At 36.7% G+C, this 44561-nt stretch carries 37 protein-coding genes; 21 read left to right on the forward strand and 16 right to left on the reverse strand.

The genetic code is table 11. The features are described from left to right. Positions 1-67 precede the first annotated feature (67 nt). Positions 68-874, reverse strand: coding sequence for an exosortase-dependent surface protein XDP2 (locus VB694_RS08480; protein ID WP_323359871.1), 807 nt, complete (start codon positions 872-874; stop codon positions 68-70). Positions 875-1735: 861 nt separating this feature from the next. Here VB694_RS08480 and VB694_RS08485 point away from each other — a divergent pair. The 4 genes from VB694_RS08485 (at position 1736) to VB694_RS08500 (ending at position 7490) form a co-directional block, all read left to right on the forward strand. After that, positions 1736-2794, forward strand: a complete 1059-nt coding sequence (locus VB694_RS08485; RefSeq protein WP_323359910.1) for a permease — start codon at positions 1736-1738, stop codon at positions 2792-2794. A gap of 53 nt (positions 2795-2847) precedes the next feature. Then, the gene (locus VB694_RS08490) at positions 2848-3624 is read left to right on the forward strand and encodes a TIGR03943 family putative permease subunit (protein WP_323359872.1); all 777 of its coding nucleotides are present in this window, start codon (positions 2848-2850) and stop codon (positions 3622-3624) included. 42 nt (positions 3625-3666) lie between these two features. Then, the gene (locus VB694_RS08495) at positions 3667-5166 is read left to right on the forward strand and encodes an Ig-like domain-containing protein (protein ID WP_323359873.1); all 1500 of its coding nucleotides are present in this window, start codon (positions 3667-3669) and stop codon (positions 5164-5166) included. 686 nt (positions 5167-5852) lie between these two features. Then, positions 5853-7490, forward strand: coding sequence for a hypothetical protein (locus VB694_RS08500; RefSeq protein ID WP_323359874.1), 1638 nt, complete (start codon positions 5853-5855; stop codon positions 7488-7490). A gap of 3 nt (positions 7491-7493) precedes the next feature. Here the strand turns inward: VB694_RS08500 and VB694_RS08505 are convergent, their stop codons facing one another. After that, positions 7494-9554: a flavin-dependent dehydrogenase gene (locus VB694_RS08505; RefSeq protein WP_323359875.1), complete on the reverse strand. Its 2061-nt coding sequence runs from the start codon at positions 9552-9554 to the stop codon at positions 7494-7496. Between the two features lie 161 nt (positions 9555-9715). Here VB694_RS08505 and VB694_RS08510 point away from each other — a divergent pair, with 161 nt between their 5' ends. Then, positions 9716-9949, forward strand: a complete 234-nt coding sequence (locus VB694_RS08510) for a hypothetical protein (RefSeq protein WP_323359876.1) — start codon at positions 9716-9718, stop codon at positions 9947-9949. A gap of 336 nt (positions 9950-10285) precedes the next feature. Beyond that, positions 10286-11146, forward strand: coding sequence for an Rpn family recombination-promoting nuclease/putative transposase (locus VB694_RS08515; RefSeq protein ID WP_323359877.1), 861 nt, complete (start codon positions 10286-10288; stop codon positions 11144-11146). Positions 11147-11295: 149 nt separating this feature from the next. Here VB694_RS08515 and VB694_RS08520 read toward each other — a convergent pair whose 3' ends face one another. From VB694_RS08520 to VB694_RS08545, 6 genes are all read right to left on the reverse strand, one after another. Continuing rightward, positions 11296-11646 carry a type II toxin-antitoxin system VapC family toxin gene (locus VB694_RS08520; RefSeq protein ID WP_323359878.1) on the reverse strand — a complete coding sequence of 117 codons (351 nt, stop codon included), beginning with the start codon at positions 11644-11646 and terminating at the stop codon, positions 11296-11298. Continuing rightward, positions 11647-11895: a DUF2281 domain-containing protein gene (locus tag VB694_RS08525; protein ID WP_323359879.1), complete on the reverse strand. Its 249-nt coding sequence runs from the start codon at positions 11893-11895 to the stop codon at positions 11647-11649. Between the two features lie 152 nt (positions 11896-12047). Next, on the reverse strand, positions 12048-12461 hold the full coding sequence (locus VB694_RS08530) for a type II toxin-antitoxin system VapC family toxin (RefSeq protein ID WP_323359880.1): 414 nt from the start codon (positions 12459-12461) through the stop codon (positions 12048-12050). After that, positions 12452-12721: a hypothetical protein gene (locus VB694_RS08535; protein ID WP_323359881.1), complete on the reverse strand. Its 270-nt coding sequence runs from the start codon at positions 12719-12721 to the stop codon at positions 12452-12454. The genes VB694_RS08530 and VB694_RS08535 overlap by 10 nt, the downstream gene beginning before the upstream one ends. A 150-nt stretch (positions 12722-12871) precedes the next feature. Then, positions 12872-13318: a type II toxin-antitoxin system VapC family toxin gene (locus VB694_RS08540; RefSeq protein WP_323359882.1), complete on the reverse strand. Its 447-nt coding sequence runs from the start codon at positions 13316-13318 to the stop codon at positions 12872-12874. Beyond that, entirely contained in the window at positions 13318-13626 is a 309-nt protein-coding gene (locus VB694_RS08545; protein ID WP_323359883.1) for a hypothetical protein, read from the reverse strand. Before VB694_RS08545 ends, VB694_RS08540 begins: the two co-directional genes overlap by 1 nt. A 90-nt stretch (positions 13627-13716) precedes the next feature. On the opposite strand from VB694_RS08545, the gene VB694_RS08550 reads away from it, so the two are divergent. Beyond that, complete coding sequence (locus VB694_RS08550; RefSeq protein ID WP_323359884.1) at positions 13717-13962, forward strand: four helix bundle protein; 246 nt, start codon at positions 13717-13719, stop codon at positions 13960-13962. A 310-nt stretch (positions 13963-14272) separates the two neighbouring features. Here VB694_RS08550 and VB694_RS08555 read toward each other — a convergent pair whose 3' ends face one another. The 3 genes from VB694_RS08555 to hemC all read right to left on the reverse strand — a co-directional run bounded on the left by VB694_RS08555 (position 14273) and on the right by hemC (position 18830). Further along, complete coding sequence (locus tag VB694_RS08555) at positions 14273-15688, reverse strand: serine/threonine-protein kinase (protein ID WP_323359885.1); 1416 nt, start codon at positions 15686-15688, stop codon at positions 14273-14275. A 558-nt stretch (positions 15689-16246) separates the two neighbouring features. Next, a complete protein-coding gene (gene glgA / locus VB694_RS08560) occupies positions 16247-17686 on the reverse strand; it encodes a glycogen synthase GlgA (protein ID WP_323359886.1) in 1440 nt (479 codons plus the stop codon). Between the two features lie 175 nt (positions 17687-17861). Continuing rightward, on the reverse strand, positions 17862-18830 hold the full coding sequence (gene hemC, locus VB694_RS08565; protein ID WP_323359887.1) for a hydroxymethylbilane synthase: 969 nt from the start codon (positions 18828-18830) through the stop codon (positions 17862-17864). A gap of 316 nt (positions 18831-19146) precedes the next feature. Here hemC and VB694_RS08570 point away from each other — a divergent pair, with 316 nt between their 5' ends. Beyond that, a complete protein-coding gene (locus VB694_RS08570; protein WP_323359888.1) occupies positions 19147-20106 on the forward strand; it encodes a YegS/Rv2252/BmrU family lipid kinase in 960 nt (319 codons plus the stop codon). Here VB694_RS08570 and VB694_RS08575 read toward each other — a convergent pair. Beyond that, on the reverse strand, positions 20103-20510 hold the full coding sequence (locus VB694_RS08575; RefSeq protein WP_323359889.1) for a hypothetical protein: 408 nt from the start codon (positions 20508-20510) through the stop codon (positions 20103-20105). The genes VB694_RS08570 and VB694_RS08575 overlap by 4 nt on opposite strands. A 405-nt stretch (positions 20511-20915) precedes the next feature. On the opposite strand from VB694_RS08575, the gene VB694_RS08580 reads away from it, so the two are divergent. Genes VB694_RS08580 through VB694_RS08600 form a run of 5 tightly spaced genes read left to right on the forward strand, consistent with a single transcriptional unit; the run spans position 20916 to position 30350 of the window. Next, positions 20916-23090, forward strand: a complete 2175-nt coding sequence (locus VB694_RS08580) for an AAA family ATPase (RefSeq protein WP_323359890.1) — start codon at positions 20916-20918, stop codon at positions 23088-23090. Next, positions 23090-24667 carry a DUF2357 domain-containing protein gene (locus VB694_RS08585; protein WP_323359891.1) on the forward strand — a complete coding sequence of 526 codons (1578 nt, stop codon included), beginning with the start codon at positions 23090-23092 and terminating at the stop codon, positions 24665-24667. The genes VB694_RS08580 and VB694_RS08585 overlap by 1 nt, the downstream gene beginning before the upstream one ends. Further along, positions 24664-26250 carry an AAA domain-containing protein gene (locus VB694_RS08590; RefSeq protein ID WP_323359892.1) on the forward strand — a complete coding sequence of 529 codons (1587 nt, stop codon included), beginning with the start codon at positions 24664-24666 and terminating at the stop codon, positions 26248-26250. The genes VB694_RS08585 and VB694_RS08590 overlap by 4 nt, the downstream gene beginning before the upstream one ends. A gap of 17 nt (positions 26251-26267) precedes the next feature. Continuing rightward, on the forward strand, positions 26268-27977 hold the full coding sequence (locus tag VB694_RS08595) for a phospholipase D-like domain-containing protein (protein WP_323359893.1): 1710 nt from the start codon (positions 26268-26270) through the stop codon (positions 27975-27977). A gap of 3 nt (positions 27978-27980) precedes the next feature. After that, the gene (locus VB694_RS08600) at positions 27981-30350 is read left to right on the forward strand and encodes a hypothetical protein (RefSeq protein ID WP_323359894.1); all 2370 of its coding nucleotides are present in this window, start codon (positions 27981-27983) and stop codon (positions 30348-30350) included. A 466-nt stretch (positions 30351-30816) separates the two neighbouring features. Here the strand turns inward: VB694_RS08600 and VB694_RS08605 are convergent, their stop codons facing one another. The 3 genes from VB694_RS08605 to VB694_RS08615 all read right to left on the reverse strand — a co-directional run bounded on the left by VB694_RS08605 (position 30817) and on the right by VB694_RS08615 (position 33709). Beyond that, complete coding sequence (locus VB694_RS08605; protein WP_323359895.1) at positions 30817-31248, reverse strand: CAAD domain-containing protein; 432 nt, start codon at positions 31246-31248, stop codon at positions 30817-30819. A 264-nt stretch (positions 31249-31512) separates the two neighbouring features. After that, positions 31513-31968, reverse strand: a complete 456-nt coding sequence (locus VB694_RS08610; RefSeq protein ID WP_323359896.1) for a BON domain-containing protein — start codon at positions 31966-31968, stop codon at positions 31513-31515. Between the two features lie 124 nt (positions 31969-32092). Continuing rightward, on the reverse strand, positions 32093-33709 hold the full coding sequence (locus tag VB694_RS08615) for a histidine kinase (RefSeq protein WP_323359897.1): 1617 nt from the start codon (positions 33707-33709) through the stop codon (positions 32093-32095). Positions 33710-34286: 577 nt separating this feature from the next. Between VB694_RS08615 and VB694_RS08620 the strand changes: the two genes are divergently transcribed. The 7 genes from VB694_RS08620 (at position 34287) to VB694_RS08650 (ending at position 43049) form a co-directional block, all read left to right on the forward strand. Then, a complete protein-coding gene (locus VB694_RS08620) occupies positions 34287-34463 on the forward strand; it encodes a hypothetical protein (protein ID WP_323359898.1) in 177 nt (58 codons plus the stop codon). A 111-nt stretch (positions 34464-34574) separates the two neighbouring features. Then, on the forward strand, positions 34575-35345 hold the full coding sequence (locus VB694_RS08625; protein WP_323359911.1) for a pentapeptide repeat-containing protein: 771 nt from the start codon (positions 34575-34577) through the stop codon (positions 35343-35345). A gap of 116 nt (positions 35346-35461) precedes the next feature. Beyond that, positions 35462-37153: a dihydroxy-acid dehydratase gene (ilvD, locus tag VB694_RS08630; RefSeq protein WP_323359899.1), complete on the forward strand. Its 1692-nt coding sequence runs from the start codon at positions 35462-35464 to the stop codon at positions 37151-37153. Between the two features lie 389 nt (positions 37154-37542). Continuing rightward, on the forward strand, positions 37543-40038 hold the full coding sequence (locus tag VB694_RS08635; RefSeq protein ID WP_323359900.1) for a PAS domain-containing protein: 2496 nt from the start codon (positions 37543-37545) through the stop codon (positions 40036-40038). A gap of 56 nt (positions 40039-40094) precedes the next feature. Then, entirely contained in the window at positions 40095-40526 is a 432-nt protein-coding gene (locus VB694_RS08640; protein ID WP_323359901.1) for a response regulator, read from the forward strand. A 14-nt stretch (positions 40527-40540) separates the two neighbouring features. Next, the gene (locus tag VB694_RS08645; RefSeq protein WP_323359902.1) at positions 40541-42298 is read left to right on the forward strand and encodes a putative bifunctional diguanylate cyclase/phosphodiesterase; all 1758 of its coding nucleotides are present in this window, start codon (positions 40541-40543) and stop codon (positions 42296-42298) included. 91 nt (positions 42299-42389) lie between these two features. Continuing rightward, positions 42390-43049, forward strand: a complete 660-nt coding sequence (locus VB694_RS08650; protein WP_323359903.1) for a hypothetical protein — start codon at positions 42390-42392, stop codon at positions 43047-43049. Positions 43050-43060: 11 nt separating this feature from the next. On the opposite strand, the gene VB694_RS08655 is transcribed toward VB694_RS08650, so the two are convergent. Further along, entirely contained in the window at positions 43061-44239 is a 1179-nt protein-coding gene (locus VB694_RS08655) for an FAD-binding oxidoreductase (RefSeq protein WP_323359904.1), read from the reverse strand. Positions 44240-44257: 18 nt separating this feature from the next. Between VB694_RS08655 and VB694_RS08660 the strand changes: the two genes are divergently transcribed. Next, the coding region (locus tag VB694_RS08660; protein WP_323359905.1) for an N-acetyltransferase at positions 44258-44561 on the forward strand (304 nt) is incomplete at its 3' end.

A 44561-nucleotide genomic window follows, 5' to 3' on the forward strand; every position in this document is an offset into this window, starting at 1 on the left:
ATCCCTATAAAAGAGACGTTTCATTTAACGTCTCTATATTGTTATACATGATGTTAGTAATTCAATGTTATGAATTTTTCAACATTTTCTGCCGACGGCTGAGGAAAGCCATTCCAGCTACAGCACCTAAGCCAAGTATAGTTGTTGGTTCAGGTATTTCGGTTTTGTTGCCACCATTTCTAGCAATCACCTTAAAATCAGGTCCTTTATAGTCTGCTTGAGATGTTAATCTCAAACCACTTAATTTCTCAACTTCCAACTCTTGGAGACTGACTCCCCAAGAACCAACTTTTTGACTTCCCCCAATTTCTTTGGTGTCAATTTGGAAGCCAGCATAGTTATTGGAATTTCGTATCTCTGTAATTTTTTTGAACTTACCTATGACATTTCCAGCAATATCTAGGGCTTGAATACCCAAATCACTATTCATCCCTCGTTCCCAAAAGAAGAGGTTATCTAGTCCTGAGTTATCTTGGACAATCTCGTTATCAAAGAAAACATCAATCACAAAAGAACCATCGTCTTCAGTATCAATAATGTTGTTGAGATTGTTGTTACCTAAAAATTTAGCTATGGCTTCATTTGAGGGAAGTTCTGCTGGTGCAAATGGAGAAGTGGCATTATCACCTCTATCTGTACTTGCCGGTCCATTCTTTTTGTTTTGGAGGGTGGTATCGATGTCAGCTTTATTGACGTAAGAAAAGCTGTTGATTGTCGTTCCATTTTGGATAATGGATAGCAAGTTTATATCAGCCTTGGGATTTGTATTTTGGCTCACATTGCTTACAAAACTTGCAGCTTTAGCGGAGTCAATAGTAGCTAAAACCGCACTGCAAAGTAAGCTCACCCAGATAAATGCACTTTTTATTTTCATTAAATTTTCCCAGCTTATAAATTAGTAAATTTTTTGATGAGTTGGCTATTTGCAATTCAACTTATTATCTTGAATTATTTCTAAAATGTAATCCGAGAATATGCGGTCGGTTTAATCCCTACAAAAAATATTCATGATTTCCTTAATCTATGGAACTTTTAAGATTAAAAACAGTATCATTACTTAAATATTCAAATGCGAAAAACTGGGTTACTTAAGTGGCATTTTAAGTATAAATACTTCCGAAATTTCCAGCATGAAAATGACTAAAATTTTGTGCGTGGTCGTTACCGAGAAATACGATCTATATACTTACAGTGTCATAAGTTGGTAGGCGTTGAGATTTATCGTTGAGGCAAGGCAAGAGGCAAGAGGCACTCATGCAAGAGGGAAGAAACTTTGAGGAATTTTACATTTTGTAACATACCTCGGTTTTTTCAAGCCGACTTACTTATGATAATTTCTTTTTCCCATAGCCTATACCTAGTCTTAACAGATCACGACAGTGATTTACCGACAATAGACTTGCAGTTTGAGGATTTTTGTAGTCAAAAAGCAACCCAGGTCAGTATTAGGTAAAAACAGAAGCCAGAAAAATCCAGGATAAAAGTAACCAAGAGTGATCCCCAAATATTGAAAGAAATGTAAATACTGTTGGAAAAAAAGCAGAAAGTGAAGTAACTTATCATCCTACAGGTGAGAGATTCAACTAGTCCACCTCTTGATCTGTGAGATTCAGTTCATCTGAGGGATAATGATATTTACTTTTCCCGCTTTGCTTTTGATCCCCATTTGATCTGCATTTGGATAAAATGACTAGGCATAACCCTAAAATTCAAAACCGCTTTTGACTGCGACATGATGATAAATCAACTGAACAATGGTTTCACCCTATTTCTGAGTCTGCTAGTCGAGGCAATGCCTTTTTTGCTGCTGGGGGTTTTATTTTCCAGTGTGCTGTTATTTTTTATCGATGAGCGCAAATTGGTAACAATAATGCCCAAAAATCCCCTACTGGGGGCTTTATTTGGCAGTATGATTGGTTTTTTGTTTCCCGTATGTGAGTGTGGTAACGTGCCAGTGGCACGGCGGTTATTGATGCAGGGAGTACCTACACCAGTTGCAATTGGCTTTTTACTAGCAGCACCAACAATTAACCCAATTGTGATTTGGGCAACTTGGACAGCATTTCGAGATCAACCAGAAATAGTAGTGTTAAGATTTGTGTTGTCCTTGGCGATCGCGACTATTATTGGTTTTGTTTTTAGTTTTCAACAAGACCTAAGTCCTTTTTTACAACCTGAGATCACTCGTTATCTGAAATTTAATCCCCCTGCTAAAGCAGAACCTAAACGCAAGGGAAGACGTGACCAGGTAGAAGAAGAAGCATCTGTAAATACTCTTTTACAATCAGGAACTTATATTCTTGGTGGTAAAGCAGGTATATCCACAAGGATAGGTGGAAATTTAACCCAGACAAATATCACAACTTCTAACCAAAATAAACCTCTTGCAGACAAACTCCGTCTAGTATTGGATAATATCATCCAAGAATTACGAGAGTTAGGGGGAGTAATGGTAGTAGGAAGTGCTATTGCAGCGGCAGTTCAAGTATTAGCCCCCCGTGAACTTATCCTCAGCTTAGGTGCTGGTCCAATTAGCTCAATTCTTGCCATGTTGGTACTAGCCGCAGTAGTATCAATCTGTTCCACTGTCGATGCTTTCTTTGCCCTATCTTTCGCTTCAGCCTTTACCAGTGGTTCTTTGTTAGCATTTCTAGTATTTGGTCCGATGATTGACATCAAAGGTGTCGGCTTGATGTTATCAATTTTTAAACCTAAAGCTCTATTTTATCTATTTGCTTTAGCCGGACAATTGACATTTTTATTTACCTTAATTTTGAACCTGCACGTCATGTAATTTTTGTAAATTCTCAGTTATCTCTGACAACTGACATAATGACTGAATAAATAATGAATTCAATTCCAAATCCCAAACCCAAAAAAGCAACTATATTACTCCCTTGGCTAGATGTCTTAGCCATTACAGCTTGGGGCATTTTAATGCTGAAATACTGGCTCACAGGCAAGCTGAATTTATTGATTCACCCAGATTTCTTTTGGTTAGTAATTTTGGGTGCTATTGGTTTGCTAATAATTGGTTTTGCTAAAGGACTACAACTTTGGAAACAACGTCGTCGGTATGAAGTACCCAATAACCAGCAGCATATAAATCTATTTCCTCCTGGTTGGAGTAGTTCTTTGCTGTTAATCACAACAATTTTAGGATTTATAATTACCCCTCAAGTCTTTACTTCTCAAACAGCACTGGAGCGAGGTGTAACTGAATTGTTGGGAGCAACACGCGCCCAGCCCCAAGCATTTCGCGCTACCGTGCGCCCAGAGGAGCGATCGCTGATAGATTGGGTACGCACACTTAACGTTTATCCAGAACCTGACGCTTATACAGGGCAAAAAGTCAAAGTCCAGGGATTTGTCATCCATCCCCCAGAACTAGATAAAGAGCATCTGATATTAGCGCGATTTGTGATTACTTGTTGTGCCGCAGATGCCTATCCCGCAGGATTACCTGTTCAACTTCCAGATAACCGCGATCAGTACCCACCAGATACCTGGCTAGAAGTCGAAGGAAATATGATCACAGAAAACATTGCCGATAAACGCCGACTAACTATTAAAGCTACTTCCCTCAAAAAAATTCCCCAACCCAAAAATCCATATAGTTATTAGGTGACTGGGGACTGGGTAGTAATTACAAATAACCAATGACCAATGACAAAATCCTATAAATCTATCCAACCACTAGACCGTGTAGCGATCGCCCTAATGCTTGTCTTGAGTCTGATGATTGGGTTTATGATCTTGCAAGGTGATGCAGTCAAGCCCATTGTCCGCAATTTTAACTGGGAAAATCAACAGATCGGCGCTGAAGACACAGCCTTTACCCTCACCTTTAGTCGTCCAATGGACACCAAAAGCGTAGAGGATAATTTAAAACTCGATCCCCCTCTGGCAGGTAAAATTAGCTGGGCGGGACGAAGAATGGTTTACACACTGCTAACACCAGCACCCTATGGCACAAATTATAAGGTCATGTTGCAAGGAGCTAGAGATAAATTTTCCCAAACACAAGGAAAAAACAGGCTAATTCAAGCCTTTACAGGTAGCTTCTCCACACGCAATCGGGCCTTAATTTACATAGGAGCTAATACAGAAGAACAAGGGAAATTGGTTCTCTACAACTTAACCCAAGAACAAAAAAAAATCCTTACCCCCAAAGACCTAATTGTGATGGACTTCGAGCCATTTCCAGAAGGAGATAAAATATTATTCTCTGCTCGCTCCTCCAAAAATCCAGACTTGCTCTCAGCCCAAATATATACAGTCACTACAGGCATAACTAGTAATGCTGGTGAACAACCAGAGCCACCAGGCAAACTTGACCTAATTTTAGATAATAAAGACTATCAAAACCTCAAATTTGATCTATCTCCTGATGGAGAAACAATTGTTGCCCAAAGAGGAAAAAGAGATAATCCAGGAGACTTTGGGCTGTGGCATTTGTCCACAACTAGGGATAGTTCGGGAGAAAAACCTACCCCAACACGCTTAGAAAGCCAACCCGGAGGAGACTTTCTGATCACACCAGATAGTAAAGCCGTAGCAGTTGCCCAAGGACAAGGAACAGCGATTTTATCACTCCAAGGAGATACCAGTAAACCCCTAGATTTTCTACCGCAATTTGGCTTGGTTCAGGCTTTCTCTAAAGATGGTTCACAGGCAGCAATGGTCAAATTTAATACGGACTACACGCGAGATTTATTTCTAGTCACTAACCAAGGTGTACAGAAACAATTATTAAAAACAACCGGTTCAATTCTCGGTTGCAATTTTGATCCAGCCTCACCCACCCTCTATTGCTTGCTAACACAGTTAGTCTCACAAGAACAATATGTAGAACAGCCTTATTTAGTAGCTATTAACCTCAAAACCCAAGAACAAAAACCACTGTTGATGTTACCCCCTGCTCAACGCAATGTGCAAATGAGTTTAGCACCCGACGGTTTGGCTATATTGTTTGACCAAGTAGTACCAGTCGCAAGCACCACAAAAGCATTACCAAGCAACACCTTAAAAACTGATGATGGCGAGCCGATTGCTACTAGTAGTTTGTGGTTGATGCCTCTTTTACCTATCACTGACCAACCAGAGGTGGAAATCAGTCCAGAACAACTTCCTTTAGTTGGTTTTCATCCCCACTGGCTACCGTAAATTGGTGACGGGGAAGGTCAAATTGAAAGAATGCAGAATTTAGAATTTAGAATTTAGAATTTAGAATTACGTTTTGCAACGGGGATTTTACCCCGACGCAAAACCGCTGCTTGTAGAAGCAGGGGACTTTAACCCCCAAAGGTAAGTTAAAGAACTTCTGCTTTCTGCCTCTTATTGTCAAATTTAATACTTTAACTGCAAATGTTCTCTACCAAATTGTAGTAGCTGAGTGGATGGCTTAGGTATCATAATATTTTTGAGCAACCTGAGATAACTTTTAACAAACAAACGTCAAGTAGGTTCACACCCTCTACCCCAGACGAGCAAAAATACTACATCATAAGGTGGATGCACAAGAATCTCACAACTAACAATTAGAGGCATAGAAGCAAAAAAAATTAGATTCTGATGTTTTTAAAGCTTTCTAGCTGTCACTTCCAGACTAGCTGCCTTTTTGTACTAGTACACTGCGGCGTAAGTGAATGAACCGTTTTCAATCTCCGAAAAGTCTATTCTGTCTTAATTTTGACTTTTGACTTTCGCAAAGCGGTACTAGCCAGTCATGCTGAAAGAGAGTTAAACTTGGCTTCGAGAGGAAATCCTGATTACCTCCCAATTGAATACAGTTGCTCAACAAGACTGTCAAGAGCATTGCTAAATATTTTTAAGCAGGTGGGTCAAGAGTGATGGATATAGCTGACACCTCAAACAACGGCACTGTGATTGAACCCTTAAATTTTAAAAATTCGCCTCCATCAGCGCAGGCGAGTTGTCCCTTTTACTCAGTTCTGCACGATGAAAATATGGCCGTAACTAATTTACCACTCCTGAACCCAGCAGCTGATGTCTACGACGAGCTAAGTCAACAGCCGGGTGAATCCGCAGTTGTAGACAATTTGAAAGATCATACCCAAAAAGATTGGATTGCAGAACCTGACAGTGATCAGCAAGCTCATGTAGATTCAGAATTTCAAAAGTTGCTGAAATTGAATGAAGAGTTACAAACAGCTAACAGTGATTTGTATACCGAAGTAGAAAAGCTCAAACAAGAATTAGCTGAAGCAGAAAAGATTTTACAGTGGCAAAAAAAACGCTCCAGTGTTACTGACTCAATGCTGAATCAACAAACTCAGGAACTCACAGCCGCTCAACAGCAAATACAGTCTCTTTTCGAGCAGTTAGAAACTGCGGTCCAAACTGTTCAAAGTCAGGAAATGTTCATTGACACCCATAAAGCACAGTTACAACTTAGCCAACAACGAATAGCCCAATTAGAACGGGAATGTACGCTGCTGCAAACTAACTATAGTGAACAATCCCAACAGTTATTACACTCGGATAATACTTGTCGGGAATTGCGTACTAGGCTCATACGTCAACAACGTCAGACTTTACAATTTAAATCAGCACTGGAAAAATGTCTAGATACCCCAGTCCCCAACTACGACATTCTAGAAGATACTGCCCATCATCCCTATGATGTTACTGGTGGACATACAAGATTTTCCAGAAAAGCCCGGTCTTTGTTTCCCAATGCACAGCCCATTAAGCCTTGGTCAGCAGAAGCAGATGTCCCTACTGATACTTGTAGTGGGTTACGTCAACATTTAGATAATTTCTCGATGGAGTCCTCAACTCTATCCGCTGACAAACAAGATTCCTCTACTTCCATTTCTGAATCTGCTGAAAATTTTTTAGATGTGGATGATACCCCCACTCCCACACAGCCAAGTCATCTATTAGAAGTTGATGAATCTGCAAATCCATCAGCAGATGTTTACTCTCCTGGGGTATCAAATTTAGATCGGCAATTGGAAAATCTGATCGAGATGTTTTTTGCTTCCCAGTCGGTTTCATCAACTCCACCTACTGTTAATGATACAAACGCTAATGCTGATGAGGGGCTAATGTGGGAAACTTTAGCATCAAATCTGGAGAACAATGAAATACCAGAAACGTTCACAGAACAGCAGTTGTTAGGGGAAAGTCATCCGCCCACTACTGGCTACGTTTCCCAACCAGCAGAGTTGACACTCTCAGCAAGTCATGAATCACCCATCAATGACTCTGCTCTAGAAAAATATGCAAACAATTCCGAAACTAATGATTATTGGTTAGAATCCTCGCAGTTGACACCAACAGATTTACCAATTAATCATTTGATTTCAGAACCATTAGGTGAATATCACCTTGATCAAAAATCACCTTCACCGTTAATTTATCCCCAACGTCCACCCAAGGGACGGAAATCATTAGCATCCGTAGAACTACCAACTTTCCGTACCAATGGTCATCAATCAAAAGTCAATGGTCAAGAATCTTAGGGACTAATGACTAGTTTGAGTTAGTGTTTTTGGCTTGCGGTTAACTACTTGGTCGCGTAATCGTGGCTTACCTGTGGAAATGGCATAATTGGTCACTAACAAGTTTAACCACAATCCTGGATAGCGGGTTTCTAGCCAAGTTTGGTTGGATTTGAGGAATTGGGGAAACCATTTACCTAGTAAAGCACTGACTAAGGCATGACAACCAAAGTTGAAGTAATTACCTAACCACCTGACTAAATCCCTGAATCCAGCTAGTTGCCAAATCCAGATTAATAAGGCGGGATTTTTTCTCGCTGCTTTGAGGGCTAATCGGTTAAAAGTTAACCAATCGCAGCGATCTTTAATGAAATTATCTGCTACTTCTGGAGGTTCGTCTGCTAATAAGCCAAAGAAGGTATTGAGCATGGCATTAACCCGTTGGGGTGGGATAAATTTCCCTGTGGGGATCATCATCCCTTTAGAAAATAGCCATGTCACGGAAACGTTACTTTGATAGGCACGAATTTTATTTAAGTGTTGGAAGCTCAACAGGTCGTGTTTCAGGGCAGTATTTAAGAGATTGGTTAAACGTTCTAGGTTACGAACGAGAGAACCAAAACCAGTAAAAACAAGGGGAGATTGCAGAGAGGCAGCATCCCCAATGGTAATTAATCTATCAAAGGCAATGGTGCGATCGCTACTACTCACACTAAAATGTCCGGGAATATAGCCAAAGGTCGGTTTTTTCCACACCAGCTTGTCCATATCGCAGCGTCGATACTCTGGCAAAATTGTGAAAAAGTCTTCATACATCTCCAACAAAGAACCAGGATTTTTACTATTCACCTCATGGTAATGAAATAAATAAATTGTTAGTTCTTCCCCAACCCCAGGAAATAACTCCCAAATCAACTGTCTACCTCTAGAACTATCTCCGTGACTGTAGAGAACATCTCCATACTGAGTATCCCAAACACCAGGCGCAAACCCTTGATCAATTACTGCTCCCACCGTCGGACAAACACTATCAAAGGCTCTACCGCCATTTAATTGCCAAGCAATCGGAGAAGCAGTACCCATTGCATCTATCAGTAATCTGCCACTGACTTGTTGCTCATTTTCAGTAGATAAACGCTTGACAGTAATAGTAACTTGTGTATTGCTTATATCTGCTTGGATAAACTCTGTCTCATCCCAGATATCACCACCAGCAGCTTTGAGTTTTTCTCCGCATAATTGCAATAATTTATCTGAATCTAAAGCGATATTTAGCACCGTTGGTGTGTGCAGAATTGGCGCTTTCAGGTAAGGGGGATTATTCGCATCAAAAAACTTATTAAAACCATCTTTATACTCTCTGGCAATAATGCTTTCTAACTCAGCAGATGTGAGTAAACCCAAATTTATCAAAATTTGAATTTCATCACGAGAAATATTCCATTCCCGGTTCATGCGTCCAAAGGGCAATCTTTCGACCAGCAGGACTTTATAACCCAATTTGGCCATGACTGCGGCATGAATTGAGCCTAAAGCCCCACCAATGTAAATTAGGTCGTAGCTGTTGTTTGTTGTTTGTTCTCTGTGGGTTTCATAAAATACCACCTGACGGGGTTGCTGGGGATTTTTCACCCCTTCACGCCAACGTTGTTCCCACCAGTAAGCACGCTTGAGGTCATATTCCCCATTGGGCATTTTCTGAAAATACTTGACAGTTAGGGGATAATCAGCTTCTAGCTCTGCAAAAATTGATTTTTGAGCATCAATCTTTGGTGGTTCGGGATACTGATGAGGAAAGCGGTTGCGGATGCCTGTAGTTAGACGTTGTAGAATTTGACCCTCATTCGCAAAAGGTTTATTTCCCCACCGGAACACTTTCAGGTAAGTAGTACGCTGTACAGACCACACAAATACAGAAAGGTCGTCTGGCAAACTTTCCTTGTCAGACACACCTGGATTTCTCAAACGAAACCCTGCTGCGGTCAGCAATTTTTCTCCATACCCAGGCTCAAAATCTCTTTGTAGCCAGTTGCACACAGCACCACTATCGGTCGTAGGAACTTCTAAGTAAAGAATCTCTTTCATATTCTGCTGATATCTCCCGTTGATTTACTCACTAAGAATGATTTAAGCAAGGCGGAAAGTACGTTAGACTCCGCCCTATCAGTTGTTTGAAGATTTAATTAAGAAATTTTAATAGTTGGTTAAATTTATTATTCATGTTGGAACTTTTGTGAACTTATGCCATGAATTATCCTATCCCAGACAGTCCCCAAGAAATTGCTGAACTCCGACAACAGCCAGTTGATGAAGAACTGGTAGCTGCGGTGATTGCCGGTGTGGTTAAGCTTGTTCGCGCCCAAGGTCAATCTTTGGAAGATTTAACAGCCCAGGTGTTAGAGGATGATCCCATGTTAAATTTACAACAACGACGCTGGTTGAGTCAGGTGGTTGCCCAAGCGTGGGAAAGTTTCCCATAATCCTTTGAGGGCAGGAGGGAATTGTCAATAATTTAACGAGTTTTGGTGATTTCAGCTAGGGTGCTTGACAGTGTTCCGATTTTCGGGTATGCTAATGCTATTAGTGGGAAAGTGTGCGCCCATATATATAAGGTTTTCATTTATCAAGATCATAATTTCCCAAATAAATCTCAGAAGCAGGGAAATAAGAAAATAAAATTTGTCCTCATAACCAAAATACCAAGAGGTTATCTTGTATCTCAAGATGAAGATGCAATCATAGTGGATGTAGAACTGGGAAACATGGTTAAAATCACCAGACAAACAAGTAATTAAGAAATTTAAATATCAGGAATAATGCACACAGACACGATATTTTACCAAATTTTCCTTACTTTCCACACTCTATTATTTGAAATCCTGGGTGAACCTACAGAAAACGCCAGAGATTATAAGTTTACATCTGTGGAAGTGAAGGAAAAAGCATTTCGATTTGATGGAATTTTTATAGCAGATAGTGTAGAAAAACCCATTTATTTTGTAGAAGTGCAATTTCAACCAAAACCAGATTTTTACTGGGAATTAATCGCAGAAATCAACATTTATCTCAATCAATTTAAACCTGTACAAGATTGGCAAGGGGTAGCTTTATTTGCGAAACGGAGTTTAGATGTAGGAGAATTGACTGCTTATCAACAGGAATTGATTAATAGTGGGAGAATTAAACGAATTTATTTAGATGAATTACCACCGGGTTCAATTGGTATGGGGTTAATTGAGTTGATTGTCAGTAAGGAAGCACAAGCACCGGAATTAGTTAAAACCCTCATGGCAAGAACTAAAACAGAAGTTGAGAATGACAGAGAAAAACAAGGTATTATAGAATTGTTGGAGACTGTTTTATTGTCCAAGTTTTCACAATTAAGCCGTCAGGAGATAGAAGCAATGTTTTTAGTGAGTGATATTAAGCAAACAAGGGTATATCAAGAAGCAAAGCAGGAAGGTAGACAGGAAGGTAGAGAAGAAGGTAGGCAGAATGGTGAGATGATTTTATTGATACGTCAGTTATCGAAAAGATTTGGAAAATTGAAAGATATTTACATCGAAAATATCAACAGTCTGAACATAGAACAATTGGAAAAGCTAGGAGAAGCATTATTAGATTTTACAGATATTAAGGATTTGGAAACATGGTTAAAATCTGAGATAGACAAGTAGTTTGAGTGAATGGTTTATTTAATTGTCAGAATCAGGATATCCAGGATTTAAGGATTTACAGGATGTGAATTTTTGTGTTGATTACATGATTTAACCTGTATATATTATCAAAACCAGTCCACAAGAGAAAGTCCTGAAACTCTGGAAAATTAATTAACATTATGAGTAACAAGAGTTGCTTGAAGTGCTACAGCTATTCCTGCAATTAAAACATCTATTGAACCGATGGGAGTTCCTTTTTGTTCTAAATCAGCGCGAATTGTCGCAGCAGAAAAAGCAGCATCTTTATCAAAAGAAACTAAGTTAACTCGGTTTAAAATTTGTTGTAGTTGTTGAGTTCGTTTTGCTGGTGAAATAGACTTAGCAATTCCCACTTGTAATTCAAAGAGAACAATTGTAGGAATAATAATTTCCTGAGCAGGTATTTTAGCAAAGTTTTGAGCAACTTGTCCTTGACCTTTAAAATAATAAATCAGGGTGTTGGTATCCAAAACATACATTTAGAGACTCTCCCGCAAAATATCTTCTCCTGCTTCATTTCTAATTTCTTCTAAACTAGGAAAGTCGTCTTTCCAACTTCCCGCAAGTGAATAAACCAGTTCTTTCCAAGAAAGATTTGCAGAATCATTGATAATTTGGTTAGTGTTTAAGTGTTTACTATGAATAAATTCAGCAAAATTCAGAATTTCTTGAGCTTGATTTTGGGGAAGAGTTTTCACAAGTGTGTAAATTTGTTCAGCAATGGTCATAATTAATAAGGATTTTCAGGATGTGGATTTTTGTGTTTAGTACATGATTTAACTTGTATTGTACTACAGATTTTTATTTGTCAGAATCACGATGTCCAGGATTTGAGGATTTACAGAATGTGGTTTTAAAGTATGATGATAAATTATGATTCCTAAATAAAATCTGCTAAACAGCTACCTAATTTTAAATTTTCTATATTTTCAAAATCACTATCATAGGTAAATAAAATTAAATCATGTTGAATTGCTGTAGATGCAATCCAAATATCATTAGTAGGTATAGGGTTTCCTTTTTTTCTCAATTGAGAATAAATGAGAGCATAATATTCTGATGTTTTTTCATCTACCGGAAATATTTTGACTCTAGGAGATTGCATAAATTTATCTAATTCATAACGATTAATTTCTGGTTTATTTCCTAATGCAAAACCTCCTAGTAATTCTCCAAGGATGATAGAATTGATGGCAATAATATCTACATTTGCAATTATTGTAACTGCTTCATTTTGATTACGTTTAAAAGCAGTATAAGCATTAGTATCTAGTAAGATTGATTTTATTGCCATAACTTTTGATCAATTTCATTAAATTGTTGAGTATTAAGTAAAAATTCAGTTTCATCTTCTTTTGTCCATGTTCCACCAAGATAATCTAAATCATGGTAAGGATAGGAATTAGAAAGATGTTTTTCTGAAGTTTCCAATATTTCTGAATGTTTCATATTATTTATTTTACCACTAAATTCTTTTATCCATTGATAAAGGTTATTTAGTTCTTGTTCTGGTATTTTGTCAATTTCTGCTTGAATCAGTTCTTTCATAGTCATAGCTTTTACTCCTGATGGGAATTGATTATATTATTATATCGTAACAAGTAATTTGTCTGATAGCGAAGCGTGGCATAGCCATATCAGGATGTCCAGGATTTGAGGATTTACAGGATGTGGATTTGCAATATTGTATGATATCTCTATAAATCAGATTAACAAGGTATTTGGATGTACCGGAGTAATTTTATTCCCATAGCGTTTAAAGTCACTAATATTAAAAGTGAGAATGTGAGTTATTTTATGAGCAAGCATAACTGCTACTAATCTTGCATCATGAACATTGACACCCATCACACCATACTCAATTACAATCTGTTTCCAATGCTGGTAAATTTCTGGTATATCTGGTAATACGGGAAAGAGGTTTTCTAATTTTTGTAGTTCTGCTTCTGCTTCAATTATACTCATTCCCAAACCATTTCTTTCTATAGGACGGGTAGCACTACGCCAAAATTCTACTAAATTTTGATGTGTTAAATAACAATTTTCTTTTTGTCTTCGTAGTCTAGCGAGTGCATTTAAAGATTCTGCACACATTGGATGATTCGGTTGTGCTATTCTCAAAATAATATTTGTGTCAATTAAATATGTCACTAAATTTCCTCGTCTTCATAAATACCTCCTCGACTGACAGCATAATCTGATAAAAGTGGTATATTTGGATTATGGCTAGAACTCCATTGATTTAGTGCTTGAATCCATTCTTCATCGGAGACTTTTTGATAAAATGGAAGTTCTGTAGTTTTAACTAATTGTTCTAGCATTGCATCAAGATGAGGTTTAACTGCTTCTGCTGGAAGTTGGGTAATTTTTGCTAATGTCTCAGTAATTTTTTGCAATTCTTGAGAATGAGATTGTTGCCATGTTTGTAGGATCATAGTTTTGATAATGTGATTTTTCACAGATTTTATTTTAGCACAACGCCCTGCGGGAAGTCAAAAGTCAAACATAATTGATGTATTATTCATTAAAGGTTTTAACTTTTGATGATCATGAATTATGCACCAATAAATGAAAGAACTTTTGAATTTGCTGTCAGAATTACAAAGTTATGTTCTTATCTGGATAAACAACCAGGACACCCTTCGGGAAGTCAAAAGTCAAAAGTCAAAAGTCAAAATTTCAAGATTTTTAAGGATTTTGTTAGTAAACAATCAATAGCACTCAAGGAAGCAAGAGAAACAAAGTATTGGTTAAAGTTGTTAGTGAAATCGGAAATTGTCCCTAGTGAAAAATAGCAGATATGGTTGATGAATGTGAACAGTTGATGAGAATTATTGCTAAGTCAATTGTCACAACTAAAGGAAAGATGAAAAACAATTAATTTCTTGTTTTTGACTTTTGACTTTTGACTTTTGACTTTTGACTTCCCGAAGGGTGTCCTGATTCAGACAATTGAGAATTTCAGATACCCGACAACTTTTAACAATCTTCTCATTTATCACATTAACTATCGCAGAAGTCGGGGATATTTAAATGCAAACTAACATCCTGTAAATCCTTAAATCCTGGATATCCTGATTCAGACTTAATATTTTTCTGTTACCTTTAAATGTTACACTTTACAAGTCTCGACGCGAGAAAACGTTGTTGAGCAGCTCGTCGTGGAGGAGTATCATGATTGCAGTTAGGGAGGTGGCCTTCTGGTGCTTTTACATCAAAAGTTAGATATTCGTACTCCCACCAGCCACCGTCACTGAACCATCCTACCTTTTCCCCGAACTTATCCATAATTTCTCTGTTATGTTCTCTCGTTCCACCTAAACCTTGATAAATGCGTTTTTGTACAGAAAACCCAAATTTACCATCACTGTATTTTACCCACAACTGGTCAATAGTGCGAAGGTCTTCACAGGGAAAATTATCAATACTGTTAACATCTAACCAACCTTCTTTTTCCCGTTTTGCAACTGCTAACATTACTCGTCTTGTTTCCTCATCTGCTTCCTTCCATTTCCCTTGTGCGAGTAACTCACGCAATTTCCCATAGTCCATTCCACAGGATGATTTTAATTGTACCTCCTGGTTTATTCGTGGTGTGTGTAGAGACGTTCCATGGAACGTCTCTACATTATTAATAGGTTGTTGAATATTAAAATTAACAAGTGGTGGTGTGGGAATATTCACAATAGGTTTAACCACTAAACCCAATATTTCCCGAAACTCCCGCACAGTTTGGGGACGGTTTACAGGTTCTAACTCCATGCCTTTGAGAATAGCAGCATTTACCTTGTCGCTAATCTGTTGATTAAATTTTTGCGGTGGTGATAACTTGACATCTTCCTCAGCGCGATAATTAGCAGGAATGGGAACTCTATTCGTTAATAAACTATATAATGTCGCTGCTAAAGCATAAACATCTGTATAATAACCAAAATCTCCACGCCGTTCATATTGTTCTATGGGTGCATAACCTTCCGTTTTCGTCGCTGTCATGCTTCTGATTTTACCAGGTTGAAATTCCCGCGCTAACCCAAAATCAATTAATACTGCTTCATTGCTTTCCCGTCGCAACAAAATATTATTGGGTTTCACATCTCGGTGTAAAAGTTTCCGTTCATGAACACATTCTAAAGCTTGTCCGATTTGGTCAATGTAGCGCAAAGCTTCGGTTTCTGACAAGTAACCATTTTCAGCAGTGTAGTTTTCCACATAAGCTGCTAAATCATCACCGTCAATGTGTTCCATGACAATAGCCCAAAGTCCATCTTCGGGAAAATTGTCGTAAACTTGGACAATATGGGGATGATAGCATTTTGATAAATCTAAGGCTTCTTTTCTAAACCTCTTTTGTATTTCCGCAAAGTCTGGTTTTTCTCGTTGTTCCCGGTTGAGGGTTTTAATCACAACCAACCTGTTTTCTTCTGTATCTTCTGCGAGATAGGTTTCACCAAAGCCACCGCCACCGATCGCTCTTTTAATGATATACTGTCCGTTCTGTAGTGGGGTGTTAGGTGTCCACATATTGTCTGAATCAGGATGTCCAGGATTTTAGGATTTACAGGATTTAGATCCCCGACTTCTAGGATAATTTATTTTGATACAAGATTACCGATAAAAGAAGTCGGGGATCTTTGTTGATAGTTGAAAAAATTACTATATATGCGCGGACAGATTTCCACTCCTAACATTAGTGTAAACCAATTGTCGCATCTTGTCAAGTCTTGACGTAAATAATCATAAAAAAAGTGAAAATCAAAAATCTCTACCGCAAACTAACATCCTGTAAATCCTAAAATCCAACTTCCCACTTTAAACACTTATTCCAATTTCTTGCTTTTGACTTTTGACTTTTGACTTTTGACTTCCCAAAGGGTGTCCTGATTCTGACAATCCCAAAAATTACTATATATGCGCGGACATATTTCTACTCTTAACATAAGTGTAACTGAAATTTTGTATTTTGTCAAGTCTGGAAGGGGAGCGATCGCTGCGTTCACCTAAGTTCAGAAAACCCAGTTTGGCTAACAGAAAGTGGATTTAATTGCAGAGACGTTAATGCAAACGTCTCCACATTATTAATCAGGATTTGCTTTCAGCTTCAGTTAAAATTAATTCTGGTTCTGTGACTGTTTCTTCTTCGCGTGGTGGTAGACCATAGATTGAGCGATAGAGATTATCGTATTGTTTAGCAGATTCATACCAACTAAAGTTTTGAGTCATGCCTCGTTTTTGTAATTCTTGCCATTGGGGTTTGAAACGGAAACCTTCCCAAGCGCGAATCATACACGTGAACAAGTCTAAAGGCTCGTAGCGGTCAAAACAATAACCTGTACCTGCGTCATTTACGGGGTCATAGTGGCTAACAGTATCAACTAATCCCCCTGTGCGACGAACGATAGGGACAGAACCGTAACGTAAAGCCATCATTTGGCTGATACCGCAGGGTTCAAAACGGCTAGGCATTAAAAAGGCATCAGTACCAGCATAGATGCGACGAGAAAGAGCATCATTATAAAGTAAGTAAGTTGCCATTCTACCAGGGTAGCGAGATGCTAACTGCCACATTTGGGTTTCATAATAGCGATCGCCCGTACCCAGTAATATAAATTGGGCATCTGTATAAGCCATAAAGCGGTCGAGAATTTGCAAAACCAAATCCAGACCCTTTTGTTCTACCAACCTACTCACCATGCCTATTAAAAAGGCACCAGAATTAACTTCTAAACCCATTTCTTCTTGCAAGGCAATTTTGTTAGCTTTGCGTTTGTCTAGGGTGTCGGTGGTAAAAGTTTGAGTGATATATTTATCATTAGCAGGATTATATACCTCCGTATCTATACCGTTGATAATCCCTGATAACTTGCTGCTAATAAAAGACAATAAACCCTCAATTTGTTCACCGTAAGCAGGTGTCTTAATTTGCTCTGCATAAGTAGGAGAAACTGTATTGACCTTATTAGCAAACTGTACTGCTGCGGCCATAGTATTATGACCTTGCATATACCAAGGACACCAAGTAATTTTCTCCAAATACCAACGCCACGGACCTTGATAAGCCAGGTTATGAATAGTAAATACGGTGGTAATATCTGGGGATTGGTTCAACCAAACTGGTAACATTCCTGTATGCCAGTCGTGACAATGGACAACTTCGGGCTTCCAATAATTCCAGCAAAATTCGGCTGCACCATTGGAAAATAAGGTAAATCGCCAATCTTCATCTTCTCCACCATAAATGCGGCGGGGTGTAAAAGCAGAGTGTTGAAATAAATACAAAGGAACATCAGTACCAGGCAGAACACTTTCGTAAACTGCAAAGTCCTGAAACATGGCGTATCCCTTCCAAATCGCTTCTTTGGGGACTTCCATTTTATCTGGTAGAAAACCATAATAAGGCAAGAATATGCGGACATCATGCCCCATTTGTCTTAAAACTTTGGGTAATGCACCTACAACATCACCCATTCCACCAACTTTGGCAATGGGAGCAGCTTCCGCTGCAACAAATAGAATTCGCATGGTAATTAGGGATTAGGGATTGGGGATTGGGGATTGGGGATTAGGGATTAGGGATTAGGGATTAGGGATTGGGGATTGGGGATTGGGGATTAGATAGAAAATTATTCTCCTCTGCTCCTCTGCTCCTCTGCTCCCTGCTCCCTTTCCTCTTCACTGTCACCTGTCACCTGTCACTTTATGAACCGCGTTGAATTTCGGTGAAGATTTCCTCTAAAATTTCTGTAGCTCCTTGTTGGCGTAAAGTCTTTGCTAGTTCTATACCTAGCTGTTCGGCATCTTCGGCTTTACCAGTCACGGTATCTTTGACAAGTTTTTGACCATCGACGCTGGCGACTATACCAATTAATGTTAAATTATCACCATTAATTTCTGTATTTACACCAATGGGGACTTGACAACCGCCTTCTAAAGAGCGGAGAAAAGAGCGTTCAGCTAGACAGCGATCGCGCGTTTGGGAATGTTCAATAACTTTAAGAATGGCAATAACTTCTGCATCATCAGCGCGACATTCTATACCTAAAGCACCTTGGCCAACGGCATGGAGAGAAATTTCTGGGGGTAAAATTTGGTGTATGCGATCGCTCATTCCCAATCTTTCCAAACCAGCTACCGCTAAAATCAAAGCATCATACTCACCCGCATCTAGTTTAGCCATGCGTGTGTTCAAATTTCCTCGCACATCTTTAAATGTAAAATGGGGGAATTTATGGCGTAACTGTGCCAATCTTCGCAGAGAAGATGTACCAATCACCGCACCCTCTGGTAGAGTTTCCAGAGATTGTCCTTTGTATTTCTCATGGAATACTACAGCATCAGCCGGGTTTTCCCGTTCGGTAATTGCTGCGAGTGCTAAACCTGCTGGTAAGTTAGTAGGCAGATCCTTGAGAGAATGAACGGCAAAATCAATCTCTTCTTTGATCATTCCCAATTCTAGTTCTTTGGTAAATAGTCCCTTATCGCCAATTTTGGCTAATGCTACATCCAGGATATTGTCGCCTTGGGTAGACATGGTATGGACTTCAAAAATCATATCAGGAAAGTTTTTCTGAAGTTGCTCTTGTACCCAGTATGTTTGAACTAGAGCAAGTTGGCTTTTACGTGAACCAATACGAATAGTGCGGGGAGGACTAGAAACTGAAGTCATAAAACTATATGTCAAACCAGGCGATAAATTCACATTGTTCTAGACTACCGCAGGGAGTGACGCACTGGATTGAATGAGGCTGATTACAGAAAATTTTATTGGCGAATTGCTTTACATTTATTTACAATTTTGCCAGATGATCGCAATATGCAGTTGCAGATAATTCTGGAGATGCGGTACTGGAATTTCGGGAAACAATTAAAGAAATGGCGAGTTAGATCAATAATAACGAAAGCAGTCTCTAGATGGAAGTGTATACTTTACAGCTATGCTAAGAATAACTTAGTGTGATCCATAAATCTATGATTTCATCTATATGAGTCGTTCCGCTTGCTTAATTTTTAATCCAGTTGCCGGTCAAGGTGATCCAGAATTAGAATTAGATCAGATTCGGTCAATATTAGAACCAGAAATTGATTTAGATATTTATCTCACCACAGAAGAAATTGATGCTGACGAACTCGCACGTGCAGCAGTCAACAGGGGAGTAGAAGCGATAATTGCTTCTGGGGGAGATGGGACATTATCAGCAGCGGTAGAAGCAGTCATTAATACTGACATACCCTTTGGCATTATTTCCCGGGGAACAGCAAACGCTTTTGCCGCAGCGTTAAATATTCCTGATACAATTGCCGCAGCTTGTCAAACAATTTTACAAGGAAAAACTCGGAAAGTAGATGTTGCATATTGCAATGATCGGCCGATGGTATTATTAGTAGGTATTGGCTTTGAAGCAGGAACTGTAGAACGGGCAGACAGAGAAGCTAAAAATCGTTTTGGAATGATGGCTTATATCTTGGCAGGACTGCAAGAATTAGGCAATTTACAGAAATTTGCTGTAGAAATTGAGACCGAAGATCAGATCATTACCACTATTGCTTCAGCTTTGACAGTGGCAAATGCTGCGCCTTCCACTTCAGTTTTAGCTCATGGACCAGCAGGGATTATTTTTGATGACGGACTACTAGATTTAACGATTGTAGCCCCAGAAAATAAAACAGGTGCGATCGCTGCCACATTTCATTTATTTCAAACAGCTTCTACAGGTACACCGGTAGAAAGAGACGACATTGGTTATTTGCGAGCCAAACAATTTAAAATCATAACTGATCCACCACAAAAGGTAGTTATAGATGGGGAAATAGTCGGCACAACTCCGGTAGACATTAAATGTATACCAGCAGGATTAAGGGTTTTTGTGCCAACAGTCCAAGAGGAGATTCCCACAGAAAAATTAGCGGGATTGCCTAATTTAACTATCGAGGAAAAAAACTAAATTATTCCTGGACCTTTACCGCGACTATCCCTTTTTTCTGTTAACTCACCTGTTTTATCTTCATTCACTTCTCTGAGTTCTTCCAAACGTGCTGCTGTGTCTTGTGCAGCTTTTTCTCGCGCATCTCCTGGAACTTCATAATACATTTCTGGTTCAACTGGATAGTTATTTAACAATCCTTCCTGATCCACAGTATAACCATCTGTAGTGCGGATACTTTCGACATTTGTTTGTTCATCCGTTGGTGCATTGGAGAGACTTTCTTCTGTGGGAACTTTTTTATAATGCTCTCCTTCTCTGGCTTGACGTGCTGCTGTTTCTGCTGGGATAATTCCCCGATCATATTGATCTGAATCAACACGATGACTAGAATCTGTTGTTTTTTTTACTGGTTGATTAGCCATAAATTTAATCCTCTTTAATTATGTTGGCAATATCTGTTTGCCAGAACCTCAAAAACCAGATTAGTCTATTTGAGAGTATAAAGATGCTATCTAAAGTAAGTAATTAAAGATAAATATGCCATCAAATTATCTATCTTCAGGCATATTTGCAAGGGAGAAACGCGATTTTGTGAGATTGGAGAAATAATGTAAGGATTTTAGGGTTTGACAAAATAATTTAGCATAGTCAGTACCGAAGAGCCTTATTTTTTACCTGTTCCCTGTTCCCTGTTCCCTGTTCCCTGTTCCCTGTTCCCTGTTCCCTGTTCCCTTCTTTTGTAACAGCACATTAACAGTAAGATAACTACTTGTACATGGTGTGATTTAATAAAAGTAAGTTAGTATAAAAATCGTTAAGGGGTCGAAATGGCGCAGTTCTCAGACTGGATGATAGTTGGTGCTTTTACGTTTGGTGTTGGTATAACTGGTTCTTTAACAGGACAAGTCAGCGTAGGTTTGCTAGGAAGCACTACAGGAGCAGTTATAGGTGCTGCTGTTTCAGGGAAATTACAGGATAAGAGACAGCATCATACAGTAAGTGAATTAGAGAAACTCAAGAAAATAGTAGCTACACAAGAGGAATTAACAAAGTTAAATCAACAAGTAGCAATTCTCCAACCAAGAGTAGAAGATTTACAAAAAGAGCAAGCAGCACTAGCACCAGTTAAAGGACAATATCAGGAAAAACTAGCAGCATTAAAACAAATTCATCAAAATTTAACTGCTCTGAAACAGCAAGAACAGGAATTAGAAAACCGCATTGCTGTAATTAATCAGAAAAAGCCAGATTTGTCGGAACTAGAAAAGCTGCAACAACAAATTGAAAAATTTAAAATTGATAAAAGTGGGTTAGAAGGTCAAATTAATGCCTTAAATTCTCAAGTTAAATCTTGGGAATCACAAAAAGTAACTCTCCAGAATGTTGAATCAGAATTAGCAGCTAAACAAATAAGTTTGGATAATCTTAATATAGGATTTGAAAAACTGCAAAATCAAGCTCAACAATTAGAACAGCGGACAACAGAAGTAGAATTATTGCGTGTTACTTATGATGGACTTTTAGGAGAAAAAGAAAATTTTGAAACAAGAATCAATCAGCTAAAGCCAGAAATAGAAAGATTAGAAGCTGAAAAACAACGCGTTTTACAAGCAATTCAAGAAAGCCAAAATGATTATCATAAAGTTGAAGAACTGCGTCGGATATTACATAATTTAAAAATTCAAATTAGAGATAAAGAATCAGAATTGCGAGAATTGGAAAAAGAAATCCAGCATTTACAGGGTATCAAAGCTGCACTGGAAGAAAATATTGCTCGTTTACAAGTAGAAAAACAGGAACTTGAAGAAATAATTAGAAGACTTAAAGGAGAAATTACAGAAATAGAAAATAGTGCTAAACTAGCTTTACAATCTCTCAGAGAAAATCTTTGGCATCAACTACCTGACATCAAACTAGAACTAGAAGAAACAGAATTTATCAGAGATTTTATTAGTAATATTCAATCTCAAGGATTAACTTTTTCAATACGAGTAATTAACGCTTTTCATACATCTTTAAAAGTACAAGATATATCAGCTTTGGCAATTTTAGCAGGAATTAGTGGCACAGGTAAAAGTGAACTACCACAAAGATACGCCAATTACATTGGAGCGCAATTATTAACTTTAGCTGTACAACCTCGTTGGGATTCTCCACAAGATTTACAGGGTTTTTATAACTATGTGGAGAAGAAGTTTAAACCGACTGATTTAATGCGGGGATTATATCAATATAATCATGATCCAAAAATGCACGATAGAATGGTGATTGTGTTACTCGATGAAATGAATTTAGCTAGAGTAGAATATTATTTTAGTGAGTTTTTATCTAAATTAGAAAGTCGTCGTAATCATGCAACTTATTTAGAAATTGATGTTGGTAGTTTAAGGATAAGTGAAAATGAACGCCGGTTAAAGATTCCCAATGAGTTTTTGTTTGTGGGAACAATGAATGAAGATGAAACTACACAAACTTTATCAGATAAGGTTTTAGATCGGGCAAATGTGTTAACTTTTGGTAAACCACAAAATTTGAAATTACGTCAGGAAAACCAAAATGGAAATAGTAGAAATCAACGTTCAGAATATTTGCCTTATAGTCATTTTCAAAAATGGGTTAAAATCCCAGATCCTAATTCTGAGTTAGTTAAAAAAGTTAAAGATATCTTGAATCATACTAATGAAGTGATGGAAAAATTGGGTCATCCTTTTGCCCATCGTGTTTATCAAGCTATTACTCAATATGTGGTTAATTATCCAGGAGTTGAGGATATTAATTCAACTAATTTTAAATGTGCCATTGCTGATCAATTTGGACAAAAATTATTACCAAAACTGCGAGGTGTGATGGTTGATGAAGCACAGGAAGAATTAGACGAACTGCAAACAATTATTTCAGAAATTGGTGATCAACCATTAATTGCAGCTTTTGAAAAAGCACGTAAAGGACGTTATGGACAATTTAGCTGGCAAGGTTTAGTTTATGAGGATGAACAAATATAATGCAAATTTACCCTAGTTTATTCGCTTATCTCAATCAATCTCCTTTAACGTCAACTGATGTTACATTACAAGCTAGTCAACGTCCGATTATTGTTTTAGAATCAGAGGAAGTTTTATCAACATCATCAGGTTTAATTCCTATCACTGATAGAGTGTATGAAATTGGGTTTCCTTATTTGCAACCCACTGATTTACAACATCATAATTTTCAGTTGCAATCTACTTTAATTTTAGATATAGCTAGAGAATCTTATACTTTATATATTAGTGATGAAGTATTAGATGAAGAAACTATTGAACAAGAATCAGAAATAGCAGAATGGGAAAACCAATTAGGTGAACGTTTAGATAAAACCACTGCTGAATTAATCCGGTTATTTATTGGAATGTTCACAGAAATATTGACGGATAGAAGATCACTACAATCTCAATTGTTACTAATTAATTTACCTGAAAAATTGGCTGCAATTAATCTCCAAGATGCTAATTTGCCCATTGTAATTAGCTTAGATGAAAAATATCAACTGCATCAAAAACTAAAAAAAATCAGCGATAAATTACGTCATCAACTTAGAAGACAAGCGGAATTAATGCCGGTTGGTAAAATTCAAGAAATGGATAGTTATTGTTTGCGTGATTATGTCCGTAGACCTGGGTTAACTGCTGTAGAAAAAGCGGGTTCAAAACAACAGCTAATGGGGATTAAACGCTATCAAGATTTTAATACACCTGAAAATAAGTTTCTAGTTTATTTTAGTCAGATTTTAGGTTTAAATTGTTTTCAATATAAGAAAAGTGGAGCAAGTCAATTTCAATCAGAAATTAGAAAAATTAGATTAGTAATTGATTTATTTAAACAACAACCAATAGTGAAAACTATTCAAGATAGAAGCTATCAATTTACTAAACCTAATTATGTATTGCAGCAAAATCCTATATACAGGAGTTTCTATCAAGCTTATTTGGAATATCTGCGACGAAAGAATGAAAAACAAAGGGTATGGAGTTTCAGGAGTGTATTATTAGCGGACACTGTTTATATTTATTTAGCAGCAGCTTTAATGAAGTTTCAAGCAATAGATATAGATGCTAATTTAGCTATTGCTGGTAATTTGATTCCCGATAAAGGACGTTATCTGGAGAGGGGACAAAATATTACAGTTAAGGTCTTTTTAGCCAAGCAAGTTTATGTATTTAGTTTGAAAAAGCAAATTGATGATATCAAAAGTGATTTGGTACTGGATTTAGAAATTCACCAATTAGATTCGATAGAATTAGAAACTAAAAAGTTAGTATTTCCTATTTGGGTATTTTGGTATCGTCCTAGTGATGAAATATTTATGCAAATGGAACAGTATTTACAAGAATTAATAAATACCAAAAATGTCAAACTGGGATTATTATTTTATTTACAATTTCTTCCCAGTCAAGTGTTAACTAAAGTGAAGATAGAGCATTTTTGTGATAGAAAATTATGGTTAGTTCCATTACCTAACCCAATTACATTACAAGGATTTGATCAAATAGTTAATTTTATTGCCAAAGTAATTCAAGCATCTATGGAGTTAACAGTATGAATCAACAAGAGTTTTGGAGAGAATTACAACAATTAATTTATCAATCTAGGGAACTTTCAGAAACAACTCAAACACAATCTGAGAAGTTATTACAAATTCAAGATTCTCCATCATTACCTACGCAATTAATTATAGAAACTGTGTGTAATGGTGCAGTTTATTTAAATGAGCGATCGCATTTAAACTTTCCTGCAATTATACCCTATATTTCCCTCAGTGGAAATCAACAAATAGCATTAGAAATGGCACTTTCAAATAGTCCCATTGCTTTAATTTCTGGAACAGCAGCAACAGGAAAAACTCGTATTGCAAATAATCTTGCTCATGCAGCTATTAACCATTCTCATCGAGTCCTAATTTTAACTAATCACACTGCATCCTTAACAGCTTATCATCACTTGACAACTTATCCCTTTTTATTATCTCAAACACAAAATTATCAGCAGTGGATAATCAATCAATTGTGTTCTCAAAATTTCGCACAACCGCAGATGGATTATTTACCATTACATCTGTTACCAGATGTAGAATTAGCAAAACTGCGAACATCTGCAAAACTAGAAAAATGGTTGCTAATTATTCAAAATAATTTACATCAAGAATTAATAGAACTATTAAAATCCGAATTTCCTCACTTATCACAATCACGTCTTCAACTATTAGCTTATCGTCTGAAACAATTAGAACCATTACTACAACAGCAATTAAAATTAAGTCAGATATATAATCATCTATCAGCACAAGCATTAGCCGAAATTGCTAACCAGATGATGGAAAATCCCCAAGTCCCAATTTTGGCAACTGTTGCGGAATTTATGCACCCAGAAAATCATTATTTTTGGGAATCCAATTTTGATTTAATTATTGTAGATGAAGCACATTCTCTCAACTGGATAGAATTAATTATATTATCAGGATTATGCCAAAAATTAGTTTTATTGGGTGAAGAAATCCCTACATATTATCGGCAAAATCGCAATAAAAACTCATTCTTTACCCGCTTTCCTCAATGTTTACAGTGGTTAAAGCAGCATCTACTACCAACTTATGTTTATCAACTAAACGAACAATTTAGAATCCATCCAGAAATAGCTGAAATTGTTTATCCATGTATTTCTAAAGATTGGGTACAAACGCAATATTGGAACATTAATGATCTTCTTCCTCAAACTCCACAAAGATTAGTTTGGCAAGATGTACCTCACGAGAACGCAGGACAACAAATTATTAATTTTATTCAAAGTATTCAAACTTCAAATCCAGAAATTATCCAGAAAATTGGTATAATTACTTTTTCTATAGAAAATCGAGATTACCTGAAAAATAACTTAACCATAGAAGATAATCAAATATTTATTGGTACAATCGAAGAATGGTATGGAAACGAAAAAGAGATAATGATTGTTGATTGTGCAGTAACTCCTGAAAATATGACAATAGAAAATATTAATACAGCACTCACAAGAGGAAAAGACTATTTATTTTTATTCGGTGATTATGATTTATGGAAAATTTCTAAATCTCCAATTCAATCATTATTGAATCAACCAGCATTCTATAAGGAACGTCTAGTTTTAATATAAAATATCAAATATAAATTATGAAAATCCAAATTCAACTATCAGGAAAATTTCAACGTTTACTATTGAGTGGTACAGAAAACATACCTTTCTCTGTAAATGATTTAATGAGGGAAGTACAAGCAGTAGCTACACAACACCGCAGACGTAAACCGCAATTATTACGTCAATCTTTTGGTTTAGATTTCATCCCAGAAACAGTATTGATTAACCTATGCAAACAAGCAAGACATATTACTAACGACAATGAACTTTATGAAATCCCATCCCTGAAATTATTACAACCTATTGGATCTCAATTAAACAACCAAACTATTAACAAATATGCTTATCAATTTATTTCTGAACAAGGTAATATTCAACTAATAGCAGATGATCCACAACTTCCCAGTTTCCTCGGTACTATTTCTGAACAACCAGGAAATTATATCATTACCATAGAACAACCTATTCATCCTGATTTAGATCAGGAATTTATCCAAATAATATGGAATAATATTAGTGATTATTGGCAGAATTTACCAACAATTAACAAAATAGAATTTGTTTTACAATCTAGTAATTCTCAACAAATTTGTATTAATTATCAAAGAATTACGGCTTTTATTTCTATTCAAGAATTACCCTTAGAATTAAGAACAGCAATTACATTTTTACGATTACAGGAAACTAACACATCAAATTTATCAACATCAGTTAAATCATTAGTTGAGGAATATCAATCAAAATATAGATATGAACAAATTAAGTTACCTGAACAGTTACAACCTAACTCTAATTTAACTCCTCAAAGTGGGTTTTTCATTCGTAATCGTCAAAACCGGAATATTTTCCATAAAATTATTAATGATGCTCGTCAATTTTTACTAATTTCTAGTTATATTATTGAAGATGAAGAACTAACAACACTAATTTGTGAAAAATCATTGCAACTACCTCAAGGAGTTTGGATATTAACAGACTTGAGAAACGAAGTTTTAGATCGTATTGATCAACAAATATCAGATAATATTTCTATCCCCGAACAATATAAGATTTCAGATGAACGGAAAAAAACTTGTTTAAGAATGTTACTCAATGCAAATATTCCCATTCGTAGCGGTTCTTTTCACTTAAAAACGTATATTTCTGAAAAATATGCTTATTTAGGTTCTTGTAATCTTACTCGCGGAAGTTTAGATATTAATAAAGAAGCGGGGATAGTTTTTAGGAATAATTCTCAGCATCAAAACCTAATTAATTTATTTCAGCAATTTTGGCAAAAACGCAGTAGCGATGAGGTAATACCGGAAAGTAATATTGATAGTTTTCGTTTGCGTTCTCTCTTGCATAATTATCAGGAGAAATACACAACATATTATCCTAATTTTTTGACATCATCACAATATGAAAGAGATTTAATTAAAGAACTGACAAACTTTAAAGGAGAGGTAAAAATTTACAGTCGCAGTTTTCAACCATCAGCAGAAATAGCAACTTATCTAGGTTGGTTAGACACACAGATTTTTATAGATTCAAGTATGTCAGTTAAAAATCAAAACTTGAATATTTATAAAATTAATAATCTCCATGCTAAAATAACTATTTTAGGAAATCAAGTAGCATACATTGGAGGAATTAATTTTAATTTCAATTCTAATTTTTCACGGTCACATGATTTAATGTATAAAACCACCGACGCAAAAGAAATAAATCAAATAATTCGTCAACTACCATTACTAGATTCATAAACTATGACTACATTATTCAATTTGGAATCCTATATTGATGCTTGCCAATATACTCACATATTTCAAAATTCACCATATCAATCAATTCCTGACTCCAGAGAAAAATACAAAGCATTATTAGATAAATATACTGAAAATCGTTATTTAGCAGCACCAATTATTAATAACCATCGTTCATCAAAACTAACTATTAATTCCGCACCCTTAAATTATTCATCTATAGGAAATGAATTAACTACGGGAGAACAAAAACGCTTATTTATTATCAGTGATACATTAGATTTAATGACACTGAGTAACAGTAATATTTTAGGACGTGGTGACGGTTACTTATACAGCAGTGCTTACCACTATTGGAATCATTATACCGAAATTCATCAACATCAAATTACTAAACCATTGATATTTCTTGATTTAGATAATTTTGGTATTTCTAATTTAATTCCTGTCAGGTTAACACAAACCGAAAATAGTCCTTATCAAATTCCTATTCTTGATACCAAGAATAAAATATTATCTAATAATATTTTTGACTGTCAAACAATATATAAAAATATTTGTAATGCAGTATCTCAAAGTTTATTAAATCAATTTCCTGCATTATTAATAAATGTAGAAATGGTTGATCATTTATCTGATTATTTGCAAAAGATTAATTTTTTACAATTTATTCAATCTTGTGGAAATCAACAATCTGTAGATTTAATTATTGAAATTAAGCACAATCAACAGATTTATTATAAACAAATTAATATAGTAATATCAGAAATTGCTAATATTGTTTGTGAGCAAATTAATTTTCGTGATCTTCAGCAAATAGCAAATCAATATTCTCAATATCAGTTTGTATTAGTGAGTCAATATAATATTTTTGTAGAAATTAATACACATTTACCTAATTTCATTATTCTTCAACCAAATAATCAACAGTTTCCACAAATCTGGAAAGACAAGAATAATTTAAATTTTCCTTTATTTGCGATTTCTTTGGATGAAATTGAATTTAAAATTGATATTGATGGTAAAGAAGAATGGATTAAATTATCTGATAAAAAAGATGTTATTTCTTATGAAGGTAAACCTACAATATTAATTGGAACTATCCCTAGTTTAAATCAAAATTTTGTCCGTATTCCACAAGGCAGAAATAACGCTAATTTACCTATTCGAGTTAATGGTAAAGATTATTGTATAAATGATACAGCGCAAGATTATAAAATAGAAATTGAGAACTACCAAGGAACAGAAGAAACTCGTGTTCAGATTCAGTTTAATTTACAACCTGGTTCTTTTCCAGAACTCAACGTTATGGATTTAGAAAATAAGTATAAAATCAAGACTAGCTTCGTCAATAGACAACAGACAAATAATGGCATTCATAAATATTATAGTCATATTTTACCTGAACAAATTACAGCGAATCGTCAGCAAAGATCATTAGATCAAATTGAAAAATTAGAAAGACGTAGTGATTTTCAAGAATTGATAAAAGATTTAACTGGAATTGCTAGTGGATTAAATAAAATTACTAGTCAAAATGTTCAAAAAAATAATTATAATGTTCTAAATACAAGTATTAAGCGGTTTAAGTCCAAAATACATCAACAACCTGATTTATTACAGTTTATAGATATTTCATCAAGTGAGACAGTTGTAATTCAACTAATAGCGCAATTAAATCAAGCAAACCTTTCCAGGTTGGTTGATATTGTATGCAACATACTCACATCTAATCAACCTTTAACTAATGAAAAAAAAGATTTGTTAGTAGATGGAATTATTTTAATAGGTAAACTATATCAGTTTTCAGAACACCTATCATCAGATAGATTATTTTTTCAATTACAATCAAATATTGATAGTAAAGTTAGATATGGAAATGTCAAGTTCTCAAATGAATATGTACAATGTCTAGCGAGAATAGCAGTAAATGGAGAATTACAACGTCAATATTTCAGTTTATTTGATTCTCAGTACAATCTACAAAAAAGTCAGTACCTATGGGGATATGGAAGAATTTTGCTTTGGTATTACAATTTTAATTCAACAGTATCATTTTTTAAATATCAAGAACATTTTATAATGATAATGAATTATTTGTTGACGAATAATTATAGAAATTTCGATTATCAATATAAACAAAATGCTTTCTTATCTTTAATTTATATCCTAACTTTTCGCGCTCATAACTCAGATTTTTGTGGTAAAAATTCACGAGAATTTATTTTAGCAAAGCAAGTTGTTGAACATTTCCAGCATGATAAAATTATTTTAAACACAATTAGTAGAAAAAAGTCATTAAATCAGTATTTCCAAGAAATGATTGAAGGTACTTCCACAGCAGATGAAATAGCAAATCTTCTTCAAGGTTAAATAACTTAATTTATAATCAATTTATAGACAATAGTAGAAAAAATACATCTAAACCATACTGGGAGCAACGCGATTGATAGTTTTTAGTGATACCTGAATTGGGTGTAGCTAAAAGTACATTTTTACCCGACCTAACAAAATCGCGTTGCTCCCTATTTGCAACTACTACACGACTTACGCAACTAACACATTGGTAGGGTGCGTCAGATATCAACAATTTGTTTATTTGCAGTATTTATGCAGTCTGACGCACCCTACAACAGATTTTTAGTGTGACAATTGCGTAAGTCCTATACTATTATTTTTAGCTAAATAAATCACAACGCCAGACACAGAAACAGAAACGAAAAAGTCAAAAAAAATTGGCGCAATCTCAGTCAATAAATTGATAAAAAAATGTAGGGTAGACAAAAGCAGCCCTACATTAAATCAGCGAATAGATTTATCTTATTGAATCTGAAAATTCTTAACCCAAAAGTTGTTGTTTAAATGAACTAACCTTGAGGGATAATTCTTGCCGATTTTCAGCTTTGATGAGATAACGGAAAGTAAACCAGATGGCATAAAATATGCCAATTATCTCAAAAATGGAAGCTAGTAATGGCACGCCATTAACAGCATCTAAAACGGCGATCACTACCTTCACAGTGACAAATGCAGACAAGATTAAAACAATAGTTAAGATAGCTTGCTGGTTTTTGTCAAAAAAACTACCTAGATAATCTGGCAGTTGGTCTAAGAATTCAACAATCTGTCTACTAATTCGCTGCCATTGGCTCGCAGGTGCTGTACCTGGCGGTAATTTGGGCAAATTCCTAGTTTCTGCACCTTCAAGGGATAAACCCCCCTGTGGTGAGATGGAAGTGACTGGCTCTGATTGCTGTTGTTGAGTTTCCATAATGTTTGCAATTTGGCACAACAGTGTTGATAACTGACTGGACGTAAATAAATATAACAGTCTCGGCTCAGAATACCAAGTCAAAAATGTTTCAGTTTGTATCTTGATTACTGATTCTTGGCTATAAACATTTATTTATGTCTGGCGAATTATAGGGGTATGCACTTGAATGAGATACACAATTAACGTTAAAAATCCATACACTAAAAGACTTTCAACTCTGTTCCCTGTTCCCTGCTTTAGGGATATTAATTGTTAGCGGCTTTAGCTTTTTGGTGGTAAAACAGTCGCTTTGACAATTACATTTTTCACGCCATTAATTTCTTTGGATAAAGGTTCAATTTTAGCCAATTGCTCTTGATTATTAACAGTTCCTGATACGGTAACTGTGCCATCTTTAGCGGCCTTAACTGTTAATTGACCACCGGGAATATTAGCCTCTAATTTAGATCGGACTTCACTGGATAAATCCGCAGCCGCTCTCTCTGTAAGATCACCAGTAACCAGATTTCGCTCTTCACGAGCGCGAATATCAGCATTGAGTTGTCTTCTGCGAAGTTCACTTTGAGCATCTTCTTTTGCAGCTTGTGTTGTTTGTGAGGCTGGAGTTACTGGAGCTTCTCCAGGTTCGGGTGCATTCACACTTGTCTTGGCTGCATTATCACAAGCAGCACTGAAAAGTAAAAGCGAACCAATTAAGAATGAAGTTAGCTTTTTCATTGCTTTATTTCTTGATATAGATGTGAAGAACATGATTATTGATTTTTTGTGAAGAAGTAGGAGCAAAATTTTAAGCAAAATTTTAATATTATTGCTCCTCAGATTGGGTGAAATAAGATGGGAATTATAGGGTTGTTTGACGGTGATCAAGAATAATTACAGGTGATTCTCTGTCCACCGTGCTGTGAACTGTTTCCGTATGTCTGACTGGTTCAAAACTGGGTTGATGTTTGCTGACCTCATGGGCATCATAAATAGCAAATTCTTCAATTCCCAAACCTTTGAGAATTGTTTCCGCATGGTGAATTTGTGCTTGTGTACCATCAACAATGACTAAGTAATGGCCTTTTTGGAAGCGATCGCTATAAACTCGCGCTTCTTCTTCAGGAATTCCTAAACCCACCAATCCCCCTCCAATACCTCCCACTGCTGCACCCACAGCACCACCTGTTAAGGTTGTAGCTAAAGCAGTCGCCACAGCACCACCAGCCATTACAGGTCCGACTCCAGGAATTGCTAAAGTTCCCAAACCAACTAATAAACCACCTAAACCACCGATAGCACCACCAGTAGCCGCACCTGCTTTTAGCCCCTCGTCTGCTTTATTACCTGTCTCTAGATTTCTTGGTCCACTGTTGTTGATGTCTTTAGCAATCAGGGAAACTTGGTTCATGGAAAAACCAGCATTTTGTAATTCTCTCAGTGCGGCTTCTGCGTCACGGCGATGGGAAAATACACCAATCGCTCTTTTGCTGGTTTGCAAAGGTGCATTTACATGACCATTTGATTCGTAAACTTGCCACTCTTTAATCCCATGCCGGTTGATAATAGTTGCTACTCGGTGGATATCAGCATCTGTACCACTAACGATCAGAATATAATCGCCTTGCTGGATGCGTTCATTGTAGAATCGAGTTCGCTGATCAGGAATATTGAAGCGAGTAGAGTCAACGCGATCTGCTTGCAGTAGCGCTTCGCTATCACTCAAATTAATTCCCTTGAAGGCATCCCGGTGTTGGCGTTCTTTGTGAATTAAAGCAATTTGACTTAAGGAAAAACCCGCATTTCTTAAATCATTAATAGCAGCTTCTGCATTTTGTAACAGGGAAAAATAACCAATCGCATATTTATCAACAGCCACATCTTCACGAACAACCACATTCTCAGCTATAACATTCTTGGTTGGCTGTTTAACATCTGGTTGATCATAAACTTCAAACTCTTCAATCTTCCAGCGATGAAGAATTTCTCTAGCTCTAGCAATTTCTGACTCTGTCCCATCGATGATAACTAAATATTCTCCTCTTTCCACTCTTTCGTGATAAACTTTGGCTCTTTCTTCGGGAATTCCTAAACCAATCAAAGCACCAATTAAACCACCTGCTGCTGCACCAATACCAACACCAGCAAGAGTTGTAACTAAAGCAGTTGCTGTCGCTCCAGCCAACATAATTGGACCTATTCCCGGAATAGCTAAAGTTCCCAATCCCACTAATAAGCCAGTTATACCACCCACAACACCACCAGAAACTGCTCCCCTGGCTGCACCTTCTTCAGCCTGATTATCAACCTTCTCATGGACTTTATGACCAGCAATTTCGTCTCCGTCTTCTTGATGTTTAGCGATCACAGAAACTCTGTCCATCGGAAAACCTGAGTGTCTCAATTCATATAACGCCTGTTCAACATCATGGAGATTAGGAAATACGCCTACTCCACGCTTATGTACATTTGTGATCATATTTGATATTCCTCCAAACAACTATAAAAAATCATTTCCCAATGTGTTTAAGGCAATAACTCGTAAGCATTCAGTTATCATCTGTCAGTAGTTAGCTCAAACTGGATAGGAGTAAAAGCTTCTTGTCGATCAGCGTGGGTTTGTGAATCCGTTTTTTCTGGACACAAAGAAAACAGAAAGAAAATTTATCTACTTTTATCCACTCAATTCTTGTTTCTGCTGTTAGGCATAGGCTGAATGTTTACAATAGCCTTATCTATTAATACTTTTTTGGGCGTGAGATTCATCAATCTCCCGGAGTAAATTATATTTATGTCATTGGGTATAGATATCTCAATAGATATCTAAATAGTGTTATCTAAAAAACAGAAACAAATCAGTTTACACAATAAAATATGAACAAGAATTGAGAAAATGCAAATCGAGTAAACATACTGTTGTGATATTAATCACCTAAATTCTAATATAGTAGTCACTGTTACTTGATTAAATGAAAAGTTAATTTATAGTCAAGTAAATCATTTCCAAATTTATAAACTATTAAGTTATTACTTGGTGATTATGAGGAGTGGCGTTTATGCTGGAAAAACTATTATTAGCATCTATCTTAACATTTAGCTTCAGCCTATTTACAGATCCGGGCTGGTCTAATACCAAAAAAGACATGGCACAAGCTCCTTTATCTGAGCATGGAGTTCTTACATTAACTCAACTTAACAAAAATACAGAACTGAGATCAAATCCAAATCGGTAATAGAGACAAATACTGTGGTAAATTAGCTCAAATTACTCATATCATCGGTTCAGTATGAATCTAGGTTAAGTTACCATTGATTCCTGATTAAGATATATTATGGCACTGAGTATGAAAAGCCGAATTATTACCACAGTAGCATTTTTACTTACCATCAGCTTGCCATTGACCGCGCAAGCTTCAAACTATGAATACATAAAACAGTTATTAGCAACTAATAAATGTCCTAACTGCAACCTTCATAATGCTGGTTTAGTTATGGCTGACTTATCAGGAGCTAATTTAAGCGGTGCGAATCTCGCTGGTTCTAACCTCAGTCGTGCTAACTTGAGTGGTGCTGATTTACGGGGTGCAAACTTGACTGGTGCGAGTTTATTTGGGGTGAACTTAACTGGTGCTAAACTCAGTGGCGCAAATCTCACAGGTGCTGATTTGAGAAATACCTATTTAATGAATGTAGAATTAGCTGATGCTAACCTGAATGGTACAAACTTCCAAGGTGCAGTAGGTATACCCTTGCAAATTGCTAAACCAGAAGAATTTTATAGTTGGGGTGTAACAGCAGCAGAAAAAGGCAATCTTAAACCAGCTATTGATTATTTTAGTCAAGCGATCGCGCTCAAACCAGATTATGCAGGTGCGTACTTATCCCGTGGTGTAGCTAGTTACCAAACATTAGATAGAAAAAGCGCCTTAGAAGATGCCCAAATAGCAGCAAAGCTTTTTGAAGAGCAAAAAAATACGGAAGGATTACAAACAGCACAAGCTTTTATTTTGGAACTGAAAACACCATACACAGAAAACGTGAGAAGTGGTAAACCTAGTTTTATGGATTTTGTCGGGAGTTTGGGTTCGGTATTACTGCAATTTCTGCCTTTTTAGGAAATTGGAAATAGGAGATTTGGGGATTCAGTGATCAGTGAAATGACTAATAACTAATGACAAAACTTTGAGAGAATAATTATCTACAAAAATCGTAATCATCGGAACAAAGATAGATGCCAGAAAATTTAAAGAGTCAAGTAGTAACTCAGGGTGTACAGCGATCGCCTAATCGGGCTATGCTGCGGGCTGTTGGTTTCCAAGATGCAGATTTTAACAAAGCCATAGTCGGTATTGCCAATGGTTATAGCACCATCACCCCTTGTAACATGGGGATTAACAAATTAGCACAAAGGGCAGAGATAGGTGTAAAAACTGCTGGTGCAATGCCCCAAATATTCGGTACTATTACTATTAGTGATGGTATTTCCATGGGGACTGAAGGGATGAAATATTCCCTAGTGTCGCGGGAAGTAATCGCGGACTCCATTGAAACCGCCTGTACTGGACAAAGTATGGATGGGGTATTGGCCATTGGTGGTTGTGATAAAAATATGCCAGGGGCAATGTTAGCCATGGCACGGATGAATATCCCAGCTATCTTTGTTTATGGTGGAACAATTAAACCCGGTCACTACGATGGTAAAGATTTAACTGTTGTTAGTTCCTTTGAAGCCGTTGGCCAATACAGCGCCGGTAAAATTGACGAAAATGAACTTTTAGCAGTTGAACGCAGTGCTTGTCCTGGTGCTGGTTCTTGTGGGGGGATGTTCACAGCTAACACCATGTCTTCCGCTTTTGAAGCGATGGGAATGAGTTTACCCTATTCCTCGACCATGGCCGCAGAAGATGCCGAAAAAGCTGACAGTACGGAAAAATCCGCCTTTGTTTTAGTCGAAGCTATCCGTAAGCAGATATTACCCCGGCAGATCATCACCCGTAAATCTATCGAAAACGCCATATCTGTAATTATGGCGGTTGGTGGTTCTACCAATGCAGTTTTACATTTTTTGGCGATCGCTCGTGCTGCTGGTGTAGAACTAAATTTAGACGATTTTGAAACTATTCGCGGACGTGTACCAGTTTTGTGCGATTTGAAACCTAGTGGCAAGTATGTAGCCACAGACTTACACAAAGCTGGTGGTATTCCTCAAGTCATGAAAATGCTACTAACTCATGATTTACTACATGGTGACTGTCTGACTATCTCTGGACAAACTGTAGCCGAAGTTCTAGCAGATATCCCCGCAGAACCACGTAGCGATCAAGATGTAATTCGTCCTTGGGATCGTCCTATGTATGCCCAAGGACATTTAGCAATTCTCAAAGGCAATCTGGCTACTGAAGGTGCAGTTGCTAAGATTACAGGTGTGAAAAAACCTGCAATAACTGGACCTGCAAGAGTATTTGAATCTGAAGAATCTTGTTTAGATGCAATTTTGGCAGGGAAAATCAAAGCTGGTGATGTAATTATCATCCGTTACGAAGGACCCAAAGGTGGACCAGGGATGCGGGAAATGCTTGCTCCCACCTCAGCCATTATTGGTGCTGGTTTAGGCGATTCAGTCGGTTTAATTACTGATGGGCGCTTTTCTGGTGGTACTTATGGGATGGTAGTTGGACACGTCGCTCCAGAAGCCGCAGTGGGTGGTAATATCGCTTTAGTAGTAGAAGGTGACAGTATCACCATTGATGCTAATGCTCGACTATTGCAAATAAATGTATCAGATGCAGAATTAGTTAGTCGTCGTGCTAACTGGCAACCTCCCGCACCACGTTATACTAAGGGCGTGTTAGCCAAATATGCCAAACTGGTCGCTTCTAGTAGTGTCGGTGCAGTCACAGACTTAGATTTGTTTGCTAATTAGTTTTTAACAGAGATGAGTTTGTTTTCAAGCTCATCTCTTCATTTTTTGATTTAATCATGATTAAGAATTAGTTAAGTAAAATATAAAATATGGTTTCCGTAAGTATTCAGGTATAGCAATAGTTCATATCCAGATCCCCGACTTCTTTTGTTTATTGTGTCCATAAATGATAAATTGATCTCAGAAGTCGGGGATCTGATCGCCTCACCTGAATTCTTACTGGTTTCCAAAAAATATACCGAATGATAGATAGTAGTTATGACTAAAGATATATTGCTCCTGATAATTCAATGTAGTTTGATTAATTTTGATACCTAAAAAGCACAAAATTTTGATAATTGAGTGGATATCCAAAGTTTTTCTAGTATTTTGATCTAGGTTAAATTCCCATGACCAGAACACAGACTGATCATCTAAAACTTGATTTTATAGTTCGTAATCTTGCCTATAAACTCAGTATTACTACAGCCTTAATTGGTTTTGTGGTTTTACTAGGATGGATATTTAATTTGCCATTTTTGAAGAGTGTTCTGCCTGGATTAGTAACAATGAAAGTAAACACTGCTTTAAGTTTTTTTCTTAGTGGTATGTCTCTTTGGTTGTGGGATCAAAATCATCCCCAGAAAAAATCATATCTGCAATTAATCTCCCAGATATTAGCAGTAATCGTAGCGATAATTGGCTTATTAACACTCATTCAATATGGCTTTCATGTTAATTTAGGAATTGATCAACTGCTGATTAAAGAAGAAGAAAATGCTATCGCCACATCCTATGCTGGACGTATGGCACCAAATACAGCCCTCTGTTTTTTCTGGCTAGGTTTAGCCTTAATTTTGGCATGGTATAGGTTAACAAGCATTGCTCAAAGTTTAGCATTTGCTAGTTTTTTGATTGCTGTTTTGGGCTTAGTTGGCTATGTATTTAAAATTAGTAGTTTCTATCACTTAGAATCTTTTACTGGTATGGCCTTGCATACTAGCATTGCCTTTATATTATTGAGTTCAGGAATTTTACTAGCTAGTTCTCAACATGGCTGGATGCAGGAAGTAATGAGTCCTTATCTGGGAGGAATTATTGCTCGTAATCTCTTGCCTTTAGTCATCGCTATTCCCATTTTAACTTCAGGGTTATTTTTATCAGCTTATCGCAGTGATTTCATCCCTATGGAGTTAGGATTTGTGCTTCGAGTAATTATCAATATCCTTGTTCTTGGTGGAGTAGTTTGGTGGACTTCCAGATACTTAAATAATATAGACAAGAAATATCAAAATCTCCAACAAGCATTGCAAGAATATAATGATAATTTAGAAGCCAAAGTATATGAGCGGACACATCAATTAGAGTGTGCAAATCAGGCATTAATAGAAAGCCGTCATCAGTTATCGAATCTGATTAATACCTTACCCGGAATTGTTTTTTCCCGCAGTTTTAATCATAATTGGTCAATTGATAGTGTCAGTGATGGTTATTTTTTTATTATCGGTGAATGCAAAAAAGAACTATGCCAAAGTGAGCAAAAATGCTCATTACAAAATTTGATTGTGCGAGAAGATTTACCGAAAATTGTCGCGGCAATTCAAACAGCTATCAATAATAAAACTGCCTATGAGGTAGAGTATCGCATTCATACTTCTTGCGGTCACAAAAAATGGTTGTGGGAAAAAGGCATAGAAACATCAATTGATGGAAACTCGCAAACCATTCAAGGATTTATCACTGAAATTACATCCTTAAAAGAAACAGAAGAAGCACTCAGGGAGAGTGAGGCCAAGTTTCGGGAAATAGCCGAAAATATTCGTGAAGTCTTTCATATCAACTCTGCTGATCTGAGCGAGTTAATATATATCAGCCCTGGCTATGAAATAATATGGGGAAAAAGTTGTGAAAGTGTATACCAAAAACCAGAATCTTGGGGTGAGTCCATGCACCCAGATGATCGCGATCGCCTCTTTGCTGCTTGCGAGCGTTTGATTCAGGGAAAACCTCTGGAAGAAGAATATCGGATCATTCGTCCTGATGGTGATATTCGCTGGATTTCTGCCCGTGTTTTTCCTGTTTATAGTCAATCTGGGCAAATATTACGTCATGTAGGCATAGCTGCGGATATCACAAATCGCAAACAAGCGGAATTAGAAATTAGGCAACTGAATGAGGAACTGGAGGAACGAGTGCAGCAGCGTACCGCCCAACTTACAGCCATTAACAAAGAACTAGAAGCCTTTTCTTACTCAGTTTCCCATGACCTCCGCGCCCCTTTACGTGGGATAGATGGTTTTAGTAGGACATTGCTGGAGCGTTACACAGATCAATTAGATGATCGAGGTCAACATTATTTAACTCGGATTAGGGCTGGAACACAGCGCATGGGGGAGCTAATTGATGATTTGCTGCAACTTTCACGAGTCACACGTTCCCAAATGCAGCTTACTCATGTTAACCTCAGTGCGATCGCCCAAGAAATAGCTGAACAACTGAATGAAAGTGAACCAGTACGACAGGTTGAATGGCTGATTTCTCCTGATCTGATTGTTCAAGGTGATTACCAACTATTAAGAATTGTCATGGAAAACCTACTAAATAACGCTTGGAAGTTTACATCTAAAAAAACACAGGCAACAATTGAACTAACCTCTCTGAACTCTGAGAGTAAAGAAAGTGATTACTTAACCTACATAATCAGAGATAACGGAGTTGGTTTTGATCAAACTTATGCAAATAAGCTGTTTCAAGCTTTTCAACGCCTTCACTCTGTCGAAGAATTCCCAGGAACAGGCATTGGTTTAGCCACTGTGCAACGAATTATTAACCGTCATGGTGGTGATGTGTGGGCAAGTGCAGTAGTTGATGAAGGTGCAACTTTTTATTTCACCCTACAAAGTTAGTTTTTGTGTTAAAAAAAGGAGAATGGTTTGTATAAACTATTTGTCTTTCAACCATTATGCTTCAAAAATCAACCTTGTTAATTGTTGAGGATAACCCTGATGATGTAGAGTTAACATTGCTTGCATTTGAGCAAACTGGGCTGAAAAAAAACGTCGTAATTGCTAGAGACGGCGTTGAAGCAATAAATTATCTATTTGCAGACAATAGATTAGAAACCCTACCTGATTTAATTTTGCTAGATTTGCAGCTACCCCGTATCAGCGGTTTAGAAGTTCTTCGGCAAATTAGAGCTAATGATCGAACTAAGTTGTTACCTATTGTGATTCTGACGACCTCTCTGGAAGAGAGTGATCGACTACAAGGCTATGGTTTGGGCTGTAACAGTTATATTCGCAAACCTGTGGATTATGACCAGTTTGTGAATGCTATGAAACAGATAGGCAGGTATTGGTTAGTTCTCAACAATCCTCCTCCCATAACCCCATAACATAATATTTATTTATGAAATCTCAACTCAGGATTCTCATTGTTGAAGACAACTTAGATGATGCTGAATTAATAGTCTTGGAACTAGAAGCAGCAAATTATCATGTAGTTTACAAACAAGTTGATACTGCTGAAGCAATGACAGATGCGCTAGATTTTGAAGAATGGGATGTAATTTTAACAGACTATTTCATGCCCCAATTTAGTGCTGTGGCTGCCCTTGATTTATTTAAACAACGGAAATTAGATACTCCTTTTATTGTGGTATCCGGTTCTATTGGTGAAGAAATAGCAGTTAAATTAATGAGAAATGGCGCTCATGATTATTTACTCAAGCATAATTTAACTAGACTAGCGCCAGTTATAGAAAGGGAATTACGGGAAGCCAAGGTAAGATGTGAACGCAAACAAGCATTGGAAAAGGTACATTTTTTAGCATTTTATGATCAATTAACCGGCTTACCTAATCGCCATGCTTTCCTAAATTTTCTGCAAAAAAATATAGATAATGCTGTTAAATTTGCAGTAGTATTTATAGATATTGATCAGTATCGTCAAATTAAATATGGTTTTGGGCATCTTAAAAGTGAACAACTATTAATTGAACTAGGAAAACGGCTACAAACAAACTTAGCTTCTGGTGACTTTTTAGCCAGAGTTGGCAAGGATGAATTTGCATTAATCCTCACTAATCTTAATCATGTAGATGAGATAGCAACTATCACAACCGAACTGCATCAACTGATAGATCCGCCGTTTGATTTAGAAGGTTTTGTAATTTATGCCTCAATTACAATTGGGATAGTAGACTATCGGGCTAATTTTCATGAACCAGAAGAGTTTTTGCGGGCAGCGGAAATTGCCAATTACAATGCTAAGGAACAGGGATTACAATATCCCACTGTTGTCTACAAACACAGTATGCAGACAGCAGCTTTAGAACGATTACAGATGGAAACTGAACTGAGACGAGCAATTAGTGATCAGCAATTAGAACTTTTTTATCAGCCAATTGTAGACTTAAATATTTATCAAGCGGCGGGATTTGAAGCTTTAATTCGTTGGAAACATCCCCAACAGGGATGGATTTCACCAGCTACATTTATTCCTTTAGCGGAACAAACTGGGCTAATTATTCCCCTGGGTGAATCGATTTTAAAAACAGCTTGTCGTCAGATGACTATCTGGCAAGATCAGTTTTTGGATCATCTACCTCTGAGTTTGTCGGTAAATATTTCAGGTGTACAGTTAAATGAACCAGATGTTGTTCCTCATATTATTCATCAATATCAGTGTCTTGGTTTACATCATGTCACTCTCAAATTAGAAATTACAGAGAGTGCGCTGATGAATAATACACAGAAAATTATTACTTGTTTACAGGAGTTTCGCGCCGCAGGTATCCAAATTTGTATTGATGATTTTGGTACTGGTTATTCTTCTCTGTCTTATTTACGAGATTTGCCTATTGATATTTTGAAAATTGATCGCTCTTTTATCTCCCGCATAGAAGACGAAAAAAATCTAGGCATTGTGACAGCAATTATTACTTTAGCCAACACACTAGGTTTAGATGTGATTGCTGAAGGTGTGGAAACAATTTCACAAATGCAACTTTTGCGATCGCTCGGATGCAAATATGGACAAGGTTATTTATTTTCTAAAGCAATGCCACCTTATCTGATTGAGGATTGGTTGCAAAAAACAAAAACAGAAATAAGTTTTGAGCAAAAATTAGATTATCAAATAACTCCCCAATCTGTTTATTGTTAGTGCAAATGTTCATTAATCACAGATTTCCAACTTATTTGATAAATTGGGAATTTGTGCCTTTATATATTCACAAAAACAATAGGATGATGATATGGAATTGCCCATTAATACAAACCTGGAGGAAGCAGTTTGGCCAAGCTGGCAAACAATAAAAGATAATGTTAACTCTTGGAAAAAATCAGCGCAAGAATTTGAGCAGTCTTTCAAAAAAACAGCAGAGCAAACCACTGATAGGGCAATTAATACTATCACAAATACTTTAGATCAAGCTGAAGATTCTTTAGGAAATAGTTGGCAAGCAGTTACAGAAATTAAGAATAATACATCAGGAGCAGTTGAAAATGCTATTAATGCCTATCTGCAAGATTTGGTAAGCGAACATCCTGCATTTGCACAATTTTTGCAAATTTTCAGTTGGATAATTAATCACCCCATTATTAGTGTAGTTATTCTACTGTTGATAATTGCCTTGATTTTTAGCATTATTAAAGGAATTGTCCGTTTAATTGAAACCGCTAGTTGGTCACTGTTAAAAGTTCCCTTCCAGTTATTAAGAGTTTTAATTACAACAAGTTTTTTATCCTTAAATAAAGCGGTTAAAGGCAACCCAAAATTTACAGATGTAGATACCATTATTTCTGATGATAAACAAAAAAGATTATTAGAAATTTCTCAGCGTTTAGAATTAATTCATCAGGAACAGAAACAGCTTTTACAAGAAGCAGCTAAATTAATAGATTTAGACAAATGATACAGCAGAATTCAGACCAATGACGAACTAGCAATTACTAATTTATTAATAATGTCATCTTCCTGTCCAGATAGAGATTTAGCAAAGCGTTCTGCTAAAGGTGGAACAAAAACAAAAGGACTGCTAAAACCAGAAAAAATATGAATATTTTCAACTTTGGGAATAGCACCAATTAAAGGTAATTTATCTGAAGTAAATGCTACTAAACAATGATGCCAATTCCCCCGCAAATTGCCCAAAGCTGGTAATATGTGCGTGATACTTGTTCGCAACCACTTTTCACTTTCTGCTGGGTTAATTTGGGTATGAGGATCTGTGAGAATGCGGCTAATTTGACCTAAACGCAAACTGCCATCAAGAAACTGTACTGCACCTACATCTAAAATTGGTGGTACTAGTTCACCAAATTGATCCCATAATTGATCGACTTGAGTTGATGCAGTTTCTAATTGCAAGCGTTGTAAATTAGCTGATGTTACTAAAGTGCGTAACCGCAGATCCACAGATGGAATTTCAATTATTTCTGCATGAGAAAAATAGATTTTAATGGGAATACCAGCCGATTTTAGGAATTTTCGACTCATTCCACCAGCACAAATGACTATCTTGTCACTGTAGAAGGTTGAGGTAGTTGTTTTCACACCTCTAAAACTTTTCTCACCAGGAATAATTTGTATAGGTTCTAATACTTGATTAAACTGTATTTCTCCCCCCAGACGCAGAAAGGATTGAATGTATGCTTGTGTGATTTTTTCTGGGTGGACATGACCATGTTTGATAGTTAAAGCACCAGATATGGCATTTTTATTGAGCAGAGGTTCTAAATCACAAGCTTCTTGAATACTTAATAGCTGGGGTGGTGTGGTAAGATGAGAATAGGATGCAACGGCTACCTGTGGATCAGTACCATTAGCGATAGTTAGTAATAAATCTAATTCACGAAATTGGATATCAGCATCTAATTCTTGGGTGAGGATTTGATAACGAGCGATCGCTTCTTGACACAGTTGGTGTGCAATTGGTGTTGTACCAGACCAATAAGCAATCCCACCATAACTATAGCGAGTAGCATTTTCTGGTGTTTTGTTTTGTTCTAACAACAGTACAGAAAAGCCGATTTTTGCCAGTTCATAAGCAAGTGCAGCACCTGTAATTCCAGCACCAACTACAATCCAATCATACACTTTCATAAATAATACAATTTGACTATGAATATTCGTCCTGAAAATATCGTAGATTATCCAACTATAACAGAAGTAAATACACTAGCTTTTGGCGGCGAAAAAGAAGCTAAACTTGTCCAAATCATTCGTTCATCTAACGGATATATACCCGAACTTTCTTTAGTTGCAGAAATTGAAAATACTGTAGTTGGTTATATAATGTTTAGCTATATTGACTTGGTAGGTGCAGAACAACTACCAGTATTGAGTTTAGCACCGCTGGCCGTTCATCCAGAATTACAAAACCAAGGTATAGGTAGCGCACTACTAAAAGCAGGATTAGAATGGG

It is taken from the genome of Anabaena sp. UHCC 0451 (assembly GCF_034931405.1).
In the GTDB taxonomy this organism is placed as follows: domain Bacteria; phylum Cyanobacteriota; class Cyanobacteriia; order Cyanobacteriales; family Nostocaceae; genus RDYJ01.

What these genes read in the sequence shown, in the direction of transcription:
- VB694_RS08510 (WP_323359876.1), top strand. Translation starts at nt 9,716, where the DNA reads ATGAATTATCCTATCCCAGACAGTCCCCAAGAAATTGCTGAACTCCGA.
- VB694_RS08575 (WP_323359889.1), bottom strand. Translation starts at nt 20,510, where the DNA reads ATGGCTAATCAACCAGTAAAAAAAACAACAGATTCTAGTCATCGTGTT.
- VB694_RS08600 (WP_323359894.1), top strand. Translation starts at nt 27,981, where the DNA reads ATGACTACATTATTCAATTTGGAATCCTATATTGATGCTTGCCAATAT.
- VB694_RS08645 (WP_323359902.1), top strand. Translation starts at nt 40,541, where the DNA reads ATGAAATCTCAACTCAGGATTCTCATTGTTGAAGACAACTTAGATGAT.
- VB694_RS08620 (WP_323359898.1), top strand. Translation starts at nt 34,287, where the DNA reads ATGCTGGAAAAACTATTATTAGCATCTATCTTAACATTTAGCTTCAGC.
- VB694_RS08525 (WP_323359879.1), bottom strand. Translation starts at nt 11,895, where the DNA reads ATGACCATTGCTGAACAAATTTACACACTTGTGAAAACTCTTCCCCAA.
- VB694_RS08530 (WP_323359880.1), bottom strand. Translation starts at nt 12,461, where the DNA reads ATGGCAATAAAATCAATCTTACTAGATACTAATGCTTATACTGCTTTT.
- VB694_RS08615 (WP_323359897.1), bottom strand. Translation starts at nt 33,709, where the DNA reads ATGATCACAAATGTACATAAGCGTGGAGTAGGCGTATTTCCTAATCTC.
- VB694_RS08515 (WP_323359877.1), top strand. Translation starts at nt 10,286, where the DNA reads ATGCACACAGACACGATATTTTACCAAATTTTCCTTACTTTCCACACT.
- VB694_RS08590 (WP_323359892.1), top strand. Translation starts at nt 24,664, where the DNA reads ATGAATCAACAAGAGTTTTGGAGAGAATTACAACAATTAATTTATCAA.
- VB694_RS08595 (WP_323359893.1), top strand. Translation starts at nt 26,268, where the DNA reads ATGAAAATCCAAATTCAACTATCAGGAAAATTTCAACGTTTACTATTG.
- VB694_RS08580 (WP_323359890.1), top strand. Translation starts at nt 20,916, where the DNA reads ATGGCGCAGTTCTCAGACTGGATGATAGTTGGTGCTTTTACGTTTGGT.
- VB694_RS08550 (WP_323359884.1), top strand. Translation starts at nt 13,717, where the DNA reads ATGAATTATGCACCAATAAATGAAAGAACTTTTGAATTTGCTGTCAGA.
- VB694_RS08635 (WP_323359900.1), top strand. Translation starts at nt 37,543, where the DNA reads ATGACCAGAACACAGACTGATCATCTAAAACTTGATTTTATAGTTCGT.
- ilvD (WP_323359899.1), top strand. Translation starts at nt 35,462, where the DNA reads ATGCCAGAAAATTTAAAGAGTCAAGTAGTAACTCAGGGTGTACAGCGA.
- VB694_RS08495 (WP_323359873.1), top strand. Translation starts at nt 3,667, where the DNA reads ATGACAAAATCCTATAAATCTATCCAACCACTAGACCGTGTAGCGATC.
- VB694_RS08500 (WP_323359874.1), top strand. Translation starts at nt 5,853, where the DNA reads ATGGATATAGCTGACACCTCAAACAACGGCACTGTGATTGAACCCTTA.
- VB694_RS08605 (WP_323359895.1), bottom strand. Translation starts at nt 31,248, where the DNA reads ATGGAAACTCAACAACAGCAATCAGAGCCAGTCACTTCCATCTCACCA.
- glgA (WP_323359886.1), bottom strand. Translation starts at nt 17,686, where the DNA reads ATGCGAATTCTATTTGTTGCAGCGGAAGCTGCTCCCATTGCCAAAGTT.
- VB694_RS08480 (WP_323359871.1), bottom strand. Translation starts at nt 874, where the DNA reads ATGAAAATAAAAAGTGCATTTATCTGGGTGAGCTTACTTTGCAGTGCG.
- VB694_RS08505 (WP_323359875.1), bottom strand. Translation starts at nt 9,554, where the DNA reads ATGAAAGAGATTCTTTACTTAGAAGTTCCTACGACCGATAGTGGTGCT.
- VB694_RS08520 (WP_323359878.1), bottom strand. Translation starts at nt 11,646, where the DNA reads ATGTATGTTTTGGATACCAACACCCTGATTTATTATTTTAAAGGTCAA.
- VB694_RS08570 (WP_323359888.1), top strand. Translation starts at nt 19,147, where the DNA reads ATGAGTCGTTCCGCTTGCTTAATTTTTAATCCAGTTGCCGGTCAAGGT.
- VB694_RS08535 (WP_323359881.1), bottom strand. Translation starts at nt 12,721, where the DNA reads ATGACTATGAAAGAACTGATTCAAGCAGAAATTGACAAAATACCAGAA.
- VB694_RS08485 (WP_323359910.1), top strand. Translation starts at nt 1,736, where the DNA reads ATGATAAATCAACTGAACAATGGTTTCACCCTATTTCTGAGTCTGCTA.
- VB694_RS08555 (WP_323359885.1), bottom strand. Translation starts at nt 15,688, where the DNA reads ATGTGGACACCTAACACCCCACTACAGAACGGACAGTATATCATTAAA.
- VB694_RS08625 (WP_323359911.1), top strand. Translation starts at nt 34,575, where the DNA reads ATGAAAAGCCGAATTATTACCACAGTAGCATTTTTACTTACCATCAGC.
- VB694_RS08585 (WP_323359891.1), top strand. Translation starts at nt 23,090, where the DNA reads ATGCAAATTTACCCTAGTTTATTCGCTTATCTCAATCAATCTCCTTTA.
- VB694_RS08640 (WP_323359901.1), top strand. Translation starts at nt 40,095, where the DNA reads ATGCTTCAAAAATCAACCTTGTTAATTGTTGAGGATAACCCTGATGAT.
- VB694_RS08490 (WP_323359872.1), top strand. Translation starts at nt 2,848, where the DNA reads ATGAATTCAATTCCAAATCCCAAACCCAAAAAAGCAACTATATTACTC.
- VB694_RS08610 (WP_323359896.1), bottom strand. Translation starts at nt 31,968, where the DNA reads ATGAAAAAGCTAACTTCATTCTTAATTGGTTCGCTTTTACTTTTCAGT.
- VB694_RS08655 (WP_323359904.1), bottom strand. Translation starts at nt 44,239, where the DNA reads ATGAAAGTGTATGATTGGATTGTAGTTGGTGCTGGAATTACAGGTGCT.
- VB694_RS08650 (WP_323359903.1), top strand. Translation starts at nt 42,390, where the DNA reads ATGGAATTGCCCATTAATACAAACCTGGAGGAAGCAGTTTGGCCAAGC.
- hemC (WP_323359887.1), bottom strand. Translation starts at nt 18,830, where the DNA reads ATGACTTCAGTTTCTAGTCCTCCCCGCACTATTCGTATTGGTTCACGT.